Annotated in this window: 38 protein-coding genes, 4 tRNA genes and 1 pseudogene; 13 read left to right on the top strand and 30 right to left on the bottom strand. The window is 71.3% G+C overall.

Annotated features, from left to right (window positions below; translation table 11 throughout):
* Positions 1-199: 199 nt before the first annotated feature.
* On the bottom strand, positions 200-898 hold the full coding sequence (locus ACWEOE_RS39835; protein ID WP_452018632.1) for a DJ-1/PfpI family protein: 699 nt from the start codon (positions 896-898) through the stop codon (positions 200-202).
* Between the two features lie 98 nt (positions 899-996).
* Here ACWEOE_RS39835 and ACWEOE_RS39830 point away from each other — a divergent pair, with 98 nt between their 5' ends.
* The 3 genes from ACWEOE_RS39830 (at position 997) to ACWEOE_RS39820 (ending at position 4,537) form a co-directional block, all read left to right on the top strand.
* Complete coding sequence (locus ACWEOE_RS39830; RefSeq protein ID WP_452018630.1) at positions 997-1,974, top strand: GlxA family transcriptional regulator; 978 nt, start codon at positions 997-999, stop codon at positions 1,972-1,974.
* A 1,016-nt stretch (positions 1,975-2,990) separates the two neighbouring features.
* Entirely contained in the window at positions 2,991-4,175 is a 1,185-nt protein-coding gene (locus ACWEOE_RS39825; RefSeq protein ID WP_452018628.1) for a YibE/F family protein, read from the top strand.
* An 89-nt stretch (positions 4,176-4,264) separates the two neighbouring features.
* Positions 4,265-4,537 carry a hypothetical protein gene (locus ACWEOE_RS39820; RefSeq protein ID WP_452018626.1) on the top strand — a complete coding sequence of 91 codons (273 nt, stop codon included), beginning with the start codon at positions 4,265-4,267 and terminating at the stop codon, positions 4,535-4,537.
* On the opposite strand, the gene ACWEOE_RS39815 is transcribed toward ACWEOE_RS39820, so the two are convergent.
* Together ACWEOE_RS39815 and ACWEOE_RS39810 are read right to left on the bottom strand one after the other, a co-directional pair.
* Positions 4,509-5,156, bottom strand: coding sequence for a hypothetical protein (locus ACWEOE_RS39815; RefSeq protein ID WP_452018624.1), 648 nt, complete (start codon positions 5,154-5,156; stop codon positions 4,509-4,511). The two genes, ACWEOE_RS39820 and ACWEOE_RS39815, sit on opposite strands and share 29 nt — an antisense overlap.
* Positions 5,153-5,722, bottom strand: a complete 570-nt coding sequence (locus ACWEOE_RS39810) for an MBL fold metallo-hydrolase (RefSeq protein ID WP_452018622.1) — start codon at positions 5,720-5,722, stop codon at positions 5,153-5,155. The genes ACWEOE_RS39815 and ACWEOE_RS39810 overlap by 4 nt, the downstream gene beginning before the upstream one ends.
* A gap of 135 nt (positions 5,723-5,857) precedes the next feature.
* Here ACWEOE_RS39810 and ACWEOE_RS39805 point away from each other — a divergent pair, with 135 nt between their 5' ends.
* A complete protein-coding gene (locus tag ACWEOE_RS39805) occupies positions 5,858-6,748 on the top strand; it encodes a peptidylprolyl isomerase (RefSeq protein ID WP_452018620.1) in 891 nt (296 codons plus the stop codon).
* A 164-nt stretch (positions 6,749-6,912) separates the two neighbouring features.
* Here ACWEOE_RS39805 and ACWEOE_RS39800 read toward each other — a convergent pair whose 3' ends face one another.
* A complete protein-coding gene (locus tag ACWEOE_RS39800) occupies positions 6,913-7,692 on the bottom strand; it encodes an enoyl-CoA hydratase/isomerase family protein (protein ID WP_452018618.1) in 780 nt (259 codons plus the stop codon).
* A gap of 74 nt (positions 7,693-7,766) precedes the next feature.
* On the opposite strand from ACWEOE_RS39800, the gene ACWEOE_RS39795 reads away from it, so the two are divergent.
* A complete protein-coding gene (locus ACWEOE_RS39795; protein WP_452018616.1) occupies positions 7,767-8,609 on the top strand; it encodes an alpha/beta fold hydrolase in 843 nt (280 codons plus the stop codon).
* On the opposite strand, the gene ACWEOE_RS39790 is transcribed toward ACWEOE_RS39795, so the two are convergent.
* The 8 genes from ACWEOE_RS39790 to ruvC form a co-directional block, all read right to left on the bottom strand.
* Positions 8,593-10,896, bottom strand: coding sequence for a RelA/SpoT family protein (locus ACWEOE_RS39790; RefSeq protein ID WP_452018642.1), 2,304 nt, complete (start codon positions 10,894-10,896; stop codon positions 8,593-8,595). The two genes, ACWEOE_RS39795 and ACWEOE_RS39790, sit on opposite strands and share 17 nt — an antisense overlap.
* Before the next feature lie 247 nt (positions 10,897-11,143).
* Entirely contained in the window at positions 11,144-11,662 is a 519-nt protein-coding gene (locus ACWEOE_RS39785) for an adenine phosphoribosyltransferase (RefSeq protein WP_452018614.1), read from the bottom strand.
* Between the two features lie 4 nt (positions 11,663-11,666).
* Entirely contained in the window at positions 11,667-12,920 is a 1,254-nt protein-coding gene (gene secF / locus ACWEOE_RS39780) for a protein translocase subunit SecF (protein ID WP_452018612.1), read from the bottom strand.
* 1 nt (position 12,921) lies between these two features.
* Entirely contained in the window at positions 12,922-14,676 is a 1,755-nt protein-coding gene (gene secD / locus ACWEOE_RS39775; protein ID WP_452018610.1) for a protein translocase subunit SecD, read from the bottom strand.
* A gap of 205 nt (positions 14,677-14,881) precedes the next feature.
* Entirely contained in the window at positions 14,882-15,304 is a 423-nt protein-coding gene (gene yajC / locus ACWEOE_RS39770) for a preprotein translocase subunit YajC (RefSeq protein ID WP_452018608.1), read from the bottom strand.
* A gap of 155 nt (positions 15,305-15,459) precedes the next feature.
* Positions 15,460-16,533 (bottom strand): Holliday junction branch migration DNA helicase RuvB, encoded by a 1,074-nt coding sequence (ruvB, locus tag ACWEOE_RS39765; protein WP_452018606.1) that lies wholly within the window; start codon positions 16,531-16,533, stop codon positions 15,460-15,462.
* Positions 16,534-16,536: 3 nt separating this feature from the next.
* A complete protein-coding gene (gene ruvA, locus ACWEOE_RS39760; protein WP_452018604.1) occupies positions 16,537-17,133 on the bottom strand; it encodes a Holliday junction branch migration protein RuvA in 597 nt (198 codons plus the stop codon).
* Complete coding sequence (gene ruvC / locus ACWEOE_RS39755) at positions 17,130-17,771, bottom strand: crossover junction endodeoxyribonuclease RuvC (RefSeq protein WP_452018602.1); 642 nt, start codon at positions 17,769-17,771, stop codon at positions 17,130-17,132. The genes ruvA and ruvC overlap by 4 nt, the downstream gene beginning before the upstream one ends.
* 75 nt (positions 17,772-17,846) lie before the next feature.
* Here ruvC and ACWEOE_RS39750 point away from each other — a divergent pair, with 75 nt between their 5' ends.
* A complete protein-coding gene (locus ACWEOE_RS39750) occupies positions 17,847-18,293 on the top strand; it encodes a cupin domain-containing protein (protein WP_452018600.1) in 447 nt (148 codons plus the stop codon).
* A 6-nt stretch (positions 18,294-18,299) separates the two neighbouring features.
* Here ACWEOE_RS39750 and ACWEOE_RS39745 read toward each other — a convergent pair whose 3' ends face one another.
* The 3 genes from ACWEOE_RS39745 to pdxT form a co-directional block, all read right to left on the bottom strand.
* The gene (locus ACWEOE_RS39745; protein ID WP_452018598.1) at positions 18,300-18,821 is read right to left on the bottom strand and encodes a DUF4262 domain-containing protein; all 522 of its coding nucleotides are present in this window, start codon (positions 18,819-18,821) and stop codon (positions 18,300-18,302) included.
* Between the two features lie 291 nt (positions 18,822-19,112).
* Positions 19,113-19,868 (bottom strand): YebC/PmpR family DNA-binding transcriptional regulator, encoded by a 756-nt coding sequence (locus ACWEOE_RS39740; RefSeq protein WP_452018596.1) that lies wholly within the window; start codon positions 19,866-19,868, stop codon positions 19,113-19,115.
* Positions 19,869-19,928: 60 nt separating this feature from the next.
* Positions 19,929-20,573, bottom strand: coding sequence for a pyridoxal 5'-phosphate synthase glutaminase subunit PdxT (gene pdxT / locus ACWEOE_RS39735; protein ID WP_452018594.1), 645 nt, complete (start codon positions 20,571-20,573; stop codon positions 19,929-19,931).
* Between the two features lie 455 nt (positions 20,574-21,028).
* Here pdxT and pdxS point away from each other — a divergent pair, with 455 nt between their 5' ends.
* Entirely contained in the window at positions 21,029-21,943 is a 915-nt protein-coding gene (gene pdxS / locus ACWEOE_RS39730) for a pyridoxal 5'-phosphate synthase lyase subunit PdxS (RefSeq protein WP_452018593.1), read from the top strand.
* Between the two features lie 70 nt (positions 21,944-22,013).
* On the opposite strand, the gene ACWEOE_RS39725 is transcribed toward pdxS, so the two are convergent.
* From ACWEOE_RS39725 to ACWEOE_RS39715, 3 genes are all read right to left on the bottom strand, one after another.
* Positions 22,014-22,430 (bottom strand): IS30 family transposase, encoded by a 417-nt coding sequence (locus tag ACWEOE_RS39725; protein ID WP_452018640.1) that lies wholly within the window; start codon positions 22,428-22,430, stop codon positions 22,014-22,016.
* A gap of 348 nt (positions 22,431-22,778) precedes the next feature.
* Positions 22,779-23,099, bottom strand: a complete 321-nt coding sequence (locus ACWEOE_RS39720; protein ID WP_452018638.1) for an AzlD domain-containing protein — start codon at positions 23,097-23,099, stop codon at positions 22,779-22,781.
* The gene (locus tag ACWEOE_RS39715) at positions 23,099-23,794 is read right to left on the bottom strand and encodes an AzlC family ABC transporter permease (protein WP_452018591.1); all 696 of its coding nucleotides are present in this window, start codon (positions 23,792-23,794) and stop codon (positions 23,099-23,101) included. Before ACWEOE_RS39715 ends, ACWEOE_RS39720 begins: the two co-directional genes overlap by 1 nt.
* 70 nt (positions 23,795-23,864) lie before the next feature.
* Here ACWEOE_RS39715 and ACWEOE_RS39710 point away from each other — a divergent pair, with 70 nt between their 5' ends.
* Positions 23,865-24,428 (top strand): helix-turn-helix domain-containing protein, encoded by a 564-nt coding sequence (locus ACWEOE_RS39710; RefSeq protein WP_452018589.1) that lies wholly within the window; start codon positions 23,865-23,867, stop codon positions 24,426-24,428.
* 82 nt (positions 24,429-24,510) lie between these two features.
* Here ACWEOE_RS39710 and ACWEOE_RS39705 read toward each other — a convergent pair whose 3' ends face one another.
* A complete protein-coding gene (locus ACWEOE_RS39705; protein ID WP_452018587.1) occupies positions 24,511-25,479 on the bottom strand; it encodes a DUF5937 family protein in 969 nt (322 codons plus the stop codon).
* Between the two features lie 586 nt (positions 25,480-26,065).
* On the opposite strand from ACWEOE_RS39705, the gene ACWEOE_RS39700 reads away from it, so the two are divergent.
* Entirely contained in the window at positions 26,066-28,177 is a 2,112-nt protein-coding gene (locus tag ACWEOE_RS39700) for an elongation factor G-like protein EF-G2 (protein WP_452018585.1), read from the top strand.
* Here ACWEOE_RS39700 and ACWEOE_RS39695 read toward each other — a convergent pair whose 3' ends face one another.
* From ACWEOE_RS39695 to ACWEOE_RS39650, 10 genes and pseudogenes are all read right to left on the bottom strand, one after another.
* Positions 28,178-28,690, bottom strand: coding sequence for an XdhC family protein (locus ACWEOE_RS39695; protein ID WP_452018583.1), 513 nt, complete (start codon positions 28,688-28,690; stop codon positions 28,178-28,180).
* 125 nt (positions 28,691-28,815) lie between these two features.
* Positions 28,816-29,304: an NUDIX hydrolase gene (locus ACWEOE_RS39690; RefSeq protein ID WP_452018581.1), complete on the bottom strand. Its 489-nt coding sequence runs from the start codon at positions 29,302-29,304 to the stop codon at positions 28,816-28,818.
* Positions 29,301-30,446 carry a glycosyltransferase family 4 protein gene (locus ACWEOE_RS39685; RefSeq protein ID WP_452018636.1) on the bottom strand — a complete coding sequence of 382 codons (1,146 nt, stop codon included), beginning with the start codon at positions 30,444-30,446 and terminating at the stop codon, positions 29,301-29,303. Before ACWEOE_RS39685 ends, ACWEOE_RS39690 begins: the two co-directional genes overlap by 4 nt.
* 16 nt (positions 30,447-30,462) lie before the next feature.
* Entirely contained in the window at positions 30,463-31,380 is a 918-nt protein-coding gene (locus ACWEOE_RS39680; RefSeq protein WP_452018579.1) for a phosphatidylinositol mannoside acyltransferase, read from the bottom strand.
* 209 nt (positions 31,381-31,589) lie between these two features.
* Positions 31,590-32,195: pseudogene (gene pgsA, locus ACWEOE_RS39675) on the bottom strand (phosphatidylinositol phosphate synthase); the annotation flags it as partial.
* A 100-nt stretch (positions 32,196-32,295) separates the two neighbouring features.
* The gene (locus tag ACWEOE_RS39670; RefSeq protein WP_452018577.1) at positions 32,296-32,826 is read right to left on the bottom strand and encodes a MarR family winged helix-turn-helix transcriptional regulator; all 531 of its coding nucleotides are present in this window, start codon (positions 32,824-32,826) and stop codon (positions 32,296-32,298) included.
* A gap of 66 nt (positions 32,827-32,892) precedes the next feature.
* Positions 32,893-33,441: an HIT family protein gene (locus ACWEOE_RS39665; RefSeq protein WP_452018575.1), complete on the bottom strand. Its 549-nt coding sequence runs from the start codon at positions 33,439-33,441 to the stop codon at positions 32,893-32,895.
* Positions 33,438-35,465, bottom strand: a complete 2,028-nt coding sequence (thrS, locus tag ACWEOE_RS39660; protein ID WP_452018573.1) for a threonine--tRNA ligase — start codon at positions 35,463-35,465, stop codon at positions 33,438-33,440. Before thrS ends, ACWEOE_RS39665 begins: the two co-directional genes overlap by 4 nt.
* 180 nt (positions 35,466-35,645) lie before the next feature.
* Positions 35,646-37,226, bottom strand: coding sequence for a sugar transferase (locus ACWEOE_RS39655; protein ID WP_452018571.1), 1,581 nt, complete (start codon positions 37,224-37,226; stop codon positions 35,646-35,648).
* A gap of 1,010 nt (positions 37,227-38,236) precedes the next feature.
* Positions 38,237-38,308: transfer RNA gene (locus tag ACWEOE_RS39650), tRNA-Val, on the bottom strand.
* Positions 38,309-38,694: 386 nt separating this feature from the next.
* On the opposite strand from ACWEOE_RS39650, the gene ACWEOE_RS39645 reads away from it, so the two are divergent.
* The 4 genes from ACWEOE_RS39645 to ACWEOE_RS39630 all read left to right on the top strand — a co-directional run bounded on the left by ACWEOE_RS39645 (position 38,695) and on the right by ACWEOE_RS39630 (position 39,481).
* Complete coding sequence (locus ACWEOE_RS39645; protein ID WP_033293569.1) at positions 38,695-39,120, top strand: SsgA family sporulation/cell division regulator; 426 nt, start codon at positions 38,695-38,697, stop codon at positions 39,118-39,120.
* 117 nt (positions 39,121-39,237) lie between these two features.
* Positions 39,238-39,310 (top strand) — tRNA-Gly (locus ACWEOE_RS39640).
* 24 nt (positions 39,311-39,334) lie between these two features.
* A tRNA-Cys gene (locus ACWEOE_RS39635) sits at positions 39,335-39,405 on the top strand.
* Between the two features lies 1 nt (position 39,406).
* Positions 39,407-39,481 (top strand) — tRNA-Val (locus ACWEOE_RS39630).
* Positions 39,482-39,530: 49 nt separating this feature from the next.
* On the opposite strand, the gene ACWEOE_RS39625 is transcribed toward ACWEOE_RS39630, so the two are convergent.
* Positions 39,531-40,787 carry a tyrosine-type recombinase/integrase gene (locus tag ACWEOE_RS39625; RefSeq protein ID WP_452018634.1) on the bottom strand — a complete coding sequence of 419 codons (1,257 nt, stop codon included), beginning with the start codon at positions 40,785-40,787 and terminating at the stop codon, positions 39,531-39,533.
* Positions 40,788-40,827 lie beyond the last annotated feature (40 nt).

Below are 40,827 nucleotides of genomic sequence, written 5' to 3'. Positions count from 1 at the left end.
CGCTCCTCGTCACTCAACACCAACGGCGGCAGTTTCGGATTCGGCATCACAACACCCTAACCACTGGCCCCGAAATTATGACTCAGGACACTAGCTCCCCACGGCCGCACGTCACCTGATCGAGCGACCCGAAGGTACCCGCGCCACGGTGCGCATCCGGCTGCCCTCACCCGGATGGCTCACCTCGTTGGAAGGGCGGTCAGGCGTGGGCGAGCAGCTTCGCCTTGAGGTCCGGGCGGTCGGTCAGGACGTTGCCCAGCGTGTACTCCAGCAACGGCTTCAGGGCGGCGTCCGGGGCAGCCGCCCAGTCGAGGGGGCCGAGCGGTGGCTCGGGGTCGTACTCGATGCCGAACTGCACGGTGCGGGCGACCTCGGGACCCGCGAGCCGCTCGACGAGGTGCAGCGCCAGGTCGATGCCGGCCGAGACGCCCGCGGCCGTGATCACCGGCCCCGCGTCGACCCAGCGGCGGGCGACCGGCGTGGCACCGAACGCCCGCAGCAGATCGCGGAACATCCAGTGGGTGGTCGCTTCGCGGCCCTCCAGCAGACCGGCCTCGCCGAGCAGCAGCGAGCCCGTGCAAACGGACGTCATCAGCTCGGCCGTGCGCGCGGTCGAGGCGAGGTAGTCGATGAGCACCCGGTTGCCGAGCGCGTTGATCGTCGGCGCGCTGCCGCCCGGGACGAGCACGCCGTACGGCTGCGGGACGTCGGCGAAGGTGTGGCTGGGGGTGACGCCCAGCGGCGTGTCGGTGCCGATCGGATCGAGGGTCTCGCTCACGACCACCGCGCGGAAATCGTCCTTCGCTGTGGCGAACGCGCTCAGCACCTGGAGCGGGCCCACGAGGTCGAGCACCGTGAGGCCCGGGTAGAGGACGAAGGCGAACGTCTTTTCGGTCATGCACCCCACCGTGCTCCCTGACGCCCGCGGGCGGGAACGCGATGTCCGTAATCCTGCGAACCGTGTCGATCGGCCTGCTGACCTGCTAACGTTCGATCATGCCGGGACCGGAACGGCAGGTCGTGATCGTCGCGTACACCGACGCCGAGCTGCTCGACATCGCGTGCGTCTCCGACGCGCTCGATGCCGCCAACCGCCTCGGCGCCCGGCCGCGCTACGCCCTGCGGCTGGCCACTGTGGACGGACACCCGTTCCGCTGCCAGTCCGGCATCGCGCTCACTCCCCACGTGCGGCTCGACCAGGTTTCGGGGCCGCTGCACACCTTCGTGGTCTCCGGCGGCGTCGGCCACCGCGCGGCGGCGGCCGACGAACGCCTGCTCGAACACGTCCGCCGGCTCTCCCGCACCAGCACGCGCACGGCGTCGGTGTGCACCGGCTCCACCGTGCTGGCCGCGGCCGGGCTGCTCAGCGGTCGGCGCGCGACCACGCACTGGGCGTACGCGGCGCAGCTGGCCGCGAGGTACCCGTCGGTGACCGTGGACCCGGTGCCGCTGTTCATCCGCCACGGCGACGTCTACACCTCCGCCGGCGTGACCAGCGGGCTCGACCTCGCGCTGGCGTTCGTCGAGGAGGACCACGGCCCCACGCTCGCCCGCGAAGCCGCCCGCACCCTGGTGACCTACCTGCAGCGGCCCGGGAACCAGGCACAGGTGAGCATGTTCCTGTCCGGGCCGCCGCCCGAGCACCGGCAGGTGCGCGACCTCACCGCGTTCGTCGCCGAGCACCTCGGCGAGGACCTCGGCACGCCGGTGCTGGCCCGACAGGCGGGCATCAGCACCCGACAGCTCACCCGCCTGTTCGACGCGCACCTGGGCACCACGCCCGGCAAGTACGTGCGCACCGTCCGCGCCGAGCACGCCGCCCGCCTGCTCGCGGGCACCGACCTGCCCCTGGCGGCCATCGCCCGCCGCTGCGGCTTCGGCTCCACCGAGACGCTGCGCCAGGCCTTCCTCGACCACTTCGACACGCCGCCTTCGGCGTACCGGCGCGTGCACCTGCGCCAGGCGCTCGGCTGAGTGAATCGCCGGATACGACCGGGTCGTCCCCCACCCGGTACGGGTGACGGCCACCGCCGGAGTGCAGGATGTGCGCCGTGGCACCGCCCGAATACCCCGCCGACCCAGACGCGGCCGACGCCGACACCGGCCCCATCCGCCGCGTCGCCGGCGACCCCTCCGCGCCCCCGGCCCTCCCGCCCGCGGGCGACCGGCTCGACTGGCCGGTCGAAGACGAGCCACCGCGCCGCGCCCGCCGCGCCGGGGAGGACCCCGTCGGACGCCACCCGCGCCAAGCCGCCGAGCCGCGCGGCGGTGACGCGTTCCCCACCGCCGCCCGCCGAACCGGTGTCACTCCCCCTGCGGCTGCCGGATCGCCCACCGGGAGGCGCCGGGGCGACCCCCCACCGCCGGCCTCGCGCCGGACCGGGCAGCCGTCGCAGGCGAGCCGCACCGGCGAAACCCCCGGCCCCTCGCGCCACACGGGCGAGACGCCGCTGCCCGGTTCCCGCGGGGCAGGCGATACCCCGCCGCCCCGGAGCACCGAAGGACCGGCACCCACACGCCGGAGGGGCGAGACGCCACCACCCGCCGGACGAGCCGCTGGTGAAAATTCTCTGCCGCCGCGCCACCGCGGCGAAACACCCCCACCCGCGAACCGCGCCGGGAACACCCCGACCACCCGCCGAACCGACGGGCACCTCCGCCACACGGGCGAAAACCCGCTGCCGGACACTCGCGAAGCCGGAGAAACCTCCCGCCGCAGCACCGAAACCGGCCCCGCACGCACCGCGGACGGGCCGGCCCGGCGCACCGGCGAAACCCCGCTCCCCGGCACCCCTCAAGCCGAAAGGCCCCGCCGCACGGGCGAAACGTCCCTCCCCGCGTCCCCCGACATTGCCGAAACCCCGAAACCCGCCCCACGCAAGGGCCTGCGGGCCGCCCTCACCTCGTCCGCGCAGGGACACGGACAAGGGCACGGTCATGGGCACGGTCACGGCCACGGCCACGGCCCTGCCGCCCCCGCCTCCACCCGGGTGCGGAAGCTGCTCACCTGGCTGCTCGTCCCGCTGGCCGTCGCGACGGTGGTCGGCATGATCGTGCTGTACCCATGGGGCAAGGCGGCCCCCACGAGTGTCGTGCCGCAGGGCACGCCGGTGCAGGGGTCGATCACGGCGACCGCCACCGGGCCGTGTCTCGCGAACGGCCAGGTGCAGGTCGGCACGCAGGCCGACCCCGACCAGAAGCCGTGCCTCACCGTCGACCTGACGATGACCGACGGTCCGGCGAGCGGGAAACCGTTGCGGCTCATCGTGCCGATCGAGCCGAGCACCCCGCGCTTCTCCGCCGGCGACGACGTCGTCCTCGCCTACAACGGCGGAAACGCCACCGATCCGGCATCGTTCCAGCTCGTCGACTTCCAGCGCGGCACGCCGCTCGTGCTGCTGGCCGCGTTGTTCGCCGTCGCGGTGCTGGTGCTCGGGCGCTGGCAGGGGCTCGCGGCGCTCGTCGCGCTGGTGCTGAGCTTCGTGGTGATCGTGCTGTTCGTGCTGCCCTCGATCCTCGCCGGCGAGAACCCGTTGCTGGTCGCGATCGCGGGCGCCGGCGCGATCATGTTCGTGGCGCTGTACCTCACGCACGGGCTGTCGGCGAGAACGACGGTCGCGGTGCTCGGCACCCTCGTGAGCCTCGCGCTGATCGGAGTGCTGTCGGCGATCTTCTCCGTCGGCGCGTCGCTCACCGGGCTCGACGACAGCACGTCGACGCTGATCGGTTCGCTCGGCCACGGCATCGACGCGCGCGGCCTGCTGCTCGCGGGCGTGGTGATCGGCGCGCTCGGCGTGCTCGACGACGTGACGATCACCCAGACCAGCGCCGTGTGGGAGCTGCGGCGGGCGAACCCGACACTGGGCTGGCGCGAGCTGTACCGCTCGGGCCTGCGCATCGGGCGCGACCACGTCGGCTCCGCCGTGAACACGCTCGTGATGGCCTACGCCGGCGCCGCGCTGCCGGTGCTGCTGTACTCGTCGATCTCCGGCGTCGGGCTGGGCGCGCTGCTCGGCAGCGAGGACATCGCCTCGGAGATCATCCGCACGCTCGCCGGGTCCGTGGGCATCGTCGCGGCGGTGCCGGTGACCACGGTCCTGGCCGCCCTGATCGCGGCGCGCGAGCCCGTCGACCACCTCCTGAGCACCACGGATCACGTTTCGTCACACCAGTAACGCGGACGAACCCCGGCCTCCCGAGCGCGACGCGGCTGCGGTACGAAGTCCGCGACCGAGGCGAGTACATCCGTACCCGAGGAGGGGTCGTGTTCTCAGCCGTACTGGCGGGACCGCGGGTCACCGTGCACCTAATCCGGCGGTTGTTCGCGGCGCTGCTGGAGGCGGCCGAGGCAGTCCCGCGGATCGCGAGCGCGCTCGAGGACGTGCGCGTGACACTGCGCCACCTCGAGCGCCTGCTCACCTACGTCGCCGAGGAGCTGCCGGAGCTGGCCGACCAGGTCGAGCAGATCCGGGCCCGCGTCGACGGCCTGGACACCGCCGAGAACCGCGTCAGTCCAACGTCGCGACGAAGCGGCTGACGGCTTCCATCGGGAAGCGCTGGATGTAGCGGCCCGCCGGGGCGGCCGACGCGAGGCGGTACAGCGGCCGCTCGGCCACGGCGTCGCCGCGTGCCTCCGACTTCAGCTCGGCGACGAGCAGCTCGGAGAACACGAGCCCGTTGGCTTCGGTGTTGTTCAGCAGCGCGTCGGCGACGCGGCGCAGCTGCAGTGCGCCCAGCTCGCGCCCGCCCGTGCCGGCGAACACCGCGAGGTCGACCTTCACCGTCTTGCGCCGCTTGCCCGCGTTCACGAGCAGGCTCACCGTGCGAGTGCCGCGCACGTCGCCGATCACGATGTCGAGCCGCTCCGCCTCCACGAGCCCGATGCGCCGCACGCCCCACGTGCGCACGACGAGCGTGGTGCCTTCGAGCCAGATCCGGCGCCGCAGCGCGTAGAGCACGAGGTAGAGCAGCGGCAGCGCGACGACCACGGCGACGATCAGTCCGACCAGCTGCCCACCGATCAGCCCCGCAATGCCCCCGAACGCCGCGGCGACGATCACCGCGCCGATCAGCCCGGACCACGCGCGCCGGCGGGTGACCTTCGCGTCTTCCGCGAACAAAGGCAGCCGCTCCGGCGCGCCTTCCTGCTCGGTCATGCCCGCACCAGCGCGGGGTTGGTCGCGCGTTCGCGCCCGATGGTCGTGGCGGGCCCGTGGCCCGGCAGCACGACGGTGTCGTCGGGCAGGGTCAGCAGCTTCGTGCGCAACGATCTCTCCAGTTCGGCGCCGGGGCCTTCGGATCGCCCGATCGACCCGGCGAACAACGTGTCCCCCGTGAGCACCAGCCTGCCACCCTCGCTCGCCCGCACGGCGAACGCCACCGACCCCGGCGTGTGCCCCGGCACGGCCACGACGTCGAGCACGAGGCCCGCCACCGCGAGTGGGCCTTCGGTGAGCGTTTCCGCCGGACCGGCGAACCACTCGCGATCGGCCGGGTGCAGGCGCAGCGGGAGATCGTGCCGCGCCGCGCCGGCGACGTGGTCGGGGTGACCGTGGGTGGCGAGCAGCGCGACGGGCGTGAGGCCGTGCTCGGCGAGGGCGGCCGCGAGCGGTTCCGCCGAATCCTGCCCCGGGTCCACCACCACGCACTCGCCGCCGGGTGCCGGGGCGAGCAGGTAGCAGTTCGCGCGCAACGGCCCCGCGGCGAACCCGACGACGAGCACCAAACCCCTCCAGACGCTGCGGCACTGATCACGATCGGATCGAGACTAGCGGCCCCTGTACAGAGTCCTCACAGGCTGTGCCCATACACTGCCGCTACCTCAGACGTGTGACACCGACCGGAAACTGGAGGGCGGGTGGCGACCAACCAGCAGCGCCGTGAAGCCGCGAAGCGGAAACTCGAGCGGCAGATCGAGCGTCGGCGGGACCGGGCCAAGCGACGCAAGATCGTCGGTGCCGGAGTGGTCGGCGGCGTCGTCCTCATCGTCGCCGGAGTCGTCGTGTGGGTCGTGAACAGCGGCGGCGACGATTCCAGCGCGGCCGCCAGCCCGCCGTCGAGCTCCGCCTCGTCGACCCCGCCGGCGCCCACCCTGGACCCGATCCCGACGCAGCGCACCGCGCTGCCGACGCGGCCGAAGGCCTTGCCGAACCCGACCACGTGCTCCTACCCGGCCGACACGCGGAGCGCGCCGCCGCCGAAGAAGACGGACGCGCCGGACGGCAAGAACGTGCCCTCGCAGGGCACGGTCCAGATCACGATGAAGACGACCGTCGGCGACATCCCGATCACACTCGACCGCGCGCTCGCGCCGTGCACCGTGCAGGCGTTCGTGAGCCTGGCCAAGCAGGGCTTCTACACCGACACCATCTGCCACCGCCTCGGCACGAGCGGCCTGCAGATGCTGCAGTGCGGCGACCCGAACGCGAAGGGCGACCCCAGCGCCGACGGCATGGGCGGCCCCGGCTTCACCATCCCCGACGAGTTCATCGACGGCGAGAAGTACGGCCGCGGCATCCTCGCCATGGCCAACACGGGCCAGCCCAACACCGGCGGCAGCCAGTTCTTCATGGTCTACGGCACCGCCGAACTGCCCCCTCAGTACACGATCTTCGGCAGCATCTCCGACGACGGCCTCAAGGTCCTCGACACCATCGCCCACAACGGCATCGGCGCCATCGGCCCCGACGGCGCGACCGGCGAGCCGAAGAAGCAGGTCAAGTTCACCGCGGTGACGGTGGCGGCCTGAGTTTCGCCTGAACGTCCGAAGGGGGCCGAGCGGTGATCCGCTCGGCCCCCTTCGTCGTGTGGCCCGGCGGCCCGTGAGGACCCACCACGCTCGCGAGCCACGCCCACCGGATCCCACCGACCACAGTGGACGCCTCTCCAGGCGAGAACCCGGTCGACCAGACCTCACCGGTAAGTGAACTTCGGTGCCCTCCGGTTCAGGAACGCGTCCACGCCCTCCGCGTAGTCCTCGCCGTGCAGAGCGGCCAGCCGCAGTGCCTCGACCTCGTCGTCCGTTTCCTCCTGGCCGGCGGTGATCTTCTCGATCACGCGGTTCATGCCGCGGATCGAAGCCTGCGAACGGGAACACAGGGTCTCCACGAACGCCGTGGTCGCGGCGGTGAGGCCAACGGCTGCGTGAATGTCGTTGACGAGGCCGATTTCGCGGGCGCGGACGGCGTCGATGAGCTCGCCCGAGAGCAGGAAGTACTTGGCGTGCGCGGGGCCGACCAGTGAGACCAGCAGGCGCGTGGAGTCGAAGTGGTAGACGATGCCCAGCTTGGCCGGGGTGATGCCGAAGCGAGCGTCTTCGGCGGCGAAGCGGAAGTCGCAGGCGACCGCGAGCTGGCAGCCGCCGCCGATGCAGTTGCCGTGGATCATGGCGACCGACGGTTTGCGCATCGAGACGAGGGCGGCGACGGCGGTTTCCATGGTCTTGTCGTATGCGGTGGCGCCGTCGGCGGTGGAGCGCAGGTCGCGGAACTCGCTGATGTCGGCGCCGGCCGAGAAGTTCTTGCCGGCGCCGGTGAGGACCAGGACCTTGAGCGCCGGGTCGGCCTCGACCCGGGCCACGACGTCGGGGATCGCGGACCACATGCCGTAGGTGATGGCGTTCATCTTCTCCGGCCGGGACAACGTCAGCCACGCGACCTCGCCGTCGCGAGTGAACTCGAATCCGTCGGTCATGTCAGCACCCTAACGCCGATCGCCCTGCGCGAAACCGCCCGCTGTGATCAGCTCCGCGCACTAGCGTGGCCGTCATGGGGACGATCGAGTTCGACGGCGCGCGGTTCGGCTACGACGAGGCCGGCACCGGCCCGCCCGTGGTGCTCCTGCACGCCGGGCTCGCGGACCGGCGCATGTGGGACCACCAGTTCGCCGCCCTGGCGCGCCGGCACCGCGTGATCCGCTACGACCGCCGCGGCCACGGCGACTCGGCCGCGGCGGTGGGCACCGTGTCCCACCACCGCGACCTGCTCGCGCTGATGTCCGCGCTCGGTGTGGAGCGGGCCGCGCTCGTCGGCTCGTCGATGGGTGGCGCCTACTCCTTGGACGCCGCCCTCGCCGCCCCCGAGCGCGTGAGCGGAATCGCGCTGATCGGCGCCGGGCTGTCCGGGCACGAGTGGCCCGAGCCGATGGCCTCGGACACCCGCGACGCCATGCTCGCCGCGGTGCCGGCCGAACGGCTGAAGTCCTACCTCGACCACACCGCCGATCACATCCGCGAGCAGGACGTCACCGCGATCGCCGAGGCCAACGTCCGCTACCTCGTCGTCGGTCCACATCGGACGCACATCGATCCCGAGGTTCACGCCAAGGCCCTCGAGATGTGCGAAGACGTGTACCGGCGCGAGTGGATCGATCCGAAGTGGACGGAGGAAGTGCCCGACACCCGGAGCCGCCTGCCCGAGATCACCGCACCCACGCTGGTGATCATCGGCCGGGAAGACGCCGGGGGCCTGCTCGACCTGGCCGACAAGTTCACCGCCGAGATCCCCGGCGCGACCCGGTTGGACCTGCCCGACACCGGCCACCTGCCCCCGATGGAGCGCCCCGCCGAGGTGACGGCGGCGCTCCAGGACTGGCTCAGGACGCTGACGTGACCCGGTAGACGTCGTACACGCCCTCCACGCCCCGCACCACTTTCAGCACGTGCCCGAGGTGCTTCGGGTCGCCCATCTCGAACGAGAACCGACTCACCGCCACCCGGTCGCGCGACGTCGTGACCGACGCCGACAGGATGTTCACCTTCTCGTCCGCCAGCACCTTCGTCACGTCGGACAGCAGCCGGTGCCGGTCGAGCGCCTCGACCTGGATGGCCACCAGGAACACCGACGACGAGGACGGCGCCCACTCCACCTCCACCAGCCGCTCCGGCTGGGTGCGCAGGTCGTCGGCGTTCGTGCAGTCGGTGCGGTGCACGCTCACGCCACCACCGCGCGTGACGAAGCCGAGGATCTCGTCGCCCGGCACCGGGGTGCAGCAGCGGGCCAGCTTGGCCCACACGTCGCTGGCGCCCTTCACGATCACGCCGACGTCGTTCGACCCGCGCCGGCGCGTGACGGTGGACGGGGTGGCCCGCTCGGCGAGCTCCTCCTCCGCCTCGTCGACGCCGCCGATGAGCGCCACCAGCCGCTGCACCACGTGCTTGGCGCTGGTGTGGCCTTCCCCCACGGCCGCGTACAGCGACGAGATGTCGCCGTGGCGCAGCTCCTTCGCGACCGAGCCCATGGACTCCGCCGACACGAGCCGCTGGATCGGCAGCCCGACCTTGCGGATTTCCTTGGTGATCGCTTCCTTGCCCGCGTCGATCGCCTCGTCGCGGCGCTCCTTCGCGAACCACTGGCGGATCTTCGCGCGGGCCTTCGGCGACCCGGCGAACTGCAGCCAGTCGCGGCTCGGGCCGGCGTTCTCCGCCTTCGACGTGAAGATCTCGACGTTCTCGCCGTTCTCGAGCTTGCGCTCCAGCGCCACGAGCCGCCCGTTCACGCGGGCGCCGATGCAGCGGTGGCCCACCTCCGTGTGCACGGCGTAGGCGAAGTCGACCGGCGTCGAGTCGGCGGGCAGCGTGATCACGTCGCCCTTCGGCGTGAAGACGAAGATCTCGCGGGCCGCCAGCTCGTAGCGCAGCGACTCCAGGAAGTCACCCGGGTCGGCGGCCTCGCGCTGCCAGTCGAGCAGTTGGCGCATCCACGCGATCTCGTCGACGTCCATCGCGTTGGCAGCACCACTACCACTGTGCGTGCCTCGTGTCTCTTTGTAGCGCCAGTGGGCCGCGATGCCGTATTCCGCCGTGCGGTGCATCTCGTACGTGCGGATCTGCACTTCCAGCGGCTTGCCGTCCGGGCCGATCACGGTGGTGTGCAGCGACTGGTACACACCGAAGCGCGGCTGCGCGATGTAGTCCTTGAACCGCCCGGGCACCGGCTGCCACAGCGCGTGCACGACACCCATGGCGGCGTAGCAGTCGCGTACGTCTTCGACGAGGATCCGCACGCCCACCAGGTCGTGGATGTCGTCGAGGTCGCGCCCGCGCACGATCATCTTCTGGTGGATCGAGTAGTAGTGCTTCGGCCGGCCCTCGACCTTCGCCGTGATCCGCGACGACACGAGGTTGCTCGTGAGGTCGGCGATCACCTTGCGCAGGTACGTGTCGCGCGAAGGCGCGCGGTCGGCGACCAGGCGCACGATCTCGTCGTACTTCTTGGGCTGCAGGATCGCGAACGCGAGGTCTTCGAGCTCCCACTTCACCGTCGCCATGCCGAGACGGTGGGCCAGCGGGGCGAGCACCTCGAGCGTCTCGCGGGCCTTGCGGGCCTGCTTCTCCGGCGGCAGGAACCGCATGGTGCGCATGTTGTGCAGCCGGTCGGCCAGCTTGATCACGAGCACCCGCGGGTCCTTCGCCATGGCGATGACCATCTTGCGGATCGTCTCGGCCTCGGCCGACATGCCGAGCTTGACCTTGTCCAGCTTGGTGACGCCGTCGACGAGCTCGCCGACCTTGTCGCCGAAGTCCGCTTTCAGCTGGTCGAGCGAGAACCCCGTGTCCTCCACGGTGTCGTGCAGCAGCGCCGCGACGAGCGTGGTGGTGTCCATGCCCAGCTCGGCCAGGATCGTGGCGACGGCCAGCGGGTGCGTGATGTACGGGTCACCGGACTTGCGCCGCTGGTCGCGATGCAGTTCCTCGGCCACGTCGTAGGCACGCTGCAGCAGCGCGAGGTCGGCGTTGGGGTGCAGCTCGCGGTGGATCACGGCGAGCGGCTCGAGCACCTGCTTCACGGGCGCGGCCCGCTGGGCCGTGATCCGGCGGGCGAGGCGGGCCCGCACGCGGCGGGTCGCCGACGGGTTGGGCGCGGCCCCGTTCGCCTTCGGCGGCGGTACCGCCTGCACGCCCTTCGCCCCGCCGTCCTTCGCGGGCACCGTCTTCGCGGGCACCGCGGCGTCGAGCTCTTGGCTCACCCGCACCTCCTGCTGCTCGTGCGGCCTTCGAACCCTCAGGGTAGCCGTTCGACCGCGCGGCTTCGCCGCCTACGTCCGATCGGTGCCCGACACACTGCCGGTCACCAGCGAGGCCACGACAAGTTCAACACCGCGGGAACGGTCCTGCTTCCCGACCGTTCCCGCTGGTGACGAGGGGTCAGACGACCTGCAGGGCCGAGACCGGCCGGCCCGCCAGCAGCGCCCGGCCGCCCAGCGCGCCGAGCTCCAGCACCACCGACACGCCGTCGACGACCGCGCCGGCGTCTTCGAGCAGCTTCGCCGTGGCCGAGACCGTGCCACCGGTGGCGAGCACGTCGTCGAGGATGGCGACGTGCTGCCCGGGCCGCACGACGTTCGCGGGCAGCTCGACACCGGCCGTGCCGTACTCCAGCGCGTAGTCGACCCGACCCGCGACCGAGGGCAGCTTGCCGGGCTTGCGGATGAGCACCACGCCGAGGCCGCGGGAATACCCCACGGCCGCGGCGAGGAGGAACCCGCGGGCCTCGACGCCGGCCAGCAGCTCGACCTCGGGGCCGATCGTGCCGGACAGGGCATCGACGACCGCGGTGAACGCCTCGGCGTTCGCCAGCAGCGGGCTCAGGTCCCGGAACAGCACACCGGGCTCCGGGAAGTCGGGCGTTTCCGAGAAGTAGCCCAGTGCCTGCTCGAGATCCACCGGGTCAGCGCTTCCGCTTCGCCGAGGACACCCCGCCGCCGGCGCGGCGGGGCTTGTTCTGCGGCCGGGCCTTCGGCGTGCGGGCCGGGACCCCGGCGGCCGCCGCCATCGCCTTCTCTTTGCGGAGCTCGGCGGCCAGCGCGTCGTCGTCCGCCGCGTCGAAGTCGTCACCCGCGGCTTCGCGAGCGGCCGCCTTGGCGCGCCGGGCCGCGACCCGCTGGGCCTGCTGCTGGTACTGCGGCTCCTGCATCTTCAAGTCGACCAGCAGCGGCGTCGCGAGCGCGACCGACGACAGCACGCCGACCAGGGTGCCCGTGAGCTGCACCAGCGCCAGGTCCTGCAGCGTGCCGGAGCCGAGCAGGATGTACCCGACGATCAGCAGGCCGAGGATCGGCAGCAGCGCGATGAACGCGGTGTTGAACGAGCGCATCAGCGTCTGGTTCAACGCCAGGTTGGCCGCCTCCGCGTACGTGCGGCGGGTGAGACCGAGCAGGCCGCGCGTGTTCTCGCGGACCTTGTCGAACACCACCACCGTGTCGTACAGCGAGAACCCGAGAATGGTCAGCAGGCCGATCACCGTCGCCGGAGTGACCTCGAAGCCGACCAGCGAATACACACCCGCGGTGACCACGATGTCGTGGATCAGTGAGATCAGCGCGGCCAGCGCCATCCGGATGTCGAAGTAGATCGCCAGGAAGATCACCACGGCCACGAGGAAGACCGCGAGCGCGATCAGCGCCTGCCGCGAGATCTCCCCGCCCCACGAAGCACTCACCGCGCTGTCGCTGATGGCCTGCACGCTCGGCTGGCCGTTGGCGCCTTCCGGTGCCAGGTCGGTGAACAGCTGCTGCTTCACCTTCGCGACCTGGTCGGCCGGCAGCGCTTCCGAGCGGATCTGGATCGTCGTCGCGTTGCCGGTGCCGACGCTCTGCGTCTCGGACGGCTGCTTGCCCAGCGCCTTGGTGAACGACTCGGTCGCCTGCGCGGTGGTGATCTGACCGTGGGCACCGTGGGCGGGCAGCTGGATCTGCGTGCCGCCCTCGAACTCGATGCCGAAGTTGAAGCTGCGGATGAACATCGAGCCGATGCAGACGAGCACCAGCGCCGCGAAGAAGATGTACCAGCGCTTGCGCGCGCCGACGATGTCGAACGCGCCCGTGCCGACGTAGAGCCGGCGGAAGACGCTTTCCTTCTTGCCGCTCGGGGTGGCCTTGCGGGCGCCCGACTCGGCGTCCGTGCCCAGGTCTTCGACGCCCACGTCAGGCCTCCTTCACGTTCGTGCGGCCGACGGTGGGGCGGGTGGCCCTGCGTTCCGAGGCCAAGCGCTGGACGGCACCGAGGCCGAGGTTCCGGGGATTCGACAGGAACTTCGACTTCGACGTGGACACCATGGCCACCAGGGGGTGCGTGACCAGGTAGACCACGACGAGGTCCAGCACCGTCGACATGCCCAGCGTGAAGGCGAAGCCCTGGACGTCGCCGACCGCGATCACGTACAGGATCGCCGCGGCCAGGAAGCTCACCGCGTCGGACGCCAGGATGGTCCGCCGGGCGCGGGCCCAGCCGCGCGGCACCGCCGAGCGGAAGGTGCGGCCTTCCCGGATCTCGTCCTTGAGCCGTTCGAAGTAGATGACGAACGAGTCCGCCGTGATGCCGATGGCGATGATCAGGCCCGCGATGCCCGCGAGGTCGAGCGTGTACCCGATCCACCGCCCGAGCAGCACCAGCACCGCGTAGACCAGCAGGCCGGACAGTGCCAGCGACAGGATCGTGAGAATCCCCAGCAGGCGGTAGTAGATCAGGCAGTAGACGAAGACCACGATCAGGCCGATCGCGCCGGCGAGCAGACCCGCCTGCAGCGACGCGGAGCCGAGGGTCGCCGACACCGTGGTGGCGTCGGACGAGTCGAACGACAGCGGCAGCGAGCCGTACTTCAGCACGTCGGCGAGGTTCTTCGCGGTCGCCTGCGTGAACTGGCCGGTGATCTGCGTGTTGCCGCCGAGGATGGCGCCCTGGATGGTCGGCGCGGACACGACCTGGGTGTCGAGCACGAACGCGGCCTGCTGGTTCACGTTGGCCGCGGTGAAGTCACCCCAGGTCTTGCTACCGGTGCCGTTGAAAGTCAGGTCGACGACCCACTGGCCGCGCTGCTGGTCGTAACCCGAGTTGGCGCCGGAGATCTCGGTGCCGGGCAGGAACTGGGGTCCCAGCACGTACTTCGTCGCGTCCTGATCACCGCAGGCGACCAGCGGCTTGTCGGAGAGGTCGTTGCCTTCGAGCGGGTCGGCGACGTTCGGCGCGCAGGTGAGCGAGGCCAGCGCGGCCTGCTGCGCGGCCTGCGCCTTCGCCTGGTCGGTCGAGGCCAGGTCCGGGTTCTGCCGGATCGCCTGGGCCTGCTGGATCGGCGTCAGCGCCTTGTCACCGGCCGCCGGCGCGTTCGACGCGGGCGGGGCCGACGGCGTGGTGCTCGGTGGCTGCTGGGCCGGAGCGCCGGCCGCCCCACCGCCGCCGTTCGGCGCGCCCGAGGAGGCCGGCGGAGCCGAGGGGGTGCCGGAGGCCGGCGGAGCCGACGGGGTGCCCGACGGCGGCGCCGCGGTGCCCGAGGCGGGCGGCGCCGGCGGGGCGGCCGGGGTGTTCGGCTGCGAGGTGATGACCTTGCGGAAACCGAGTTTCGCGGTCTGTCCGAGAGACTTCGCCTGGTCGCCCTGCGCGCCCGGGACCGTGATGACGACGTTGTTGCCGTCGAGCACGACCTCCGTGCCGGCGACACCGATGCCGTTGACCCGGGTCTCGATGATCTGGCGCGCCTGGTTCAGCGAGTCGCGCGTGGGCTGGCCGCCGTCGGGCGTCCGCGCGGTGAGCGTGACCCGGGTGCCGCCCTGCAGGTCGATGCCGAGCTTCGGCGTGGGCTTGCCGCTGCCGGTGAAGAACACCAGGGCGTACAACGCGACCACGATCAGGGCGAAGAAGGCGAGATAGCGTCCCGGGCGGAGATGCCCGGCCGATGGTGCCACGGTGCTTCGGTCTCCTCGGACTGGGTGGACCCCAACTGGTTCGGTGAGCGGACCGGGACGGTGCTCCCGGCTCGCTGCTGGGCATGACTATGGCGGCGGACACGCACGCAGCACCGAGACAGTACTCGGTGCTGCGTGAGCCCTGCGTTCGCCCGTACCGACTTTCGTCGGCTACGCGCGTGTCACTGCCCGGGGAAGAAGCAGGTCACTTCTTCCCGTGCTCCAGCGGGGGCGCGATCTGCGCACCGGACTTCTCGCCGTCGTCCTCGATGGACTCCTGGGCGGGCGCCTCGGTGGACGCGACACCGCCGACGGTCTCCTCGGCGGTGTCGTCGGCGTCGGTCTCGGTCTCGTCGGCCTCGACCGGCGGCTGGACCTTCTCGCGAACCGCGATGCGCAGCCACGTGGTAACGACACCCGGGGCGATCTCGATGTCGATCGTGTCGTCACCGGAAGCGTCGGCGACGGTGCCGTAGAGGCCCGAGGTGGTCATCACGCGGTCGCCGGGAGCGATGCTCCGCTGCAGGTCCTGCTGGGCTGCCTGCTGCTTCTTCTGCTTGCGGGTACCGAGGACGAGCGGCACGGCCACCACGACCAGCAGCAGCAACGGCAGCAGTAAGTTGTTCATGACTCTCCATTCGACGGACGTCGCTCGGTCGGTGCTTACGTCCGGTTTTGACGGATGTGCTGTCTTCGAGTGTGCCAGGTGCTCGCGAAATCGCCAGCACCCACCGTCGGTAACGCGCCCGCCGGCCGGTGCCCGACGTCCCCGTCAGCCCTGGTTCAGCCCTGGTCGAACAACGAGGGACCGCCCTGGTCGGGCCGCCCGGCGTCGGGCGGCGGCACCAGGCCGAGGTGCTCCCACGCGGCCGCGGTCGCGACCCGGCCCCGCGGAGTGCGAGCGAGCATACCCGCGCGGACCAGGTAGGGCTCGCACACCTCTTCCACCGTGGTCGCCTCCTCACCGACGGCGACCGCGAGCGTGGAGATGCCCACCGGTCCCCCGCCGAACGAGCGGGTCAGCGCGGTGAGCACCGCGCGGTCCAGCCGGTCGAGGCCGAGCTCGTCCACGTCGTAGACCTTCAGCGCGGCACGGGCGATGTCCCGGGTCACGGTGCCGTCGGCCCGGACCTCGGCGTAGTCGCGGACCCGGCGCAGCAGGCGGTTGGCGATGCGGGGTGTGCCGCGCGAACGGCGGGCGATCTCGGCGCAGCCGTCGCGGTCGATGGGGATGTCGAGGATCGTCGCGGCGCGCCGCACGACCAGCTCCAGCTCGGCGTCGGAGTAGAACTCCATCTGGCCGGTGAAGCCGAAGCGGTCGCGCAGCGGCCCGGTGAGCGAGCCCGACCGCGTGGTGGCCCCGACCAGGGTGAACGGCGCGATCTCGAGCGGGATGCTCGTGGCGCCGGGACCCTTGCCGACGACCACGTCGACGCGGAAGTCCTCCATCGCGAGGTACAGCATCTCCTCGGCGGGCCGGGCGATGCGGTGGATCTCGTCGATGAACAACACGTCGCCCGGCGCGAGGTTCGACAGCATGGCGGCGAGGTCGCCCGCGCGTTCCAGCGCCGGGCCGGACGTGATGCGGATGGCCGCGCCCAGCTCGGCGGCCACGATCATCGCCATGCTCGTCTTGCCCAGGCCCGGCGGGCCGGACAGCAGCACGTGGTCGGGCGGCACGCCGCGGCGGCGTGCGCTCTCCAGCACCAGCTCCAGCTGCTCGCGCACGCGGGGCTGGCCCACGAACTCGTCGAGCTTGCGCGGGCGCAGGGTCGTCTCGACCTCGCGCTCGCCGCTCTGCGAGAGCGCGGAGAGGGTTTCGTCGTCCGCTTCGAACTCGGTCACTTCGTGATCCATCGGCTACCGCTTGCGCCCGAGGGTGGCCAGCGCCGAGCGCAGGACGGACGAGGTGGTGTGCCCGTCGCCCTCGGCCAGCACGCGGTCCACCGCCTGTTCGGCCTGCTTGGCCGGGAAACCCAGGCCCGCCAGCGCTTCCACGACCTCCGCGCGCAGCGCGCCCGGCGCGGACACGGCCGGCACCTCGCCGGTGGCGCCGAGCGCGGTGACCTTGTCGCGCAGTTCGAGCGACAGCCGTTCGGCACCCTTGCGGCCGATGCCGGGCACCTGGGTGAGCACGGTGATGTTGCCTTCCACCAAGGCGGCGCGCAGCTTGTCGGGCTCGAGCACGGCGAGCGTGGCGAGCGCGAGCCGCGGGCCGATGCCCGACACGGTCTGCAGCAGGCCGAACAGCTCGCGCGCGTCGTCGTCGGCGAACCCGAACAACGTCAGCGAGTCCTCGCGCACGACCAGCGCGGTGTGCAGGCGCACCTGCTCGCCGCGGCGCAGTGTGGCCAGCGTCGCCGGGGTGGCCTGCACGGCGAAACCCACGCCGCCGACCTCGACCACGACGTGGTCCAGGCCGACGGACAGCACTTCACCGCGTACGGAGGAGATCATCGGGGTGCTCCTGTGTCGTCCAGCTGGGTCGGGGTCCGGCGCGCCGCGCGCCGCACCGGGGCGCGGGTGGCGGCGCCGGCCTGCTTCGCGGCGGCCGCGAGCCTGGCCTTGTGCGCGCGGGCCAGCTCGGCCGCGCGCGCCTCGGCCTCGGCGAGGCGGACCCGCATCGGCTCGCGCCAGAGGTGGCAGATGGCCAGCGCCAGGGCGTCGGCCGCGTCGGCGGGATGGGGCTTCACCTCGAGGTTGAGCAGGCGCATCACCATACCGGTGACCTGCGCCTTGTCGGCGCGGCCGGATCCGGTGACCGCGGCCTTGACCTCGCTCGGGGTGTGGAACACGACCGGCAGCCCACGCCGGGCCGCGGCCAGCGCCACGACGCCGCCCGCCTGCGCGGTGCCCATGGCGGTGCGGACGTTGTGCTGGGCGAACACGCGCTCGACCGCGATCGCCTCGGGCCGGTACTTGTCCAGCCATACCTCGACCTCGTCGGCGATGCCGAGCAGCCGGTGCGCGAGATCGGCGTTCGCCGGGGTGCGCACCACGCCGACGGCGACCGCGCGCACGGCCCGGCCCTTGCCGCCGTCGACCACGCCGAGACCGCACCTGGTCAGACCGGGGTCGACCCCGAGCACCCGCACACCTTCTCCTCGTCCCCGCGCGAACATCCGTTCGAGATGCAGGTTACTGGGCGGGGCTGCGGCAGGATGGCCGCCATGCCGGAGCCGGATGAATTCATCCACCACCTGGGTCTGTCGCCGCTGCCCGTCGAAGGCGGGCGCTTCGCCCAGAGCTGGCGTGCCGCCGAAGGTTCGGCGATCTACTACCTGCTGGTGGCACCGCAGTTCTCGGCTCCGCACCGGCTCGACCGCGTGGAGGTGTTCGTGCACCACGCCGGGGCGCCCGCGCGCATGCTGCTCCTGCACCCCCACGGCAGCATCACGCGGCCGGTGCTGGGCACCGACGTCGCCACCGGCCAGCGGCCGCAGGTCGTGGTGCCGGCGGGCACCTGGCAGGCGACGGTGCCGCTGGGCGAGTGGTGCCTGCTCGGCACCGTGGTCGTGCCGCCCTACACCGACGAGTGCGTGGAGTTCGCCGACGCCGCCACGCTCGCGAAGCGGTTCCCCGCCGCGGCGGCGGACCTGCGCACCCTGCCGTGGTGACCCGGGTCAGGGGCCGTCGACGCCCGGGGTCCAGCTCTCCGGCGCACCGCTTTCGGTGAGCACGGGCTGCCAGTCGGCGAAGCCGTCGGGAGCGGTGTCCTGCCAGGGGAACTGCCCGTCGGCCGTGGAGACGATCAGCTGCAGCGCCGGGAAGTCGCCGTCGGGGTAGACGAGGAACGCCGAGCCGAAGTACTCGGGGTAGTGCCCCTTCGCCACGCGTTCGAAGACGATGGCGCCGCCCTGGAAGAAGTCGTCGTAACGCTTGCCGACCTCGAAGATCTCGCCGTTGGCCGCGCGGTCGACGTACGCGTCGAGCAGGATCGGGCCCATGTCGCCGGGCAGGCCGACGACGACGGCCTCCGGCACGTTGTGCAGCGCCCACGCGCAGGCGGTGAAGCAGAAGTTGGCGCCCTGCTCGTCCTGCGGGACCGCGATGACCGCGTTGCCCCGTTCCTTCGCCTGGGACTCGATCCAGTCGATCAGGCGTTGCTCTTCGGCGGTGAGGGCTGAGGTCGTCACGGCGGCCATTGTGCCGGAAGCGCCGGGCTGAGCCCAGTACCGGCGCGGGGCAATTTTCCGCGGCACAGCAAGGATTCCGGCTACGCTCCGCTGATCGGCACGGAAACGGCCCCGGCCGGACGCGGACTCCTCCGCACTCGACCGGGGCCGTTCGCCGGCACGCTCTACTCTGCGTGTGCCGCCGAATTCCTTGCCACGACGGGAAGTCCGCCGCTCACCGCCGTCAGTCCACCGACGCCATGACCTCATCGGAGACATGGAATCCGACGCAGTGCGTAGACATTCCACGCCACACCCCGATCAGTCCACCGACGCCATGACCTCGTCGGAGACATCGAAGTTGGCATAGACATTCTGCACGTCGTCGCAGTCCTCGAGGGCGTCGATCAGCTTGAAGACCTTCTTCGCGCCGTCGACGTCCAGCGGCACCGAGACGGTGGGCAGGAACGTGAGCTCCGCCGACTCGTACTCGAACCCGGCCTCCTGCAGCGCCTTGCGCACCGGCACCAGGTCGCCGCCCTCGGAGACGATCTCGAAGCTCTCGTCGAGGTCGTTGACCTCCTCGGCGCCCGCGTCGAGCACGGCCATGAGCACGTCGTCCTCGGTCGTGTCGCCCTTCGGCATGATCACGACGCCCTTGCGGTTGAACATGTAGGCGACGGAGCCCGGGTCGGCCAGCGAGCCGTTGTTGCGCGTGAGCGCGGTCCGGACCTCCATGGCGGCACGGTTTTTGTTGTCCGTGAGGCACTCGATGAGCACCGCGACGCCGTTGGGCCCGTAGCCCTCGTACGTGATGTTCTGCCAGTCGGCGCCACCGGCCTCTTCGCCGGCGCCGCGCTTGCGCGCGCGCTCGATGTTGTCCTGCGGGACCGAGTTCTTCTTCGCCTTCTGGATGGCGTCGTAGAGCGTGGGGTTGCCGTCGGGGTCCCCACCGCCGGTGCCGGTCCGGGCGGCCACCTCGATGTTCTTGATCAGCCGGGCGAAGAGCTTGCCACGCTTCGCGTCGAGGTTGGCCTTCTTGTGCTTCGTCGTGGCCCACTTGGAGTGGCCGCTCATCTTTCCTCCATTTGTTCCGCGTGCCCGCGACCCGCGTCGCGCGCACGCCGCAATCCCTGCTCAGGCTTCTCGCACGAGCTCGACGAACATCCGGTGCACGCGCTCGTCCCCGGTGATCTCCGGGTGGAACGCGGTGGCCAGCACCGACCCCTGCCGGACCGCGACGATCCTAGCCTCGGGCGGGCCGGCCGCGGGATCTTCGGGGACGAGCGCCGCCGGCACGGTGGCCAGCACCTCGACCCCGTCGCCCGCCTTCTCGACCCAGGGGGCCCGGATGAAGACCGCGTGCACGGGCCCGCCCTCGACCCCGGCGAAGTCGAGGTCCACCTCGAACGAGTCGACCTGCCGACCGAACGCGTTGCGCCGCACCACCACGTCGAGCCCGCCGAGCTGCTGCTGGTCCGGACGCCCGTCGAGCGCCTGGCGCGCGAGCAGGATCAACCCGGCGCACGAGCCGAACGCGGGCATCCCGTCCGCGATCCGCGCGCGCAGCGGTTCGAGCAGCTCGAAGCTCTCCAGCAGCCGCGACATGGTGGTGGACTCCCCGCCGGGGAGCACCAGGCCGTCCACTTCGGACAGCTCCGACTCGCGGCGCACGGGCACGGCGTGCGCGCCCGCGCGTTCCAGCATCGCGACGTGCTCGCGCACGGCGCCCTGCAGGGCGAGCACGCCGACCGTCGGCCGTGCTCCCGAAGCTGTCGCCACCCGACCTCCCGAAAACGTTCCGTTCAGCTTAGGGGGACGCGCCACAGGCCTTCCGGCCAGGTCAGCGGGCGCGCGCCCGGCTGTCACCCACTCGAGGGGCCGGATCGGCCGACGGGCCGCACGACCGCCGAATGGCCTTCCCGAATCTGCGCCGAGTGGCCACCTCGAGGGGAATCTTTCCGACGGCCACGGCACCCGCGAGCGGAGCTGAACGCCTCCGGCTCCGCGACGGTCCCCACCCGCACCTCCAGGATACCCCGGCGGCCCCGGCGCAGGTCAGCACTCGTCCGCGCCGACGTGACCGGCATGACACCGCACCACGCGGCCGGGATCCGCAGGTGGTGGCCACCGCGAAAGTGGACTGCCGAGATACCCGGCCACTGGCCTGGTTCACCGGTCCACCGGACCCCTACGCTCGAAACCGCAGGAGTTTCGTCCCCGAGAAAGGCCCCGAGGTGTCCGAGCAGCAGACCACCCCCGAACCCCAGTCCGTCACCGGCACCGCCAAGGTCAAGCGCGGCATGGCGGAGATGCTCAAGGGCGGCGTGATCATGGACGTGGTCACCGCCGAGCAGGCGAAGATCGCCGAGGACGCCGGCGCGGTCGCGGTCATGGCGCTCGAGCGCGTGCCCGCCGACATCCGCGCCCAGGGCGGCGTGGCGCGCATGAGCGACCCGGACCTGATCGACGGCATCATCGAGGCCGTGTCGATCCCGGTCATGGCGAAGGCCCGCATCGGCCACTTCGTGGAGGCCCAGGTGCTGCAGGCCCTCGGCGTCGACTACATCGACGAGTCCGAGGTGCTCACGCCCGCCGACTACGCGAACCACATCGACAAGTGGGCGTTCACCGTGCCTTTCGTCTGCGGTGCGACCAACCTCGGCGAGGCGCTGCGCCGCATCACCGAGGGCGCGGCCATGATCCGCTCGAAGGGCGAGGCCGGCACCGGCGACGTCTCCAACGCCACCACCCACATGCGCAAGATCCGCGGCGAGATCCGCCGGCTGCAGTCGCTGCCCGAGGACGAGCTGTTCGTGGCCGCGAAGGAGCTGCAGGCGCCGTACGAGCTGGTCAAGGAGGTCGCCGAGGCCGGCAAGCTCCCGGTGGTGCTCTTCACCGCCGGCGGCATCGCCACCCCGGCCGACGCGGCGATGATGATGCAGCTCGGCGCCGAGGGCGTGTTCGTCGGCTCGGGCATCTTCAAGTCCGGCAACCCCGCGCAGCGCGCCGAGGCCATCGTGAAGGCCACCACCTTCCACGACGACCCGGAGATGCTGGCCAAGATCTCGCGTGGCCTGGGCGAGGCCATGGTGGGCATCAACGTGGAGGAGCTGCCGGAACCGCACCGCCTCGCCGAGCGCGGCTGGTAAACCACTCCGATCGACCGAGAAGCCCCCGTGGACGCCTGGCGGGTTCAAGGGTTGTTGCAGCACAGATTGATCAACTGGCTGGCGTGAGGAGCTTAGCGAGACGCTCGGCTGGGTTGTCCCAGCCGAGCGTTTTGCGTGGTCGGCCGTTGAGCCCGGCGGCGATCTCCGCGAGGCGCTCGGCGCTGCGGACCGACAGGTCGGTCCCTTGGGGAAAGTGCTGGCGGAGCAGGCCGTTGATGCTTCTCGTTCGAACCGCGCTGCCAGGGCGAGTGTGGATCGCAAAGTGGACCGGCAGGTCAACCGCCGGGGAGAACTGGTGGTGCAGCCCCATTTCCGAGCCTTGGTCCCAGGTCAGTGATCGCTTCAACTCCGCCGGCAACCTGGCCATGGTGGCGGCCAGGGCGTCGCGAACGGTCTCGGCGGTCCGGTCGCCGGGCAGATGAACGAGCAGAACGTAGCGGGTCGCATGTTCGACCAGGGTGCGGATCTGAGACGATCATGATCCGCTCGTCCTCGCTCAGATAACGAGCCGAGGGCTCCTCCCCCGACGACATCCGCGCTGGTGGACGAGCCCTCTTCACACGACCTTCCGGCCGCCCGTTACGCCCCTCACGCCCCGTCCGCGGGTTCACCCCCACCACACGGCACACGTGACCGTTACTCATCCCCTCCTCCACCAGAGCAAGGCAATGATCCCGCTCCCGGGACAACTTCCTCCGGCCCTGCGGCCTCCGGTCCCGCCGGATCTCGAAGTCCACCGCAACCCCTCAACTCGGGTGCTGCAACGACCCATTGAACCCAAGCCGGTCCACGGGGGCTTCTCGGTTCAGGAGCGTCAGGGCACCCCGGCCAGGCGCAGTAGTGCCGCCGTCGCCGCGGCGGCCACGACCACGGCCACGAACGGCGCCTTCCGCCACGCCAGCACACCCCCGACCAGCACGCCGGCCGGCCGCGCGAAGCCGGCGAACGCGTGGCCCTCCGTCAGCGCGCTCGTGGCCACCAGTGCGGCCAGCAGCACGATCGCGGACAGTGCCATGAGCCGCTGGGCGCGCGGGGAGAGGCGCACGCGCGTGCGCAGCACCGGGCCGGCGAGGCGGAAGGCGAACGTGCCCACCGCGAGCACCGCAGTGGCGACCAGCAGTTCGACGCCGTCCATCAGCTCGCTCCTGCCCATGTCTTCGGCTCCTTGGCGGCGACGCCGACGAGCACCCCCGCCAGCGCCAGCAGCACGGGCAGGCCCGCGGGCAGGAACGGGGTGGCCACCAGCGCGACCACCACACCCACCGCCACGGGCAGCCGGCTCGCCTTCTCGCGCAGCGCCGGCAGCACCAGGGCCAGCAGCACGGCGGGGAACGCGGCGTCTAGACCGAACGCGGCGGTGTCGCTGATCGCGGTGCCGGCGAAGGCGCCGAGGACGACCCCGGCGTTCCAGCACACGAACAGCCCGGTGCCGCAGGCCCAGTAGGCCGCGCGGCGGCGCCTGGTGTCCCGCTGGGCCATGGCGAAGGCCACCGACTCGTCGATCATCAGGTGGCTGCCCGCGATCCGGCCGGCCCACCGCGAGCCGAAGACGTCGCCCACCGCGAAGCCGAACGGCAGGTGCCGCGCGTTGACCAGCAGGCCCGCGACCACGGCGGCGAACGGGTTGCCGCCGCCCGCGATGATGCCCACCAGCATGAACTGCGACGCGCCGGCGAAGACCAGCAGCGACAGCAGCATGGGCGCCCACAGCGGGAAGCCCGAGCTCACCGCGATGGCGCCGTAGGACACGCCCACGAGCCCGTCGGCCAGGCAGACGAGCGCGATGTCCCGGGTCAGGTCCCGGTCGAGTGTTCGCCAAATCGAACGCATAGTGCCCTATGCTGAACACAGGACCGGGTGTTCGTCAAGACGAACGCGAAGACTGATGGAGCGAACACACATGTCGCAGGACACCGGCGGTGCCCCGCTGGAGATCATCGCCGCGTCGCTGCGCCGTGAGCGCACCCGTGCGGGCCTGTCGCTGACCGAGGTCGCGCGGCGAGCGGGCCTGGCGAAATCCACGCTTTCGCAGCTGGAGTCGGGCGCGGGCAACCCGAGCGTGGAGACGTTGTGGGCGCTGGGCGTGGCCCTCGACGTGCCGTTCTCCCGGCTCGTGGAACCCGATCGGCCCCAGGTCCGCGTGATCCGCGCGGGCAAGGGGCCGACCGTGTTCGCCGAGCACGCCGACTACGCGTGCACGCTGCTGTCCGCGTGCCCGCCCTCGGCGCGCCGGGACGTGTACGTTATCCGCGCCGAGCCGGGCACTCCGCGCAGGTCGGACCCGCACATGAACGGCGTGGTCGAGCACATCGTGATCTGCGCCGGGCGGGCCCGCGTCGGCGTGACCGACGACCCGGTCGAGCTGCTGCCCGGCGACTACATCTCCTACCCCGGGGATGTGCCGCACCTGTTCGAGGCGCTGGAACCCGGCACGTTCGGGGTGGAGATCTCCGAGTACTCCTGAGATTCAGTCATCCGCGGCGACGCGGTGAGGTTCCTCGAGTTGACGCCTGGCCGGGGTCCGGATCACCTGCCGGTTCGCGGTCTCAGTCGTCGTCCGCTGCACTCACGAGCGCGTCGGCGGCGAGGGTGCGCGAATGGACGCCGTCGGGTGCCGTGCTGACCAGGCCGGCGGTGCGCAGCAGCTGGAGGTGCTTCGCGACGACGCTCTGCTTCAGGCCCGTGCGGCGCGCCAGCTCGACGACGTCCGCGGGTGTGCTCAGCGAGGTCACGAGCGTGCTGCGGCTGCGTCCGAGCACCCCGCGCAGGGCACTCGACGACGAGGTGCCCCCGGTTTCCCAGAGACCCGCGATGCCGCGCGCCGGGTAGCGCAGCACGGGCTGGCGGCCCGCGTGCGTGCGCGAGACGACGCGCGGCCACACGAACACCGAGGGCGCCAGCACGAGCCCGTGGCTGTGCGGCGAACCCGTGGCGGGCACGTGCCGCTGAGCGACGATCAGCGTGCCGTCGGCCCAGTGGACGGCGGGGGCCAGGTCGTGGAACAGGTCCTCGGCCGAGCCGGCGGCGAGCAGGCGCGAGCGGTGCAGCACATCGCCTTCGAGCAGGGCGCGCATTCGCGGCCACGCCGGGGCGAGCGCCACCGCCCAGTACCGCTCCATGAGCGCTGCGAGCCGATCGAGCCCCGCCTCCGGGTCGCGGTGCAGGCGGGTCAGCGCGGCCGAGCGCGGCGGATCCATCGTCTCCAGCTCGCGCCGCACCGCGCGCGGCGCGACGTCACGCAGGTCGGCGAGCTCGTCGGCCAGCTGCGGCACCGGCGAGGCCGGCGCCGGGGTGAGGAACCGCGGCACCGACCGCCCGGCGACGAGATCGGCGAGCGGCGTGACGTCGATGCCCGCGTCGGCCAGCGCCCCCGACGCCCTGCGCACCCACGGCAGGTGCAGCGCGTGGTCCCCCGGCCGTGCCAGAACCCGGACGCTCGCCACGATTTCCCACAACGGGGAAAACGCGAGCCTCGTTCGCGCGAGTTCGTCCGCCGACCAGGCCAGTTCCAGCACGATCCTCCGCCTCTCGGAAAACGGGAATCGGAGAAGTGTAGAACAATCCGTTGTGGACAGTCAGGCCGGGTTACTCCTTGGGAGAAGGCGAACACACCGCCCGGGTAGTGGCGCCGGACGAGGGCGCGCGACCGGGGCAGGCTCGCGCGATAATGCAGGCAACCGCCGGTCGGGGCATTTTCCGGATCGAGGCGGGTGAGATACCTGTTCGTGCCGAATTGCGACCCGAGCTCGCGAATTCGCCCCCGTATTCGGCGGCCGTGAGTGCCCTGGTGCCGCAGCCCGTCCGGGGCCACACGCCGAACCCGCTCTTGGTCGCCTTGGGCCGCGCCGGGACAGACCCCCGCCCTCCCGAGGGGGCGTCCCCGAGTCCATTCTATCGGCCACCCCCGACAAATAGACTGGCAAGTAGCAACGGAAGGCCACTTGTCCACAACCCGGACGAGTGATCACAGCGGCTGCGGCGCCGCATCCTCACACACAGCCACCCCCGGAGCAATCCCCGGCCTTGCCTTGCCCTGCGCAGGGTAGCGGGTGTGTGATCGAGGACACACCGCGTACACCAGCCGTTCGCCGAGGAGTCGCCATGGCCGACAAGCAGAGCAGGAGTACCGACACCGGGGCCGCCGTCGCTGTGGCCGACCCCGCCAAGGTGCGCAACGTCGTGTTGGTGGGGCCCTCGGGATCCGGGAAGACCACGCTGACCGAGGCGTTGCTCGCGGCGTCGGGCACCGTGCCGCGCGCCGGGTCGGTCGTCGAGGGCACCACGGTGTGCGACCACGACCCCGCGGCCGTGCGGCAGCAGCGGTCCGTCGGGCTGTCGGTGGCACCGGTGCTTCATCAAGGCCACAAGATCAACCTCATCGACACCCCGGGTTACGCCGATTTCGTCGGCGAGCTGCGCGCCGGGCTGCGGGCGGCCGACGCCGCGCTGTTCGTGGTCTGCGCGGCCGAGGGCGTCGACGCCGCGACGGTCGCCGTGTGGGAGGAGTGCGCCTCCGTCGGGATGCCGCGGGCCGTGGTCGTCTCCCGCCTCGACCACCACCGGGCCGACGCGCTCGCCGAGATCGCCGCGTGCCAGGCCGCGTTCGGTGCCGGGGTGCTGCCGCTGTACCTGCCGGCCCGCGACGGGCTCGTCGGGTTGATCACCCAGCGCTACTTCGACTACTCCGCCGGCTACCCGCCACGGGTCGGGGAGCCCGATCCCGCCGACCTCGCCGGGCTGGACGAGGCCCGCAACGAGCTCATCGAGGGCATCATCGCCGAGAGCGAGGACGAGACGCTCATGGAGCGCTACCTCGGCGGCGAGGACATCTCCGAGAACACCCTCATCGCGGACCTGGAGACGGCCGTCGCCCGAGGGTCGTTCCACCCCGTCATCCCCGTGTGCGCCACCAGCGGCATCGGGCTCGCGGAGGTGCTCGACGGGATCGTGCGCGCGTTCCCGTCGCCGCTCGAACACACGCCGCCGGGGGTCACGACGCCCGACGGCGGCCCCCACGGCGACATCACGGCCGACCCGGCCGGACCGCTGGCCGCGGAGGTCGTGCGCACGGCCGTCGACTCCTACGTCGGCCGGGTGTCGCTCGTCCGGGTGTTCTCGGGGACGCTGCGGCCGGAGAACGCGGTGCACGTGTCCGGGCACGGCCTCGCCGAGCGCGGGCACGAAGACCACGATGCCGACGAACGCGTGGCCCACCTGTACTCACCGCTCGGCTCGGCGCTGCGCGAGGTCCCGTACTGCGTCGCGGGCGACCTGTGCGCCCTGACCAAGGTCGGCTCGGCCGAAACGGGCGACACCGTGTCGTCGCCGGACGACCCGCTGGTGATGAAGCCGTGGCGCATGCCCGAACCGCTGCTGCCCGTCGCGATCATCGCGAAGACCCGCAGCGACGAGGACACGTTGTCGCGCAACCTGTCCCGCCTCGTCGCCGGTGACCCGACGCTGCGGCTCGACCGCAACGCCGAGACCGGCCAGCTCGTGCTCTGGTGCATGGGCGAGGCCCACGCCGACGTTGTCCTCTCGCGGTTGCGCGCGGGCGGCGCCGACGTGGACACCGAACCCGTGCGCATCAGCCTGCGCTCCACCTTCGGCAAACCCTCGCGCGGCCACGGCCGGCACGTGAAGCAGTCCGGTGGCCACGGCCAGTTCGCCGTGTGCGACCTCGAAGTCGAACCGCTGCCGCGTGGCGGCGGGTTCGAGTTCGTGGACAAGGTCGTGGGCGGCTCGGTGCCGCACCAGTTCATCCCGAGCGTCGAGAAGGGCGTGCGGGCCCAGCTGCAGCGCGGGCTCGTGGACGGGCACCCCGTCGTCGACGTCCGGGTGACCCTGGTCGACGGCAAAGCCCACAGCGTCGACTCCTCCGACGCCGCGTTCCAGACCGCCGGCGCCCTCGCGCTGCGGGAAGCCGCGGCCGCCGGTCGCCTGACGTTGCTCGAACCCCTCGACACGGTCGCGATCACCGTGCCGGACGAGCACCTGGGCACGGTGCTCGGCGACCTGTCGTCGCGGCGCGGGCGGGTGCTCGGCACCGAGTCCGGCGCGGGCGGGCGGACGGTCGTGAACGCCGAGGTGCCGGCGGCGGAGCTGCTGCGCTACGCCATCGATCTGCGTTCGCTCACGTCGGGCACGGCGACGTTCACCCGCGCCCACGCCCGGTTCGAGCCGCTGCCGGAAGGAGCCGCCGCGGCCCGGTGATCAGAACTCGAAGCCGCCGGGTTTGCCGTTGCGGTCCGCGAGCAGACCCGCGAGGACGGCGATGGCGATCTCGGCCGGCCTGCGCGACCCGATGTTCAGCCCGACCGGGCGGTGCACCCGCGCGATGTCCGGCTCCGCCACGCCGAGGGCCGTCAGCGCCGCGACGTGCGGGCCCTCGTGCCGAGGATTGCCGAGCACGCCGACCCACCGGGTCTCGCCGGCGAGCGCGTCGCGCAGGACCGGGCCCAGCTCGGCGCGGTGGTGGTCGGTCACCACGACGTCGGCGGTCTTGTCGAGCGCCGGCATCGTGGTGCGGATGTCGCACGCCGTCACCACGTCGGTGGCGCGCGCGGCGTCGGGCTCGAACAGCACGGTGTGGTAGCCCAGGTCCGCCGCGTAGCTCAGCAGGTACCGGGCCACCGGCGACGCGAACACCGCCACCAGGGTCCGGGTGTCGGGGTCCGTTTCGGGCGCGCCGTGGGCGACGGCGCAGGCATCCGGTTCGACGGTCATGCGCCCAGTCTGCCACCGCGGCACCGCTCGAACAGTGCCGCGCTGACACTGCCGCTCGGACAGCGTTTCTCGGACTGCGTTTCTCGGACTGCGTTCCTCGGACAGCGCTCGTCGGACGCTGTTGCTCAGACGTCGGGTTCGGCGAACTCGAAGTACTCCGGCAGCGGCGCGGTGCCGGCCAGCCGGAAGTACCGGACTTTCCGGCGGCGCCGCAACGCGAGGGTGTCGCGCACGGCGTCGTTGTGCACGCGCCGCGCGATGACCACCCGGTGCTCCGCATCGGTGAGCTCCTCGGCCAGCGCGGGCGGCAGCGCCGTGCGGTCGATGCGCCCGAGCAGCAGCGTCAGCTCGTTTTCGTCGGCTTCCCGCTCGCCGCGGGCCGCGCGTTCGGCCCGCTCGGCGGCGGCGTGCAGGCCGGGTCCGGTGCCGTCGAGCAGAGCCGCCACGGCCCGCGCGACCACCGCGCGCCGCGCCAGTGCCGCGTCGAGGGCGGCCCAGCCCGCGTCCATGCGGATGTGAAGGCGGTCGAGCCGGTTGGCCGTCGCGACGAGGAACAGCCCACCCAGCACCACGATCGCGGCCAGCACGGGGATCAGCCACGCGAGCCAGCTCATCGCGCGAGCTCCCGCTCCCCCGCGACGACCAGCCTCGGGTCGGCGGCGATCGCGGTCTCGTACACGCGCAGCACCTGCGTGACGACCACCGACCAGTCGTAAGCCGTCACGCGCTCCCCCGCCGCCGCGGCCAGCGACGCGCGCCGCGCCGGATCGCCGAGCAGCTCGCGCAGCGCGTCGGCGAGCGCGCTCGCGTCACCGGTCGCGGTGAGCAGCCCGGCCTTGCCGTCGTCGAGCACGCGGCGGAACGAGTCGAGGCCGCTGGCCAGCACCGGCGTGCCCGCGGCCATCGCCTCGGTGAGGATCATGCCGAAGCTCTCACCGCCGGTGTTCGGCGCGCAGTACACGTCGACGCTGCGCAGCGCGCGGGCCTTCGTGGCGTCGTCGACCTGGCCGAGCAGCTCGACGTGCGGCCACAGCTGTTCGCCGGCCATGCGCCGCAGCTGGTCGGGATCGCCGCGGCCGACCACGAGCAGCCGCAGCTCCTCGAACTCCGGCAGCAGCCGGCGCGCCGCCTCCAGCAGCACAGCCATGCCCTTGCGGGGTTCGGTGAACCGGCCGACGAACCCGATCGTGCCGCCCGCGCGCGGATACCCGTCGAGCGGAGTGGCGCGGGCGAAGAACTCGGCGTCGACGCCGTTCGGGATCTCCACCGCGTCACCGCCGGCGTGCTCGACCTGCACGCGGCGGGCCAGGGCCGACACGGCGATGCGCGCGGTGATCTTCTCCAGCAGCGGCCGCAGCACGGGCTGGAACGCGGCCAGCGTGCGCGAGCGCGTGGTCGCCGTGTGGAAGGTGGCCACGATCGGGCCGTCGGCGACCTTCAGCGCCAGCAGCGACAGGCTCGGCGCCGCGGGTTCGTGCAGGTGCAACACGTCGAAGCCGTTGTCGCGGATCCAGCGCCGCACACGCGCGTACGACACGGGGCCGAACTGCAGCCGGGCGACCGAGCCGTTGTACGGGATGCCGAGCGCCTTGCCCGCCGGGTGCACGAAATCGGGCAGCACGGCGTCCTCGTCGGCCGGCGCCAGCACGGACACGTGGTGCCCGCGTTCGATGAGCGCCCGCGCGAGGTCGATCACGTGCCCCTGCACCCCGCCCGGCACGTCGAACGAGTAGGGGCACACGATGCCGATCTTCAGCCCGGCCGCCACGGCGTCAGCCCACTTCCTCGAGGCTGGCGAGCTCGCCGGCCTCGAGGTCGGCGAGCCAGATCTTCTGCAGCATGTGCCAGTCGGCCGGGTGCGCCGCGATGTCCCCGGCGAACGCGTCGGCCAGCGCCTGCGTGGCCGCGGGTACCTCGGCCCGGGCGGTGACGCGGATGCGCGGGTGCACCCGCACCTGCCAGCCGTCCTCGCTGAACCACGAGCCGACGGGCAGCAGCGCGGCCCCGGTGGTGGCCGCGAGGCGCGCCGGACCCGCGGGCATGCGCGTGCGCTCGCCGAAGAAGCGCACCGGAATGCCGCTCGTGGTGAGGTCGCGGTCGCCGACGAGGCACACGACCTTGTTCTCCCGCAGCCGTTTCAGCAGTAGGCGCATCGCCGCGCTGTCGCCGGTGAGCGGCACGATCTCGAAGCCGAGCGACTCGCGGAACTCCACGAACCGGCGGAACAGCGACTCGGGCTTCAGTCGCTCGACGACCGTGGTGAAGCCGCCGAGGCGGTCGGCCAGCCACACCCCGATCGCGTCCCAGTTGCCGCTGTGCGGCAGCGAGATCACCGCGCCGTTGCCCTCGGCGAGCGCAGCGTCGATGTTCTCGACGCCCGTGATCGCGGCGTCGACCTTGGCGATCACCTCGGCCCGGTCCATCGAGGGCAGCCGGAACGACTCGTACCAGTAGCGCGCGTACGAGCGCATCGCCCGGCGGACGAGCTCGTCGAGCTCCGTCTCGTCGGCCTGCGGCACCACTCGCGCGAGGTTCGCTCGCAGCTGCCGCACCCCGCCGCCGCCGCGGCGGGTCGCGACGTCGGCGCCGAGGGTGAACACCGCCGTCCCCATCGGCTCGGGCATCCGGCGGGCGAGCTGCCAGCCCGCCGCGTAGCCGAACTCGCCGAGCCGCTGGGACAGCGCGCTCACGGCTGCGCCCCGCCCGCCTGCACGTCGCCGGACGCGGCCTGCTCGGCCGGTGCCGGGACGGGCTGCTCGGAGTTCTGGGACGCGTTGCCGGCCGCCGCTGTGTCCGCCGTTGCGGTGTCCACCGCCGCTGTGTCCGCCGTTGCGGTGTCCACCGCCGCTGTGTCCGCCGTTGCGGTGTCCACCGCCGCTGTGTCCGCCGCTGCCTTGTCCGCGACCGCGCGCGCGGCCTTCGCGACGGCGGCGCCGCGTTGCAGCAGCGTGATCACCGACAGCACGGCGAGCAGCCAGAGCGTGATCTCCACGGTGTAGGGCACACCGAGACCGTGCAGGCCGGTGCCGACGAGCGCGATGATCAGCCGTTCGGCCCGCTCGACGAGCCCACCGTCGGCTTCGAGACCCGAGGCGTCGGCGCGGGCCTTCACGTAGGAGATGACCTGGGCCAGCACGAGGCAGATGAGGGCGGCCGCGGCCGCCCGATTGTTGTGGTCGACCACGAAGCACCACCAGGCGATGGCGGCGAACAGCGCGCCGTCGACCAGCCGGTCGCAGGTGGCGTCGAGGACGGCGCCGAACGGCGTGCCGTAACCGCGGGCCCTGGCCATGGCACCGTCGAGAAGGTCCAGCATGGCGAACCCCCACACGGTGAAGGTTCCCCACAACAGGAGCCCCTGCGGGAAGAAGACCAGCGCGCACGCCACGGCACCCGCGGTGCCGATCACGGTCATCGCGTTGGGGGTCAGTCCAGCGCGAACCAGCGTCCGGCCGATCGGATCGGTGACGCGGGAGACTGAGGCACGGGCGAAAATGTTGAGCATCTCGTCGTCTGGTGCACCTGGCTCGGGGGCGGGTGGGCCACGAAAGCCTATCGAGGTGTCCCCGCGGGACCGCAGTCCCGCCCCGCGACCCGCCGGGCGATCAGCCTGATTTCGGCAGTTCGACGACCGGGGCCACGAAATCGCTCTCCTGCGCGGCGGCGATCGCGGCCGCGCAGCGCGGCCGCAGACCGTCGAGGATCGCCGCGCTGATCTCGCCCAGCTGCGCCACCTGCGCGAGCGTCAGGGGGTCGAACAGGCTCGTGCGGACGGCCTCGACGTGGCCGGGAGCAGCGGTTTCGAGCGCCGTGAACCCGGCGTCGGTGAGCACCGCCCACGCGCCGCGCTTGTCGGTGGGACACGACTCGCGCCGCACCCAGCCCTTGGCCTCGAGCCGCGCGACGGCGTGGGACAGCCGGCTGCGCGAGGAACCGCGGGCATCGGCGAGCTCGCTCATCCGCAGCCGGCGCCCCTCGGCCTCCGACAGGGACACCAGGACCTCGTAGTACGTGTGGGGCATGCCCGAGTCGTGTTGCAGCTGGGCCTCGAGGTGCGCTTGCAGCAGTGCGGTGGCCTGGGAGAAGTCACGCCACACGTGCTGCTCGTCTTCGGAAAGCCAGCGAGGTTCGGACATACCCCCATGCTACCCCTGATTGAGGGCTCAATTACCGCGTCGGTACACTCCCGCGTCCCGTGGGCTTCACCACGCGTCCGCCAGGAGTTTGCGCGTCTCGCCGAGCAGTTGCGGCAGCACCTTCGTGTGGCCGATCACCGGCATGAAGTTGGCGTCGCCGCCCCAGCGCGGTACGAGGTGCTGGTGCAGGTGCGCCGCGATGCCCGCGCCGGCGATCACGCCCTGGTTCATGCCGATGTTGAACCCGTGCGCCGCCGAGACCTCGCGGACCACGCGCATGGCGTGCTGCGTGAACTCGGCCAGCTCGCGCGTCTCGTCGACGGTGAGGTCGGTGTAGTCGGCCACGTGGCGGTAGGGCACCACCATGAGGTGGCCGGGGTTGTACGGGTACAGGTTCAGCACCGCGTACACCGTCGCGCCCCGCGCCAGGATCAGCGCCATCTCGTCGTCGAGGCTCGGGATGCGGCAGAACGGGCAGCCGTCCGGCTCGTCGTCGTCCGGCTTCTCCTGCCCCTTGATGTAGGCCATCCGGTGCGGGGTCCACAGGCGCTGCAACGCGTCCGGGACCCCCACACCGTCCTGCTCGACGATCTCGGGACCGTCCGGGTCGCTCACCGCAGGATCTTCTCCACGGCCTCCGCGCTCGGCGAGGCGTTCTCGCGGCCGGCCACCCACTCGGCGATGGCGTCGACGGCGGTGTCCACGGACACGCCGTTGATCTGGCCGCCGTCGCGGAAGCGGAACGACACCGCGCCCGCCTCGGCGTCCTTCGCGCCCGCCAGGAGCAGGAACGGCACCTTCTGCGTGGTGTGGGTGCGGATCTTCTTCTGCATGCGGTCGTCGCTCGCGTCGACCTCGGCGCGGATCCCCTTGGCGCGCAACGCCTTCTCGACATTCCGGAGGAACTCGACCTGGTCGGCGGTGATCGGGATGCCCACGACCTGCACCGGCGAGAGCCACGCCGGGAACGCGCCCGCGTAGTGCTCGGTCAGCACGCCGAAGAACCGCTCGATCGAGCCGAACAGCGCGCGGTGGATCATCACCGGGCGCTGGCGCGAGCCGTCGGAGGCGGTGTACTCGAGGTTGAAGCGCTTGTTCTGGTTGAAGTCCAGCTGGATCGTGGACATCTGCCAGGTGCGGCCGATGGCGTCCTTGGCCTGCACGGAGATCTTCGGTCCGTAGAACGCGGCGCCGCCCGGGTCGGGCACGAGCTCGAGGCCGGAGTCGATGGCGGCCTGGCGCAGCGTCTCGGTGGCCTCCTCCCACTCCCAGTCCTCGCCGATGAACTTCTCGGAGTCACCGCGGGTGGACAGCTCGAGGTAGAAGTCCGACAGCCCGTAGTCGGCCAGCAGGTCGAGCACGAACTTGAGCAGCGACCGCAGCTCGCCCGGCATCTGCTCCTTGGTGCAGTAGATGTGCGAGTCGTCCATCGTCAGGCCGCGCACGCGGGTGAGGCCGTGGACCACACCCGACTTCTCGTAGCGGTACACGGTGCCGAACTCGAACAGCCGCAGCGGCAGCTCCCGGTAGGACCGCCCGCGCGAGCGGAAGATCAGGTTGTGCATCGGGCAGTTCATGGCCTTGAGGTAGTAGTCCTCGTCCTCGAACTTGACCGGCGGGAACATCGTGTCGGCGTAGTAGGGCAGGTGACCCGAGGTGTGGAACAGCTCGCCCTTGGAGATGTGCGGCGAGTTCACGAACTCGTAGCCGGCCTCCTCGTGGCGGCGGCGCGAGTAGTTCTCCATCTCGCGGCGGATGATGCCGCCCTTGGGGTGGAACACCGGCAGCCCGGAGCCGATCTCCTCGGGGAAGGAGAACAGGTCGAGCTCGGCGCCGAGGCGGCGGTGGTCGCGACGCTCGGCTTCGGCGATGCGCTCCAGGTAGGCGTCCTGCGCCTCGCCCGATTCCCACGCCGTGCCGTAGATCCGCTGCAGCTGCGGGTTCTTCTCGCTGCCGCGCCAGTAGGCCGCGGCCACGCGGGTGAGCTTGAACGCGGGGATGAACTTGGTGGTGGGCACGTGCGGGCCGCGGCAGAGGTCGCTCCACACGCGCTCCTTGGTGCGCGGGTCGAGGTTGTCGTAGATCGTCAGCTCGCCGCCACCGACCTCCATCACCTCGTCGGTGTCCACTTCGGACTTGAGGTCGACCAGCTCGAGCTTGAACGGCTCGTTCGCCAGCTCCTTCTTCGCCTCGTCGACGGAGTCGAACACGCGGCGCGAGAACTGCTGAGCGCCCTTCACGATCTGCTTCATGCGCTTCTCCAGCGCCTGCAGGTCTTCGGGCGTGAAGGGCTTGTCCACGGCGAAGTCGTAGTAGAAGCCGTCCTTGACCGGCGGCCCGATCCCGAGCTTCGCGTCGGGGAACTCCTGCTGCACGGCCTGGGCCAGCACGTGGGCGGCCGAGTGGCGGATCACGCTGCGGCCGTCTTCGGTGTTCGCGGCGACCGGCTCCACCTCGGCGTCGGCCTCCGGGGCCCACGCCAGGTCGCGCAGCTTGCCCTCGGCGTCGCGCACGACCACGATCGTGTCGGGGCCCTTGGTCGGCAGCCCGGCCTCACGGATCGCGGCTCCCGCCGTGGTGCCCGCCGGGACCACCACGCGCTCGGCGGGGACGGCGGCGGCTGACGGCGGATGCGACACGATCGGCTCCTTCTGGGGCAAGTGACGAGGACGACTCCGGTTGATGCTAGTCGGCGGCCCGCGGGCGCCTCACGCGTGTCGGCGCTAACCGCCGCTCTTCCCCCGGCCGGGTCGCCCGCACACGAGAAGCGGCCGCCGACCGGGTGGTCGGCGACCGCGGCACGGGTATCGCCACGGCGTTCAGTAGGCGCCGTCCCCGCCCACGACGGCCCGGAACGTCTTCCAGAGGATCACCAGGTCGAGCGCGAGCGACCAGTCCTCGACGTAGCGCAGGTCGAGGCGGATGCTGTCGGCCCAGGACAGGTCGCTGCGGCCGCTGACCTGCCACAGGCCGGTGAGACCCGGCTTCACGAGCAGCCGCCGGCGGGCGTCGGGCGCGTACTGGCGCGTCTCCTCGGGCAGCGGCGGCCGCGGGCCGACGAGCGACATGCGGCCGGAGAGCACGTTGAACAGCTGGGGCAGCTCGTCGAGCGAGTAGCGGCGCAGCAGCCCGCCGACGCGGGTCACGCGCGGGTCGCGCTTCATCTTGAACAGCGGCCCGGCGCCTTCGTTGTCGGCTTCGAGGTCCTGACGGATCTTGTCGGCGTTCGGGACCATCGTGCGGAACTTGATCATCGTGAAGTTCTCGCCGTCCTTGCCGACGCGGCGCTGCCGGTAGAGGACCGGGCCGCGGTCACCGAGCTTCACGGCCAGCGCGATCGCCAGCAACAGCGGTGAGAACAACGTCAACAGGAACGCCGCGCCGCAGCGGTCCACCACTTCCTTCACGAACCGCCGGCCGCCGGTGAACCGCGGCGCCGTGACCCGCAGCAGCGGCATGCCGAGCACACCCGAGACGTCGAGCCGCGGTCCGGCGACCTCCATCAGCACCGGCGCGACGACCAGCTCCGCGGCCGTGCCTTCGAGGTCCCACGCGAGGCGCTGCACGCGTTTGGGCGTCCAGTACGGGTCGGCGGTGATGGCCACGACGCGGTAGCCGCCGCGGCGCACGTGCCGGGAGAGCGCCTCCAGCCGGCCGACCACGGGCACACCGTCGATCTCGCCGCTGTCCCGGTCGGCGCCGGCGCCGTCGGCCGTGCAGACCGCTTCCACGCGCCAGCCGACGTGTGCCTCGGATTTGGTGCGGGCGATGAGGTCGGCGACGGTGGCGGGGTTGCCGGCCGCCATCACGGGCAGCAGGCACAGCCCGCGGCGGCGCCGGCGGTGCAGGACCTGGCGCAGCAGGTAGCGCTGGGGGAAGGCGAACAGCGCGATCACGGGCACGACGATGAACACCCAGGGCTGCACGTCCAGGGCCTGGAAGAGCAGGCCGCCGAGCGCCACGAGCACGGCGGCGACCACGAGCCCGCGGCCGAGCGTCCGGTACTCCTCGGGGCCTTCGCCCAGCACGCGCGGGCTCCACGCGCGGCTGACCGGGAGCGCGCAGAGCACCGCGAGGGCGGTGCCGAACGCGTGCATGTCCTGCGGGGCCACGCGGTCGATCACGAAGGCGCTCACGCCGATCACCACGAAGGCCGCCACGATGTCACTGGCGATGACCCAGGCGCGGTAGCGCTTTTCCCACGAAGCGGGATGCGACTTGGCCGTGGTCGACTCGACGGGCGCGGTGCGCACCGGCGCGGCGCCGGCGGGCGCGGGGATTTCGGGGCCCGGGGCCAGGTCCGCGATCCCCGCGAGCGCGGAGTCCGCCGCCATCGCCTGGAGGTCGAGGTGCGGCGGCGGCTCGCTGACCGTGGACGAGGGCCGCACCGACTCTTCCATCAGACCTCCCGCAGCACTGGTTCGAAGGCCTCCAGCGGCACGCTGCGTGAACGAGATCGATCTCGGAGAGTGATCATGATCCGTACCCGATTCAGCCACCAAAGGAGCGACACACGCCAAGGTATCGGCGGCTATCCGGGAGTCGTTACAACGGTTTCCAGCCACATCCTGCGGCTCTTTCACGCAAATGAATGGCTTGAAGATAACGGGATGATGACGATGAGTAATCCGAAGCAACCGACCGAAAACTACGGAATGTAGTCAAGATCCCACCACCTTCCCAGAAGGTCGCCGAGGTGTCCCACTCTCCGAGATGGTCCACTGTGGACACTCCGGACCGGACTCGTCCACAATGGATTTTTCCGGCGCCCCGCCGAATCGCGCCGCACGGCCGGTGACATTCTGCTTCAAGGTGTCACGGCGTCGGGTTTTCGTCACATTCACCCCGGCGTCCCGGGGCCGCTTCGGCGACATACTCCCCAGGGGTGCGCGTGCCGCCGCGTCGATCACACCCCGCTCCCACCGCGGAGCGGCTCCGTTCACCCGTCCTGCCGAACGGCGGACGCGGACACGCGTGATCTTCGAGTGGCCCGAAACCGTCTCGGATTCACCGGAACGGCGGCGCCCCGGACGAAAACCTTCGAACGTCGGCGGGCCGTTCGGACGGCGCCGCGGTGCGTGCGGCGGCGAAGTGCGTGCGGCCGTTCGGGTGGTCCGGCGGTCGACCTGATCGAGAAAGTGCCGAGGATCACACGCGAGTTGGTGCGCGACATCCCTGTGCCACAAAAGCGATGCCGTTCGTGCACATCCTGTCGACCGTCACGCTGCGACCTGCAAATTGCAGGTGAGACGCCCGTGTCCGGACCGTTGCCCCGCCGTGATCGACCTCGCGGAGCGCGGTTCGCGGGCTCGTCGGCACGACGAGCCCGCGTCGTGGTTGCTGACCTGCACAGATTCTCGCGCGAAAACACTCGAGGCCCCGGACCGTCGGTCCGGGGCCTCGTGCGGTGTGGGCGATACTGGGATCGAACCAGTGACCTCTTCGGTGTGAACGAAGCGCTCTCCCCCTGAGCTAATCGCCCGCTCGTGGAGTGAGGACAACTCTACAACACGACTTTCGAGGGCCTGCAAACGGGTGGTTGGTGGCGAACACCCTGCGTCTACCAGCGAATACGGAGCGAACAACCCCGAGCTAGCCGGGGTTGTGCCGCAGTGGGGCCGCTCGCGACGCGGTTCGACATCCGTGCGACGGTGCTATCGCGCGGCGGTCGAACCGCGCAGTATGTACGTGTGGCTGCCCAGCGGGCGCCCGCGGAGGACTGCGCGACGCGGGCGACGAAGGACGGAAACGGTACTGCCGACCACGGACGGGTGATCTCCGGCGAACCCGCGACGGAATCGGCTCTCCGGAGCGTCTCATCGTCGTCCTCGGTCGTCCGGGCCGGGAAGGGAGACGAAGGGTAGGACGATGCGCAACGATCACGTGACGCTCCGCTCGACGGCGGTCTTCGACCTGCTGGCGCCGCGGACGCCGGCGGTTCCGGTCAAGGTTGAACTGCGCTACGACACGCGTGACCCCTACGCGGTCGTCGCCGCCTTCCGCACCGGCCGCGCGGGCTGGGTCGAGTGGGTCTACGCCCGCGACCTCCTCGCCGACGGCCTCCTCGCCGACGCCGGCGACGGCGACGTGCGGATCCGCCCGTCCGTCGAAGACCCCGAATCCGTGCTCATCGAGCTCAACTCCCCCTCGGGCCACGCCATGTTCGAAGCCTCGGCGCAAGAGCTGGCCGACTTCCTGGACCGCACCTACGACGTGGTCCTCCCCGGCAACGAACACCTGTGGGTCGACGTCGACGACGCCCTCACCCACCTCATCCCCCACGATCTCGCCTGATCAACCGGCAGATGGCCCCCCGGTGACGGGGCGGTTTTCGCGGTCCGATATGGTTCTCCCACACCACGGCGACGAGGTGCCGGCCCACCGGCCAGCCACTTCGGACCCGCGGAGAGTGCGGACGTAGCGCAGCTGGTAGCGCATCACCTTGCCAAGGTGAGGGTCGCGGGTTCGAATCCCGTCGTCCGCTCGAAAGGCTCTCGTGGCCTTGCACGGTGGAGTGGCCGAGAGGCGAGGCAACGGCCTGCAAAGCCGTGTACACGGGTTCGAATCCCGTCTCCACCTCGCGCGATTAGCTCAGCGGGAGAGCGCTTCCCTGACACGGAAGAGGTCACTGGTTCAATCCCAGTATCGCGCACCAGCTGAAACTGCAGGTCAGAAGCCCTGTCCCTCCCCGGAGGGGCGGGGCTTCAGTCGTCAGACGGCGATGATCCGGCGATGGCCCCAGACCCGGGCCCGATCGCCCGTCGAGACCGCAGATGCGGGAACCACGACACCAGCTTCGCCCGCTCCCCCGGATACAACGAAGCCAGCGACCGCAGCCACCGCTCGTCCAGCGCGTCGAGGATCTGGTTCACCATCGCCGGGGTCACGTGGTCGTAAACCCGCGCGATGCCCTTCATCTTCTGACCCAGCCGCGCCCGCCGCGCAACCTCCGGGATCCCGTCCTCCGTCAGCCACGTGCTGTGCGTGTGCCGGCCCTCATGGAAGGTCAACGTCGGCAGAATCGGCGGCCGCCGCTCCCCCGCCCCGGCATCGTCGAGCTCGACCCCGTCCCACGCCGGACGCCAAAACCGGATCCGGAAATTAGACCGCCGCCAGGGGTGCCCCTCCGGCGTGGACAACACGAAGGGATCACGGTGGCTGTCCATCAGCTCCTCGTAGAGCACCGCGATCCCCGACGGCAGCGCCACGAACCGCGTCCCCGCAGGAGTCTTGGTCCGCCCCTTCTTCGGCCGGGTGTTCCCACGCCTCGTCGGCGGCCGCGAGTGACCGTCCGAGTGGCGATCATTACTCTTCCGGCCCCCCTTGTAGACCTTCCCACCGACTTCCTTCAGCGGCGTCCGGATCTCAATCCCACGCTTCTCAGCGTCGTACTCGTGCCGCTGCTGCCCAACAAGTTCACCCCATCGAGCACCGGTGTAGAAGTCCATCAGACACAACACGAACCCTGACTTCCCCAGACCCATCTCGTAGAGCCGCATGGCAGCCCGCAGCGCCTGGGCCGGACTGGCGACCAGCCGCTCGGTGTCGAACTCACCACTGGTCACGCGGACCCCGCTGCACGGGTTGGCCGGGATCATCCGCGCACGGACAGCGCAGTTGAGGATGGTCGAGAACAACGCGAAGTACGACGACACCGACGACTCCGCGTAGTCCTCATGCAGCTCCGAGAGCCACCGCTCGATCTCAACATAACCGTTGAAGATCGCGATCAACGGCCACGCCTGCCACTGCGGGAGCAGCTGGTTGTCCAGGAACGACCGATACTTCGCGGCCGTGTTCAGCTCCAACCGAGGACACACAGCGTCCAACCACGCCTCGGCGAAGTCGGCAAACCGGGTTTCGCCATCACGCGGATCCAGCCACAGGTTCCGCCATGCCCTACTGGCTGTCCCGCCCCGGGTTTGATGGAGACATCGAACACCCGGAGGATTCACAGTCATGGCGGCACCACGGAAGTACCCGGATGAGTTGCGGGAGCGG

It is taken from the genome of Amycolatopsis sp. NPDC004368, assembly GCF_053602515.1.
This window is presented reverse-complemented; position numbering and strand designations above follow the sequence as displayed.

Coding starts and splice junctions, on each gene's coding strand:
- ACWEOE_RS39835 (WP_452018632.1), bottom strand. CDS start 898: ATGACCGAAAAGACGTTCGCCTTCGTCCTCTACCCGGGCCTCACGGTG.
- ACWEOE_RS39830 (WP_452018630.1), top strand. CDS start 997: ATGCCGGGACCGGAACGGCAGGTCGTGATCGTCGCGTACACCGACGCC.
- ACWEOE_RS39815 (WP_452018624.1), bottom strand. CDS start 5,156: ATGACCGAGCAGGAAGGCGCGCCGGAGCGGCTGCCTTTGTTCGCGGAA.
- ACWEOE_RS39800 (WP_452018618.1), bottom strand. CDS start 7,692: ATGACCGACGGATTCGAGTTCACTCGCGACGGCGAGGTCGCGTGGCTG.
- ACWEOE_RS39795 (WP_452018616.1), top strand. CDS start 7,767: ATGGGGACGATCGAGTTCGACGGCGCGCGGTTCGGCTACGACGAGGCC.
- yajC (WP_452018608.1), bottom strand. CDS start 15,304: ATGAACAACTTACTGCTGCCGTTGCTGCTGCTGGTCGTGGTGGCCGTG.
- ruvB (WP_452018606.1), bottom strand. CDS start 16,533: ATGGATCACGAAGTGACCGAGTTCGAAGCGGACGACGAAACCCTCTCC.
- ruvA (WP_452018604.1), bottom strand. CDS start 17,133: ATGATCTCCTCCGTACGCGGTGAAGTGCTGTCCGTCGGCCTGGACCAC.
- ACWEOE_RS39750 (WP_452018600.1), top strand. CDS start 17,847: ATGCCGGAGCCGGATGAATTCATCCACCACCTGGGTCTGTCGCCGCTG.
- ACWEOE_RS39745 (WP_452018598.1), bottom strand. CDS start 18,821: ATGGCCGCCGTGACGACCTCAGCCCTCACCGCCGAAGAGCAACGCCTG.
- ACWEOE_RS39740 (WP_452018596.1), bottom strand. CDS start 19,868: ATGAGCGGCCACTCCAAGTGGGCCACGACGAAGCACAAGAAGGCCAAC.
- ACWEOE_RS39720 (WP_452018638.1), bottom strand. CDS start 23,099: ATGGACGGCGTCGAACTGCTGGTCGCCACTGCGGTGCTCGCGGTGGGC.
- ACWEOE_RS39715 (WP_452018591.1), bottom strand. CDS start 23,794: ATGCGTTCGATTTGGCGAACACTCGACCGGGACCTGACCCGGGACATC.
- ACWEOE_RS39710 (WP_452018589.1), top strand. CDS start 23,865: ATGTCGCAGGACACCGGCGGTGCCCCGCTGGAGATCATCGCCGCGTCG.
- ACWEOE_RS39700 (WP_452018585.1), top strand. CDS start 26,066: ATGGCCGACAAGCAGAGCAGGAGTACCGACACCGGGGCCGCCGTCGCT.
- ACWEOE_RS39695 (WP_452018583.1), bottom strand. CDS start 28,690: ATGACCGTCGAACCGGATGCCTGCGCCGTCGCCCACGGCGCGCCCGAA.
- ACWEOE_RS39690 (WP_452018581.1), bottom strand. CDS start 29,304: ATGAGCTGGCTCGCGTGGCTGATCCCCGTGCTGGCCGCGATCGTGGTG.
- ACWEOE_RS39670 (WP_452018577.1), bottom strand. CDS start 32,826: ATGTCCGAACCTCGCTGGCTTTCCGAAGACGAGCAGCACGTGTGGCGT.
- ACWEOE_RS39655 (WP_452018571.1), bottom strand. CDS start 37,226: ATGGAAGAGTCGGTGCGGCCCTCGTCCACGGTCAGCGAGCCGCCGCCG.
- ACWEOE_RS39645 (WP_033293569.1), top strand. CDS start 38,695: ATGCGCAACGATCACGTGACGCTCCGCTCGACGGCGGTCTTCGACCTG.
- ACWEOE_RS39625 (WP_452018634.1), bottom strand. CDS start 40,787: ATGACTGTGAATCCTCCGGGTGTTCGATGTCTCCATCAAACCCGGGGC.